Source organism: Bradyrhizobium sp. UFLA01-814, from assembly GCF_046718885.1.
GTDB classification, from domain to species: Bacteria; Pseudomonadota; Alphaproteobacteria; order Rhizobiales; family Xanthobacteraceae; genus Bradyrhizobium; species Bradyrhizobium elkanii.
Genome location: NZ_JAQOSR010000068.1, coordinates 1 through 42,876, shown reverse-complemented (window position 1 = coordinate 42,876; position 42,876 = coordinate 1). Strand labels below are relative to the sequence as shown.

The following is a 42,876-nucleotide window of genomic DNA, read 5'->3' as shown; positions in this document are numbered from 1 at the left end:
GCGCAAGGCCCAGAACCGAACCTTGCCGATCACTCGCCACGGCTGCCGAAATGAGCGCGAGAAGGATCGGAGTCGTTCCCCCAAGAAGCGCGCCCCAGATAAAATACAGGGCTGCGAATACGGCAACGGAGCCTGTGCTGCCCGCCAGATGCGTAACCAAAGCGCACGCGGCCGAAATGAGCACGCTCCCGCCGAGCACATAGGACGACGTTCGATTCTCGAAGAGTCGCGCCCATAAGGGCGCGGCCACGACAAAGCCGCACGCCAGCAGCCCGTAAGTGAGGCCAGCGACCCAGTGCCGGGCACCAAATACCTGGGTCATGTACAGTGAGAAAGGAACCTGCAGGACCATGCGGCTGGCGAGCAGCATTCCCATCAAGGCAAGAAGAGCTGCGATCGAAACACCGGTCGACGCCGTAGGTTTTGCGATAGCTGCGCCTCCGGGATTGGCGGCAACAGCTCCCAGCGCCGGTACGGGCAGGCTCGACCAGGCAACGGCAGCGCACAGCGCACAAACTGCCCCGGCCGTCAGATTTACTGCAGCAAAAGGGAAGCGATCGAGAATGAGCCCGCCCAGGAAAGCACCGCCCAGTGAGCCCACATTGGTAGCAACCTGAAGCCAGGCGAAGAGGCTGGCGCGGTCCTTCCCGCCGGTGATCTGGACGCCATAGGCCTGCGCCGGGGCGATATAGCCGGCGCAGGCGCCCTGCAAGAAGCGTAGCGCCATGATCGTCCAGACATCCTGCGCAACAGCAACAAGCAGTTGCGTGACGGCCAGACCGCCGAGCGCCCGAACCATCATCAGCCGATTGCCGTAGCGATCGCCGATGCGCCCCCAAAACGCGCTGGTCAGCGACATGCCAAGCATCGGGCCAACGTAGACACCAACACCTGCGAGTCCAAAGACGCTGTCGGACGAGCTCAATGCTTTGATTTCGATCGGCCAGAATGGACCGCTCATTTCCATGGCCCCCATGGAAATGAATTGCAGCCCGAACAGCAGAACAAACACAGGTCCGAAGCCGCGAACCGCGGCGGAAGCATTTGTCATTCCGTTCCCGCCATTGGATTTGGCAGCTCGTGCTCAAGGCGATAGTCGCGATAGCGCTCAAGATGCATCCGCAGCACAGAGCGGCTCGGCCAGGGTCTCTCAATAAAGGCCTTGCGTTCTTCCAGCCAGAACGCGTCCGACAACATGCGCGGCCTTAGCGCGTCGAAAACTGCCTCGGCCTCTTCCCGCAGGATGCGCCAAAGACCCATGCCTGGCAGTGCATAATGTTCGTCGAGGCACAGTGCGACTTCATGAAGATGGCAGACGAAGCAGGCATCGATGACGAATGAGCGCACGAGACTGATATCGTCATCAAATGTGGTGGGTAAGATCCCCGTGCGAGTGAATGGCTTGAGGTGGTGCCCGCGTTCCCTAAACAGGGGCGCAAAACTGCGGCCGTCGCCGAAATCACGGATCAGCAGTTTTCGCGGGCGGCCGGTTTCATCGAACAGGATCGTGCTGTTTTGCTGATGCGCCTCAAAGGCAATTCCGTAGAGCAGATACATGGCGAGCGTTGGCCGGATGACGGTCCCTACATAGGCACGAAAGAACGCAGATACGGCTGCTTCGCTTTCATCGCCGCCTCTCGCGATCAATTCGCAAATGAGCGGGCGGCCATCGATCGGGCTTGCCGTCAAAAGTGCCGCGACGGTGACCGGCAACAGTCCATCACAGCGCGCCAGGGCGTCGGAGTTGCGGTAGACAACCGAAAGAAAGCGGCCCGGATGCTCGTCGCCCGTTACGGGATGGTGCAGGATTGCGCCGAGCTCTTCGGTGAATATCTCCAGCCTGTCGGAAAGATCCCTCTCTTTTGACAGAATATCGAAAATAAGAGTGCTGAGACGAGGTCCCATGTGAATCGACTTGGCCTGCAGAGTGCGCTGTTCGCTGGTCATCCAGATCGCCACCGGCAGTTTGATAAAGGGCCTCGGCTCCTGTGTGTCCGGCAGCATTGTGCGGAACGACATCGACGGCAGCGTCACGACCTCCGGGCCATCCGGGTCGAAAACCCCGAAAGCTATCTCGGACGCAAATTCACGGCGCAGGAAATTGTCAAGGTGCCAGCTATGGACAGGCAGAGGCAGCCAGTCGTCAGGAGACTTTCCACGCTTACTCAATCCTTCGGCCCAATCGCGCCAGAGCTCGGGGAAGTTTTGGGCGAACCATTCCGAATAGCTGCCGACATGCGGCATCTTCTCCACATAGGACCATTCCTTGCGTAGCGCTGCTATCCGGACGCGCACGCGAGCACCGAACTCAGGCGACAAAGCAGTGACGTCCTCGGGCGACAGGTCGGGTTTAGCCTTCCATGTCGGATAGAAGGGGTGACCTTCCAGCGCGCCCCACTGATCCAGAGCCATGGCCGCCATATGCGGCGGCAGGCTCTTTTCCAGATATGCGAGGAATCCCTGCGCGCCTGCTTCGGCCGCCTTCCCTCGCAGCTCGGTGCCCCAGCGCTCCCGGTGACGGCGCGCCAGGACGTCGTTGCGCATGCTGTCCTCGACGTCGCGCATGAGATGCTCGACGCCATCAGATGCAGGCGAGATCGACAAGGCGGGCACGACCTGCCTGACGAGGTCGGAGGGATCATCGATCCGACGCCGCGCGCCGGTCTCGTCCAGTACTTCGATAGAACCACGATTTTGCAATGTTCCGGCAGGCGCACGGCGCAGGTCGGTGAAGTGCAGGACCCGGCGTGACTGCCAAAGCGGGAGCCATGCCTGGTTGCCCTCGCGCGCCCACAATAACGCATCAAGTGCAAGGAGACGCTCGGCGAACAAGCAGCGGACCAACCGGTTAAGCGCATTGCGCGATGCGCCCAACCAAAGCTGCGTAGCATGCGCCTGAGCTCCAGCGCCTGCGGAGGAAGACATCCTCTCGTCCATTACGCTTCCTCCGGCCAGTTGGCGGGCAAACAAGCCGACGCACCTTCGGTGAACCCGCCGTGGTAGCTCAGCGCCCAATTGTAGGTTTTCGTGATGGCGGGAGTTGCCACCTCAAGCCGCGCGGCCAATTCCACCAGCAGCGCCTGCCCGAAGGCGATGTCTTCGTGGAAAGCGCGGCTTGCGCGATCGATGACTAGGCCGGGCCCATCCGGATTGGGAACGAGCGGCGCGTGAATGCCCGCGTAAGCACGGTTGGTCCGCAACAGCGTATACATGGTCCGGTTGTCCTCGATCTGGCTGCCATAAGCCTCGATCAATTCCTGTCGGAGCGGCTTCACCGAACTCAGATCAATAATCAGGCGCGATTCGACCGCATGGCGGATAGCCTGGTTTTCCGCATCACAGGCCTCCAGCAATTCAGCGCCGGCGCGCGGGCAATCGCTCCACCAGCAAAGCGGGCGGTCGAAGGGCTTGTTTTCCCAGGGTGCGCCGGGGCCGATCAAGGCATAGAGCACGGCGGGATGCATCATTGCGTTGCCCGGCGTCAGCGTGATTTCCAGATAATCCTGCAGCAGGGTGACGGGAGCTTCATAAAGGCCGCTCAGCATCGCCTGGAGTTCGGTGCGGCTCGCTGCGGTCTCGCGGCGATGAAGCGCCGCGAAGAGTTGAGCCTTGGCGCCGCCCATGCGCACCCGCTCACCCGGGACCAGGTCAAAGGCCGTATGGGGCACGTCCTTCATGCCCCAGATCACCACATTGTCTGTGCCCGAAAAGATTTTTGCCGCGAGCCAGTTGAAGCCACAAAAACCAGGAATCGCGCCGACATAGACGCGCTTGTCCCGGGGGAGATGCGGTGCGAAGTCGTTTAGAAGCGCAGGCCGCGCGTGGGCCGGCTGCGTTACGATCACCATGTCCGTGCTTATGAGTGCCTCGCTCGGATCGGTGCCGACATGGTCGGGCCGCCCGCTCAAGACGTGGCCGCCCGGCATCTGCGCCCGCCAAACACCCTCTCCGCTCCTCCACAGATCGGCAACGGCGGCTGCTCCCGTCAGCACGGAAACGGTGACACCTGGGCGCTGCTTGAAGAGCACGGCATTCAAATGCCCGGTGCGCCCTGCCCCGCAGATCGTCACCTTCATGCTGCGCGCGCCCTTCCGGGTAGCCAGCCGTCGAGCTGTGCGGCGATTGTCGGATCCAGCAAATCACGCTTGGCCATCCATTCATCGTCGAAGACCGAACCGAGATATTTCTCGCCACCGTCGGCAACGGGCGTGACCACCGTGCCAGACAGCTTGGCGGCCGCAATGAATTCCAACGCCTTGTAGATGGTGCCCCCGGTCGAGCCTCCTACCAGAAGTCCGTAGCGCCGCGCGATAAAACGTGCCGTTTCGAACGCCTGGGTGTCAGTGACCTGTACCCCTTCATCGATGCATCCATAGTCGAGCACCTTGCCGACCTCATCGCCGGCGGGCGTTCCCGTGCCCGACTGGTAGTAGGGATGGCCGGGTTTGCCGAAGACGATCGAGCCGGCCGGTTCCACGGCGATCGTCCGGACCGCAGGGTTAACCCGCTTTAGACGCTGCGCGATACCGGTCATTGACCCGCCAGTGCCGACACAGCCGACATAAGCATCGACGCCGTCTGGAAGCTGTGCCAGGAGCTCGTCGACGAAACCGGCATAGCCTTCCGGGTTTGCCGGATTGTCGGACTGGTTCATGAACAACGCACCGGGAAGCTGGGCACCGAGTTGTGCAGCCAGCCGTTGGCGCTCCACCACCGCAACCTCGTCCTCGCGATAATTGCCTTCGACATAGCGAATTTCCGCACCCAGCGCGCGCATTGTGCGGATCTTGTCCGGCGCGGCGTGATGATCGACAACGGCAATGAAGCGTAGGCCCAATTCCAATGCGGCTATCGCCAGTCCGATCCCGGTGTTTCCGGACGACGATTCGACGATCGTGCCGCCCGGCGGAAGGCGCCCGTCCTCAAGCGCGGCAAGCACCATGCTGCGCGCCATGCGGTCTTTCATGGAGCCGCCCGGATTGTTCTTTTCAAGCTTCAGCACCAGCGTCGCATCACTGTTGGGTACGGCGATCGGCATCACCGGCGTTTGGCCAATCAACTGGCTTACGGTCGTGCAGAGCATTTTGCCTCTCCTATCGTATCGGGAACGAGCGTGAGTTGCCCTTTTGCATCCCGAACCACACAAAGGCGGCTCGGCATCGGGTGGCGATGGAATTCGTTTTCAAGGAGGTCCATCTGGTAGCCGCCGGTGTTGGCGTAAACCAGAAGGTCTCCCGCTTGTGGAGCGATGGGAAAGGTGAGCCATCGATTGCAAAGGACGTCCTCGTCCAAGCAGCTATGGCCCGCCAGATAACCTCGGACAGGTTTTGCAGCGACCGGCGGCGATATCGCTGGAACCAGGATGGGATCGACCAGGAATTCGGAGCCAAACCAGGTTTCGCAAGCGCTGAAGCTGCTGCCTTCAACAAAGATGACATGGGCATCAGGGCCAACGGCTTTCACGCGCAACACCCGGAAGACGGAAATCGCGGCCTGATCGGCCAGAGCTCGCCCCGGCTCCATCCCCAGCACCAGCCCCTCATGCACAAGATAGTTCGCGAAGGTGTGGCCATCGGCCATCGGTGCGCGCAGCAGGCAGCGTAGCCACTCCGCCGCGGAAAGCCCTCCCCCGTAGGGATAGAAGGAGGCCGGCACCTTCCCGGTACGGTAGTCCTCAGGCATTTGTACCTCAAGATGCGCCTCATAGGCGCGCTGGTCGACATATTGGATCGGCAGCCCGCCCCCAATGTCGATCATGCGTGGCGCAAAACCTTGGGCGCGGGATTCGTTGATCAAGCCGGCGGCTTCTTTAAGCGCTTGCGCACGAGATTCCCAACTATAGCCGCTCAGATGGAAGTGCAGCCCGTCAAAGCGCAACCTGCTTTCGCCAGCAATGCGCGAGAGACACCGCCGGATGGCCGCCGCCGGCATGCCGAAGCGACTCCGTGCCTGGTTGGTGGGACGCAAACGCAGCAGCACCGCCTGAACCGGGCCGCCTGCTGCAAGGCAGCGGATCAGATCCTCGAGCTCTTCCGGTGAATCCACCGATATGAGAGCATTGCAGTTGATAAGCTCGTTGTGAAATGCCGCCGTCTTCGCCGGACCTGTCGCCACAAGCTGTGTGCCGTCGGCACCGAGCCGTCTGGCATCTCGCAACTCATAAAGGCTTGAGACGTCAATGCCGGCCCTAGCGCGCAGAGCTGCGGCCAACAGCCCGGGCGATTTGTTGACTTTCGCTCCGTAGTAGAGCGCGTGCGCGACGCCGCTCTCCCGCAAGACGCCCCTGAGTGCCGCGACATTCCTCTGCAGCTCATCGGGCCAAATCAGATTTACCGGCGACCCATGTCGGGCGATCCAATCGATCAGCAGCGGGCCGTTGCCAGCCAACAGCTCCGCCGTGCCTGGCCGCAGAACCGGTGAGAGCCCCGCGCCGGGCTTGTGGCAATGCAAGGTCACGACCTCGCCCTTTCCGCGTCTGTTGGAGCAAGGTGGCGCAAGCTCTCCAACGGCAGGTTGCAATTGGGCAAGCTCTGATCAAAAATATGCCGCGTCGTCTTGCAGGGAAATTTGCGGCCACTGCGCGCCATCGCGAGGATGCACGCGGGCGTGATCGTCTGGCCCGGGCGCCAGCTCTCCACCCGCACGGCGTTGTAGTCCAAGAGAATCACCGGCACGAGCGGCAATTGCAGGCGGTGCGCGACTGCCAGCCGGTGATGACCGTCCATCACGCAGAGGGCATCCTTCTCCGCCGTGATCGGAACAGTCCAGCAGCCCGCACAGAGGATTTGCGCCTGCACCTCCGCTACTCTGTCGGAATCGACCTCTTCGGTCGGGATCAAGCATGTTGGCGAAAGGAGGCAAATTTTCATATCGGCCGGCCTGATTTCTATGAGCAGGAACCGTTCACGCAGTGCCTTCGGAGTGGCACTGCCTCATTGGTGTCGATATACCGAGACGAGGAACCAGAGGTTCTGCAGGCACGCGACTGTTCACGAACGAGATGTTCGATCAGCTTGTCCAGCAGTGGTAGCACGCGACCAAATGCGCTGATATCTCCTCCCATGATCGAGCCTTCACAAGCATCCATGGAGCGTCTCACCAAACTGTAGAGCAGCCACTACATGTCCACGGTCATCGACAGAAGATACGTGCGCGGGGCTCCCAGAAAGAACGTTCCGAATGACGCCACGCTGGACCAGTAGTTCTCACCGGTCACGTTCTGAACGTTCGCGCGGAAGATCGTCTTCCTGCCGTTGATCGCCGTCGTGTAGCGTGCGCCGAGATCGAGCCGCGTCCAATCCGGGATCGGCTGCTTGTTCGCTGCATCGACGAACTGCCTGCCCGTGTAGATGACCGCTCCATTCAACGTGAGCCCTCTCACCCACGGGAGATCCCACTCGGCTCCAATATTGGCCTGTACGTTCGGAACGCCGATTGGCGTGTTGCCCACGTTTGCCGCGACTGCGGTCTTCGTCAGGGTACCATCCAGCAGTGAAACGCCTCCGAGGACACGAACATCGGGCATGAGCTCGCCGTAGACGTTGAACTCGAGCCCACGCACCTGCGTTTCGGCGGTCGCCGCGAAGCGCCCCGCCAACAACTCGCCGCTCGCCTTCGATATTTCGAAGGCGCTGAAGGTGGTTCCGATCCGTCCGAAGTCCACCTTGACGCCAGCCTCGTATTGCTTGGCGATGTAGGGCGGGAGCACTTCGCCTTGGTTGGAAGCCGTCTGCGGCGCGACCTCGCCCCGGCTGAGACCTTCGATGTAGTTCGCGTACAGAGAGATGTTGTCCCAGGGCCGGATGACGAGGCCGACCACGGGGGTGGTCGCGCTCTTGTCGTAGGACGTCGTCAGCGTTCCGACGTTGGAGAGATAGTTGTTCGCTTCGACGCCCTGGCGCCGGACACCCAACGTCAACAGGACGCGCTCATCGAGCACCGACAAGGTGTCAGCAATCGAGAGCCCCGTGAGTTGACTGTCCGAGAGCCGAGGGCGGCCGGGTATCTCGCTTGCGAACTGGGTTGGCGCCAGGCTCGGATTGTAGATGTTCGACGTAACCAGACTGCCATTGGTGAGCCGCCGATACAGTTCGTCATGATAGACCGAGGCCTGGAAAGCGACGGCATGATGAACGAGTCCGGTATCGAATCGGGCGCGGACGCCACCATCATATGTGTACCGATCGATGCTGAGCCCAAAGAATTGCGGCAACGAGCTGGTGTCGCCGCTGGTGTTCTTAATCGTCGGAAGACCGAAGAACCGCTCGACATTGGTCCGCGATCCGCCGACGTCGGCGAACAGCGTAACCTGATCGGTTACATCGTATTCGTTGCGCCACAAGGCTGATTGATCGTTGATGCGCGACCATTCCCAGGGTTGCGTCACGTTCAGCCGGGCGTCCGGCGCCTTTGGCACTGGCACACCGGCAGTCATGAGGAACGGACGTGACGGAGCGTCGAACCGATCGGTCTGGGCGATAACGTAGAGCCAGGACCTGAACCGTTCGCCCTGATAGTCGAGTGCCAGCGCTCCGACGCCGGTCGTTTCAGACTGGCGATCAATCGGCGTGTCGCCGCCGCGCAGGCCGCCACTGGCGCGCACGCCCCATTCCTTGCCCTCGCCGTAGCGCCTCGCGACGTCCCAGTGACCGCCGAACCGCGCATCCGAACCGTAACTCGCGGTGAGGCGGGTCAAATCCTCTCCCGCACGCTTAGGCACGACATTGATGACGCCGCCGACGCCGCCGTTGGGTGCGATACCCGAGAGCGCGGCTGACGGACCCTTGAGCACCTCGATGCGCTCGACGTAATCCGTGAAGATGCGGTAGCTCGGCGCGATCCCGTAGAGCCCCTCGAAGGCGAACTCACCATTGTTGCCTTCGTTGATTGGGAAGCCGCGAATGTTGAAGGAATCGACTATGCCGCCCGTTGGGTGGGAACTGCGCACGGAGGGATCCAGGATCAAGGCATCTGCACCCGTTGCCGCCTGCTGATCCCGGATGAACTTGTCCGTGTAGCTCGTCACGTTGAACGGTGACTTCATTGTGTTGGTGTTTCCGAGCAGTCCCAGCCGCGCGCCTTGAGCGACCTGGCCGCCTGCAAAGGCGGGCACGACACCCGACTGCGACGGCTGTGATCGCACCGCGACTATTTCGGCGGTTTGCGGGGTGGCAGGTGCCGCGGAGCGCCGTGAAGTCGATCGGATCTGAGCGGCACTTCGTTTGGTCGGTGCGCGACGGACCGACTGTTGTGTCGGAGCATCAACGGTAACGGGTGGGAGGGAGTTGCCGCCTTGCGGCGTTTGGGACTGAGCCGGCGATCCGAACCACGCCAGCAACGCTACTCCACCCAGCAGTGTCGCACCAAAGCGAGCTACCGTCCCATCCCCACCTGCACGTCCCATTTCCCGAAAGTCCCCCCATCAACAGCACGTCGCCCAACGTCAACTGCTTCCACGCTCGGCCTGCAACGAGCATGAATCGACGATCCGCTCTCTACGTCCGAGCTCGGCCGACGCTTATGGCTCTGTGAATCAGCTTCCCCGCAGACTCGCACTCCGGATTGGTTGCCTGTGCCTTATCGGCACGGTCCGGTTGCTAGCGATCTGCACTGCCTCTTTAGAGAAGCGCTATGGTGACCGCAACGCAAATGCGTGCGCTGCGACTTAGAATGCCTCGATCATCGACGACTCGAGTCAGCTGACCCTGGCTTTGGAAAGATTCCAAAGGTGCTTTGAAAGAATCCAAATCAGTGCTGTTGAAATTTGGCAGGAAAGATAGACGAGCGCGCTCTCGCCAGCGGCCATGCTTTTCCTGGACGCGGCAACTTTTTCGATGAGCTTCCGCTGGTGTGGTGCGGGGCCTTCAGCCGCCCGATAACGCACCGACCTGGAGGCGATACATCACCGGAAATCAACGTTGTCGTCGCCGGACAGAAATCGCGAACCTGTTTCGACTCGGTGTTCACTCGGAATTGTCCACGAACCGACGAACACAAGGTTCATTGCGAGCTCCGTCCGTCCGGTTCGTACAAAATCCCAGATCTGAGCTGGCTTCGCTTATTCTTGACAAGGACAACCTGAGCTTGAATCATCCAATAGATTAGGATCGGCCATTTTTATTGACGTCGTGCTCTTAAATTTGAGCCGCGCTTGGGGGCGTAGCTTCCTGTTCGTTTGGCGCCAGTCTCGCATGATGTCCCGCAGCCCCAAGTCGCGAGCACATAGTGGCCAGCAAATTTTGAGGTCCGCCCGCCGCCTCTCGAAGTCGCGTCCGGGACGCGCCGAAGGAGGGGTCATGTCCCATAGTCTCCCGACATCATCATCCGATGCCCCGATACGCGCGGCGCAGTACTTGCGCATGTCGTCCGAGAACCAGCGCTACTCAACTGAAAACCAGCAGAATGCGATTGCTGAGTATGCTCAGCAGCATGGTTACCAAGTCGTGGCGACGTATGTTGACGTAGGAAAGAGTGGACTTTCGCTGAAAGGCCGCGACGCGCTGCGGCAACTCCTCAGCGACGCCCTCGCCGCCGAGCGTGCTTTTGACGCCATTATGGTCCTCGACGTTAGCCGGTGGGGACGCTTTCAAAATCCGGACCAAGCTGCGCACTACGAATTTTTGTGTCGGCAGGCAGGGCTCCGCGTCATCTATTGCGCAGAACCATTCGGAGAAGACGTTGCTCCTATCACAACGATCGTTAAGCACTTGAAGCGGGTGATGGCTGGTGAGTACAGCCGCGAACTCTCGACAAAACTGGCCCGTGCCCACCGTCAACAAGCGGAACTGGGCTTTCGCCAGGGCGCGAAGCTGGTCTACGGCTTCCGGCGACTTCTTGTAGACTCAGCGCGCAAGCCCAGGCAAGTCTTGGCCAACGGTGAGAGGAAGGCACTCGATAATGACAAGGTGATTGTCATCCCGGGTCCACCTGAAGAACTCGCCGTGATAAGGCGTATTTTCCGCCTTTACGTACGTAGCCAGCTTTCTATTGTCGAGATTGCCCGGCGCTTTGCCAAGGAAGGCATAAAGGGCTACGGAAACGATCCTCTCAGCCCGGCCACCATCCGCACCATTCTTTCAAGCGAACTTTGCATCGGGCGGATGACGTACAATCGCACCTCTCACCGGCTGCAAGGTCACGTGCTGAAAATTCCTGAGTCCTCATGGACAAGATTTGCTGCCTTCGAACCGATCGTGCCGATTTCGCTGTTCCGAAGGGCGCAAGAACGTCGCGCCCGTTGCCGGTCCTGGGACAAACCAACGATAGCGGCGTCCCTGAAGAAGCTGCTTGCGCTAGAGGGATACCTTACACAGAGACTGATCGAGAACGCGACGGATACGCCGTCGGCGGAGACCGTCGTCAATCATTTCGGCTCGCTTCATGCCGCATATGCGGAGGTTGGCTACAAGCCGCCACCGGTATCTCCGTTCGGCAACAATGGAAAGCACTGGAGCAAAAAGGCTATTCTGGCAGGGCTGCGAAACCTCTATGCGACGAAGGGATACGTTTCGACTCAACTCATCAGCAAGTATTCGAGCCTTCCCTCCGAGGCCTACATCCGAAGACACCTCGGCTCTCTGCCTGTAGCCATGAGAGAGGCCGGCCTGCCAGTTTTTTCTCATGATGAGACCCAGCGACGCTCCTGGGAGCGCCGAAAGGCGGCGGGCTATGATGAATTTTATCAGGGTGTTCGCTGGACCGATGCAAAGCTTCTTGGTGCCTTGCGGCGCTTGGAAAAGCAGCACGGATATATGTCTGCAAACCTGCTCGACCAGAATGGAGCTACGCCGACAGCATATTACTTTGCCAAGCGGTTTGGCTCGCTCACCAAAGCAAGGGCCTTGGCAAATCTACCTCCTCGCAGCCACTCGCAGATCATGTCAGCCGCTCGCAAGCGTAGGAAGGACGGCACGATCATTCAGCGAAAGCCGCGCTATCCTGGACAGCGCCCTTTCCTGCGCTATCGTTCCGATGACATTTTGAAGGGGTTAAGGCGGCTCGCGAAACGGCAGGGCGCGGTTTCATTCAGTCTCATTGACGACGATCCAAATCTGCCATCTGCCGGAACGGTGATCCACCATTTCGGCTCGCTTGCCAAAGCTTATCAATTGGCAGGGCTGGTCCGTCTGGCCGGGAGACCTGTGCGACATGGTTTGCCTGACCGAAGATAGTGAGCCGGATGCTCGCGCTGTTCTCTTCGAGCTGCGACCCCGTTTCTTCATCCGAACATCAAAACTCACCCGGGCGCTGTTCTATTGCCTCCCGTGCAGCGAGGGCTAATTCTGCATCGCTTGCGCACGTGCGCGTTCCAAACGATCGTGATCACCAATTCCACAGGATCGTGATCGCTATTTCCAGCGGATCATGATCGGGGACAGCGAGCCGGACACCACTGACAGTCTGCAACCCAGGTAGCTTGATCTTTTGCTCGGGTGCAGTATGAAGCGCTCGCCTTGTCGCGCGGCTTGCGGCTGCGGGTCGGCAAAATCGTCGTGTCGTAGTGCTCGGCCATGGCCGCAAAGGTTTGGTTGAGCGTCGGTTCGAACCACAACGCCTTGACGACCCCGGCCTTCAGATTGTCGCAGACGATCGCCTTGCGAACTCCGCCGAAGTACGACAAGGCCCGGGTCTGGCCTTCGATCCAATCTGGTAGTCGCTGACCGAAGCTCCCCATAGCGAAGGTCAGCGACGAGGCCCGAGCACCGCGACAAATATCTGCGCCTGACGGATCTCGCCGGTTTGCGGATCGATCACCTCCACCGTCGGACCGGCATAGTCGGTCTGCATCACTGCACCCGCCGCGCGGCGATGACGGAAGGTCGGGTTCGCCCGGCGCCGATAGGCGTCAAACTTCTCGCAGAACCACGTGTAACCATAGCCGTCGGGATGCGCCGTCCGGTATTCCTGCCAAAGCAGCGTCAGCGTCACGCCCTTGCGCTTGAGCTCCTGCGCCACCCGCGGCCACTCGGGCTCGCTCAAGTCCTGCGGAGGCCGCCCGACCCGCCGGAACAGAGCCCGCTGCAACGCCGCCTCGCTCGCGTAAATCGGCGGTAACGGCCAGCTTAAGCCCGCCTCGCGTGCCCGCAACAGGTAGGTGGCGACCGAACTCTTGCTGATCTGCAGCCGTTCCGAGATCTCCCGAACCGACAGGTCCTGCTCGTACGTCAGCCTCAGGATCGATCGTAGGTCCTTCACAGTGGTTCGTTTCGCTTGCTTCCGTCTCGGCATTGCCCCTCTCAAACTCAGCTTGAGAGAGAACATTGCCTGAACGGCGCTCCCGAAAACCAACCTCCCGCAACTGTCCGCGATTTAGCGGAATCCCTGTCCCGGAATTACTGAAATCGCTGTCCGCGAATTGCCGAAATCGGTGTCCGGAAATTGCCGAAACACGCAGCTACTCCGACGCGCAAGCTTGCGTCGCTTCTTGAAGGCAGTAACGGGAGCGACGCCGCGTCAAATTCGTGTTGTTGGATCCTCACCGCACAGCGGGGAGGGTGCGGTTCGCGAGCGATTGCTGGAGATCGGCGCGTCGATGGGCACCTAGATGTCGGAGCAATGCGTAACTAATGCGTTTCATATCGTGATTGTGGTTCGTCTGAGTCACAACGGCGCATTCGTTTTGGATGCGCAGACGGCCAACCCTCAATGCGGACCGGAGCGACCAAGGCGCTGCTCGAGCCAGAGGCTGTAGCGCGAACCGCTATAACCGATCGCGAAATAGAGCACGGCCGCGACCAGAAACGCCTCCTTGTAAAATCCAAGCCAGTTGGGATCGGTCGCCGCTGCCTTCGCGGCGCTGAGGATGTCGACGATACCGATGACGGCAAGCAAGGACGTCGCGTGCAGGAAGCCGATGGCCTGGTTGACCAGACCCGGGATCACCATTCGCAGTGCCTGTGGCAGGATGACCAGCCGCATCGCCCGCCAATAACCCAACCCAAGCGAGGCTGCGGCCTCCTCCTGACCGATCGGAACGGCCTGCAGACCGCCGCGCATCACCTCGGCGATATAGGCCGTCCAGAACAGCGAAATCATGATCATCGCGCGCGGCATCTTGTCGGTGGAGAGCCCCGCCGGCAGCGCCATGGGCAAGATCAGCGTCGCAAAATACAGGATTGCGACCATCGGTATCGCCCGCATGAATTCGATGTAGCCGATCGCAAGCCACCGCAGCGCACGCATCCTGGATCGCCGTGCCAGCGACAGCAGGATCGCCAACGGCACCGACACGGCAAAGCAGACCGCCCAGACCAGCAGAGTCACAGGCAGCCCGCCCCACTGATTCGATGAAATCGGCGACTGCCCGGGTATGCCGGCCATCAATAGCCCACACAGGACAATGACGACCGGCCAGACGACCACGAGTCCGCGCCGCCAGAAGCGCGGCATGGCCGTAACGGCCAACAAGGCAGTGAGCAAGAGACACACAAGTGCCGGGCGCCACACGAGTTGGACCGGATAAAACGCGAAGATCATGAAGCGCAGCTTTGCTGCGACGAATGCCCAGCACGCGCCGTCATGCGCCAGGCAGTCCGCAGAAGTTCCCCGCCAGGTCGCATCAAACACCAGCCAGCGGAACAGAGGCGGCAGAAGCCACAGGACGAGCAGGCCCACGATGACCGTAACGGCCGAATTCAGCCAAGTCCCGAACAGACCCGTCCGCAGTCGTGTCCAGAGCCCTTCCTTACGCCTTGGACGCAGCCTTCCAGCCTCGATCGCCGTCACGCCGTTCGCTCCCCGCGCAACGCCGCCCTGCGGTTATAGACGTTCATCAATGCCGAAACGGCGAGGTTCAGGGCGAGATAGAGCACCACGACGATCAGCAGCGCTTCGAATGCCTGCCCGGTCGTATTGGCGGTGGTGTTGACGATGTTCATGAGATCCGGATAGCCTATCGCGACAGCGAGGCTGGAGTCCTTGACGAGATCGAGATAGTTCGAGGTCGTCAATGGCGTAATGACGCGCAAGGCTTGTGGCAGGACGACCAGCCGAATGACCTTGCCGCGATGAAGTCCCAGGGCACGTGCAGCGTCCCATTGCTCCCGGCGGACCGACAGGATGCCGGCGCGGACGATCTCCGCAATGATCGCAGAAAACTTCACAATCAGTCCGACCAGCAGTGCTGCAAATTCGGGCGTCAGGCTGAAGCCACCTCGAATGTTGAAACCGTTGATTGCAGGCACTTCGATGCCAATTTTTGTGCCGCCAACTGCAAGCACCGCACCGACCGCAAGAATGCTCAAGGCGGAGGCAGGCATCGGAGCCTGCAGACCTGCCCGCTTCTGGCGCCAGCCGCGCCAAAGGAGCCAGATCCAGCCCCCGAGCACCGCGGCCACAACCAGCATCGCTCCGACCGAGAGATCGCTTATGACGATGCCCGGCACGTACGCGCCGCGGTTGGTCAGGAAGACGGCATCAAGCAAGGTAATGGCGCGACGCGGCGGTGGCAGGGCGTGGGCGAGAGCGATCCAGAAGAACAGCTGCAACAACAGCGGGGTGTTGCGAACAATCTCGACATACCAGCGCACGAGACCAGACAGCATCAGGTTGCCCGAAAGCCGCATCATGCCGAGCGCGACACCAAGGATTGTCGCCAGACAGCAGCCCAGCAACGAGATCTTCGTCGTATTCAAGAGACCGACTGCGATGGCCCGCGCATAGCTATCGCCGGCACGGAAGGCAATCATGCCCTCCCCGATCTCAAAATTGGCCGCGCGTTCCAGGAAGTCGAACCCCGGTGTCACCCCAATCCGCGCCATGGTGGTCGCGATGTTAGCTCCGAGCAGGATGACGGCAGCGAGGACGCCCGCCACGATCACGAGCTGCAACACCGGCCTTGGACCCAACCAGCCCGAGACCCGGCGCCGCATGCCCGGTCGCTTCGCCGCGCGCGATGTTTCGGGCGCAACGCTCATGAGTGACGCATGTCAGCGGAACGGCGGAGAATATAATAGGCCACCGCTGGTCCAGAGCTTGTTATAGCCCCGCTCCCAGCCAAGCGGCTTGAGATGGCGATCGAAGATCTCGCCATAATTTCCGACCGTCTTGATGATGTTGTAGGCCCATTTTGGATCGAGCCCGATTGCCTGAGCCAGTGAGGGATCGACACCCAGAAAACGTTGGATGGCAGGATCGTCCGACTTCAGGAAGCTGTCGATATTCTGCGAGGTGATGCCCCATTCCTCGGCCTGGATGGTCGCATACACGGTCCAATTGACGATCTCGAGCCAGCGGTCGTCCCCACTGGCCACCGCCGGCGCCAGTGGCTCCTTCGACAGTCGCTCTGGCAGCAGGATGTAGTCATTCGGCTTCTTCAGCTGGGTGAGCTTTGCGCCCAGGTCTGACGAGTCCTGCGTGATCGCGTCCACGCGGCCGGACTGAAGGGCGGAGACGAATTCGCTGGTGTCCTCGATCGTGACCGGAGTGAACTTATGCTGGCTCTTGCGGAAGAAATCCGCGATGTTGAGCTCGCCTGTTGTGCCGCTCTGAATGCCGATCGTGGCGCCGTCGAGCTGAGATGCCGACGTCACGCCGATGTCTTTGCGGACTAGGAGCCCCTGCCCGTCATAGAAGATGGTCGGCCCGAAATGGAACCCGAGCTTGAACGCGCGTGTAAGCGTAACAGTCACGCCGGACAGCAGGACATCGAATTCGCCAGATTGGAGCGCCGGTAGACGCTGTTGCGGCGACGAGCTCGTGAACTCCACCTTGTCGTCGTCACCGAAGACCGCAATCGCCAAGGCACGTCCATAGTCGATAAAGAAGCCCTGCCACCGGCCACTACTGTCTGGCACGAAAAACCCGGGCGTGGTGCCAACGCCGACCTTGATAAAACCGCGCGACTTGATCCTGTCGAGCGTTGGGCCGGCAGAGGCAGCCGTTGAGATGAAGCCGACCGCGCCGACCAACGACGCAGCAAGCCATCTACACCAGCGGCTACGGGTAATCATCCGACTCTCCTCAATGATATTGCAACGATGCTCGATGGGTCCAATTCAAGGTTGCTTAGTGCCGGACCTGCCGCCGCTGCTCGATAAGCGCCCTCACCGCACGCTCCGCTGCACGGGCGGAGCCAAAATGACCGCCGTCAAGGCTGTCAAAGGCACGTTCGGATGAGAAGAACCGAACGCCGCGCTCCTCGCTGACAACGATACCCGCGGTTCGATTCGATACTTCGATGACATAGGCTTGGAACATAAATGCTCGGTCGCCGAACTCCGGCGCTCCTGTCTGATTGCCGATCGCTTTGGATTTGTCGATACGAATCAACAACAGACGCCGGTCGCCGCCGAGACGCAGCGATGAAACACGCGGTTTCGTATGCTGCTCATCACGTTTCGATCGTTCGTTCTCATCACGGTGACCCTGAGCGGCACAACCCACTGATCGTGAATATCCGGCGGAACGGCGCGATAGTCAATGAAATGGGTATCCAAAGTTGGAGCGTCGGCAGCTACAACGCTTTCGCGGTGGAGCGGAAGCGAGCAAAGTTCTAACGGTGTCGGTTACAAGCGGCCAGAAGGCAATAACTCCTCGAGCAATCTAAGGGCACGATGAACGCCCTCTTCTTGAAGGACCTGGCCGACAAGACGCGCCGCGTCGAGGACGGCAAGTCCGGAGGCGGGCTGTGCTTCGGCTACGACGTGGTGAAGCAGTTTGCGGCAGATGGCGGGCGGATCCGCGGCGATCGGACGATTAACGATGTGGAAGCCGGTGTCGTGCGCCGCATTTTGCAGACTACATTGCCGGCAAGTCATCCCGCGCGATTGCCTTTGAGTTGAATAAGGCACCTAGCTGAGAAACAGAGTGCTAAGGCAATTTGTAGAAACCGGCGATCAGTGTCTGAGATGCGCAATCTCTCTCGCTTGCGCCGTTCCAACTCCCTCGGCCGAGCGGTCTTGAACAACGAATTGGGTGTGCCCTCCTCGCGCAGAACGCGATGACAAATTTGAGCGTCATTGTCCCGACAAACACAGCATGCAGCGAACGAACAAATTTCGTTTCTCACCTGAGTGAGTCGTCTCGGCTTCAGATTGGCGCATTTCGTACAAAAACTCCCGCCACATCGCCTTGAATCTGCACTGCGTTGCAGCTAGGGCGCTTGAGCGCCGGATTTTGTAGCGCGGCAATCTAGGAGAGAGCACTCCCACTTTGATTGCCGCGCCGCAGGCGTAACGTCCTCGCCGGTAAGATTGCCGGGTCGCTTCGCGGCCAGGCCCTACCGCCAACAGCGGCCCAGATTACTTACGAGTAGTTCAGCTCGTTCGGGACTTGGTCGAGAACTGGCGCTACCTCGACCGGCGGGTTATGTCAATTGCGAAAGAAATCAAGGAGCTCGCCGAGCAGGATGCACACTGTCATCGCCTGATGACTGCGCCGGGCGTCGGACCGATCATCTTAGCGCGATGCTCGCCGCGATCGGGACTGGCTATGCTTTTCGCAAGGGCCGCGACTTTGCGGCGTGGCTTGGTCTGGTACCGAAACAATTCTCGACCGGCGATCGAACCATTCTCGGCCGCATATCGAGGCGCGGCAACCGGTACCTGCGAACTCTCTTCATTCAAGGGGCCAGAGCCGTGCTTCTGAGGCGCCAGACTTGGTCTAGGCACGGGTTCGGAGCCTAGTTGGAAGCAGCGTCCAAGCGGCTCCACTCGAATGCACTGGTTGTCGCCTTGGCCGCAAACTCGCACGCATGGCCTGGAGCATGCTCGCAAAGGGCCGTGACTACGACGCCAATTTCTTATGAAAGGCCCCCGGGCGGGCATGCTGGAGGCCTTCCTGGAGGTCAAATTAGATCAGTAGAGCCGTTTCGTTATCTCCTTCTTCGATAGTTGAGGACCATTCACCAGTTGCGCTGAGCACGGAGCAGCAGCGTAAGGCTGTTTTGGTCTTTCAGCTCGTAGGTTGCACCAGGCTTGGCAATGCCCGCCTGCACTGGCAGTGTCACGGTGCTTCCGCGAGCATACTTCTGGTCGAGCATCGTGTAAGCGAGGTCTGCCGAGAACGTCAGGTTCTTGATCGGAGTCCAGCCAGTCATTAAACCGACAACCGCATAGTTGAAGTCGGGATTACAGCCGGCAGCCCCGCTTGACAGCGCAAGCGTTGCGAGGAACGCGCCGCAGATATAACCCTTGGCTGTATTGTTATATCGCACTGCAGCCCACGCACCGTAGACGCTGGTGGCCCAGCGCGGATCCCAGTTGTGGGTGTAGCCACCGCGGAAGCCGTAGGTCGTGGTCAACTCCTGGCCCGAACCTGCAACGAACACTGCGTCAGAGAGACCGCCAAGTCCGACGCTCTGATAAGCACCAGCAAGGCCCGTACCACCGTACATCGCGTAGCTGGTCGACATATAGTCTTGGAAGTTGTAACGGCTTGCGCCGTTCGTATAAACACCTGTCAGGTTGACCGTATCACCCGGACCAGTCGGGATGTTCTTGATCGACAGCGCCAGCTGTCCAGCCCAGCCCCATTTGTCAGCAGGATGCCCTGTCGCTTCATCGGCGCCGTAGTAGGCGGCGTGATTGTCATGCGCGGCGACCGCGGCCTGGAACACGCCCCAAGCCTGGTCAACGCGAAGCATGGCAATGAAATCCGGAGACGCCGTACCGGCGATGTCGTTCCCACCATACGCACCGGTCGCAAGACCCGAGGCCGTCGCCGCACTCACGTTCCAGATGTTGGTTGTGTCGTGCTGAACTTGGTCCTGGGCCGAAAACGAGGCGGTGATGCCTTGGCCGAAGTCTGCAGTATAGGTGAACTGGTTGACCGGGTCCCAGCCGCCGCCGCCCGGCAAGCCGTCAAAGTTGTTGCCTGGATAGTTAGCCCACGGAGCGGAGAATTGCGACTGCGCCTTGCCGATCGTGAGGCCAGCAAACTGAATGAAGGCGTAGTAGACACCCAGCGTGCCACCAGCGACGGCAGCCCCGCTGTAAGCGGTCGAACCATTCACTGCAGCAGTGCCGGCATAGCCGCCCGCGTTCCAGGTGAATACGCTATCAAAGAATGTGCGGACTACGCCGTAGTCCGTCTGCGTGCGCGTATCGATGGTCAGATCTTCACGCGAGCCGGTGCTGTAGACATTACGCAGGCGATTTTGCGCGCCGGCCGAACCGCTATTGGCTGCGTCATACAGAGAGTTCGTGGTCAGCCCCGCCTGGACCCGCAGATAACCACCGAGTTTGATGCAGGTATCAGTGCCAGGAATATAATAGAAGCCGGCTCCGTACAGGGAGCACGTTTTCACGTACTCGATTGCCTTAGCCTTCGCAGGAAGATCAGCCGCCCGCACTCCAGCGCCAGCGAACGTTGCCGCAGAACAGAGGAAAAGAGTCTTCGCCAGCTTCATCGATACCCCCAAGTTGGCAACATGATCGCGTCGTATAAAGATCATGTCTGACGAGAACCTGACTGCGGCGCGGCGATCAAGGCGAGACTCGCTCTCATCCTGTCTGTCGCGCCATACCTGACGTAGTTACCGGAGTCGAAGGTTCGTCGATCTGGGGTGATGGCCCGATGCATCAGCCGTGCGTCGGTCGGATGCGCAACGGCCCTTGGCTGCACCGTGGTATCGACCGCCACTCGCTCCAGGTCCTTGGGACCGATGGCGCCAGTCTTGTGCGCTACTGGCAGACTTTCCTGGATCAGCGCGACGAGCTACTCCTCGCCGAGCCGCTGGCGCCAGCGCGTCATCCGCGATCGATCGAACGGCAGCTGGTGGCAAAAGCTCAACTCGCCGCAGAAGTAGGTGGCCCGTGTCCCGATGATTTGGTTGAACACCGAAAGCAACGGGTCTTTCTAGCGATCATCCCGCGGTTTGCCCATCAATGCTGATGACCCAAGGCCTGACACCAAGACGCTATCAGTCGGGTGAGATCGATCGCACTGGCCGCATCTCCAAGCGTGGCAACCACCATATTGCAGGCATGCGCGGGTCCCTTCTGGCCGCGCCCAGCCTTGCTTCCGGCCTTGATCTCCATGTCGCGCAGCTTCTTGGCAGGCGGGGAGGGTCGAGCCCAGGCGTAACTCTCGCCCTTCATTAGCAGATGCCAGATCACGACAGCGAGTTTACGTGCGGTCGCGACGGCGGCGACGTGCTGGCCGCGCCGAGCCCGGACGCGCAGAAAGAAGGCCCGCAAAGGTCCGGGAGCACGGGCGGCCGCCCACGCCGCCTCGACGAGCACACCGCGCGCATGACCACGCCCCTGCTTGGTGATCCGCCCATGGTTTGCCGGACCTGACCCGGACTGCCGGACGCTTGGGTTCAGGCCGAGATAACTCACGAGCTTCTGCGGCTCGTCGAAGCGCGACACGTCGCCGATTGCCGCCTTCATAGCCAGCGCGACGGTCATGTCGACGCCGGGAATGGTCATCAGCCGCTTCACGCCTTCGTCTCCAAGCGCTGAGCGGGCAAGGTCGCGTTCAATAACGTGAAGTGGACATGATAGTGCGGCCGTCGGGCAGCCACGCTTTGATCTGGGGTGTCTTGTGGGTGGCGTAGTTGATGACGATATGGACATCGAGTCCTTCGGGTATTTGAGTGTCGATCTCTTTGAGGAACTTCAAAGAACTCGATCGCCCGGTGACGCTTGTAGCATTTTCCAATAATAAACCCCGAAGCGACATCGAGTGCAGCAAACAGCGTGGTCGTACCATGCCGCACGTAGCTGTGCGCGCGGCATTCCGGTACGCCAGGCATCATCGGCAAGACCGGTTGCTCGCGATCGAGTGCCTGTATCTGAGCAAGTCGCCGGCAAGACGGTGTTCGACGCGCGCCGACTGATCAACCCGGCCGATCTAGCCTTGGCGGACGACCTAACTATCGGGCGCCGCCCGCACTGACCCGCGCCATAATCGCGAACTGGTACCGAAACCGGCAGCTTTTCAGCGCTTGTGGCGTCGATCACCACTTTCTTTCCCGCATATTTTCTTCCGAAAGATACGGCGCACGCGGCTCGAGAGGGGCTCCGCCAAATCAAATTCTCAGCCCTTGCGCAGTGCTTCACCGTAAGGATTCCGCGCGTTCTTGGGAGAGGTAAATGCAGTCATCCCGTCGTCGCTGACGGAGTATTTCGAATCGCCGCGCGACAGCATTCTGGCGCAGAAGCCTTCGCACGCCAGAATCCGTATCTCCCATTCGTGATCTAGGCGACGGGCTTCTGCTGCTCGGCCTACGGCGTAGACCGGAATTGCTAGGCGAAAAGAATATTTGGCGGCCGCGTTTGCGCCTGGTTCGTTAGCCTTGGGCGAAGGAAACCACGGCGCTCACTGCTCTGACCGATAGGGCTCACTTGAGATAGACCAGCGTGTCGCCGAATGCACCAAAAGCACAACCTACGCGCCCGGTCGCCGTGGCAAGGAGGTTGGGACCTGCTTTGCAATTTGCACTCACAACGAAGCCGGAGGGGGCGAGGCAGGTATTTGTGCAGTCGGAGGCTGCACTGCTGGCATCCAGTTCGGCGACAAAAACCCAGCTGTTCTTCGAAGTCTGATAGCTAGCGCCTCCGATCTATAGCTGGGCCCCCGCACGGCAAAACCAGTTGTCGAACTCAACGCAGAAACGGAACGTTAGAAGTGCGGGCAATTGACAGCGCTGTCGGAGACATACGTTCCCAATATCCCTTCATAACGACAAACCATTTGTCCCGGACATCGTAGCAGAGCACACTCATTTACTGTCTGTCATCACTGAGTGCGAGTTGGCGAGAAGCACCAGCTGACAGTCGATCGCCCACCAGCAGCAGCGCCGACATCGTTTTCCGCAACGTAACATCGCCGCCGCTACAAGTTGGGACATCTCAGGCTTGATTGTGCCATGCACCACATCCGTCCAACTCAACCTCTGTCTCCCTGGATCCGCTCTGCGGCTGTTAGCAGCTTGGGATCAATCGTCGTCGCACCGATCACTGTGCGTATCTGGCGCATCGATTTGCGAACGGCATCAAGGAAGGCGCGACTGGCGTTCTCCATCAGATGCTAGCGATCTGCGACCTGTATCGCGTGCGGCAAGGCTCTTGCTGTCGCTTCGCCATATCCTCCGCCGCGGTCACGGGCAACGATCGCGATCGTGGGATGAGCAGCGAGCCAGGCTTGGGCAGTTGCCGGCTCCCGATCCGGGAGCAGGGTGACTACCCGGCGCCGCTCTAAGTTGCAGACGATGCTGGCGTATCGATGATTGCGCCGCCAGGCCCAATCATCAATGCCGATAATCCTGAGCCGATCAGCCGGCGGACGGCTACGGCGCGCCGAACTACGCGAAGAAGCGTGTCCTTGCTCAGTCGCCCGTGAACAAGCGTCTAAGCGATTGAGCGGGAGTCTGTTTTTCGGCTGCGGAGGCATTTGAGATTGCAGGGATTTGGGTCTTGAGGCCCGCAAACCCTGCAATTTCCTTTTCGGGATTCCCTCGGGAGAGGAAGCATGATTCCTTGTCCGCATCGGGGGGCTGAGACGATGCGGCCGAAGAAGCACAAGGCGACGGGATCGAACGATCTGTTCCGGGCTCGGCTGGACGAGATCATCAACATGAAGCACGAGCTGGTTCTGCTGGCCGGCAAGATCGACTGGGACTGGATCGACGGCGAGATCGCTCCGCTTTACAGCGAGAACGGCCGGCCGGGGATCGAGACCCGCTTCATGATCGGGCTGCTGCTGCTCAAGCACATTTACGGGCTATCCGATGAAGGGGTGTGCGAGCGCTGGGTCCACGACCCTTATTTCCAGTTCTTCACCGGCGAAGAGTTCTTCCAGCACGCCTTCCCGCACGAGCGTTCGGATCTGAGCCATTGGCGCAAGCGGCTCGGCGACAAGCTGGAGCGGTTGTTGGCCGAGAGCCTGCGGGTGGCGCACGAGGCCGGCGCATTGCGCAGCCAGGACCTCAAGCGCGTCACGGTCGACACCACGGTGCAGCCGAAGGCCATCAGCTTTCCGACCGATGCCAAGCTGTTGCATGCGGCCATCAAGGGGCTCAACCGCCTGGCGAGAAGGCACGGCGTCAGGCTGCGGCAGTCCTATTCTCGGGTGGCCAAGGCCGCCGCGATGATGGCAGGGCGCTATGCCCATGCCAAACAGTTCAATCGGCATCAGCGGCAGTTGCGTATCCTGCGCAGCCGGCTCGGCCGGATCATCCGCGACATCCGCCGCAAGATCGAGCGCCAGCCGGCACTCGAGGAGGTGTTCGCACTTCCCCTCGGGCGCGCCAGCCAGATCCGCTCGCAACAGCAGCGGCAGCGCGGCTGGAAGCTCTATTCCTTCCATGCCCCGGAGGTGGAGTGCATCGGCAAGGGCAAGGCCGCCGCGCCTTACGAGTTCGGCGTCAAGGCCTCCATCGTCACCAACAACCGCCGGGCTCCCGGCGGCCTGTTCGTGCTGCACGCGAGCGCAATGCCCGATAATCCCTACGATGGTCACACCCTGCGGGACGTCATTGACGGCACCGAGGCACTCACCGGCTGTCCGATCGAGCGGGCCTATGTCGACAAGGGGTACCGCGGCCATGATGCGCAAAATCCGCGGCGCGTGTTCATCTCCGGCCAGAAGCGCGGCGTCTTCGGCGTCATCAAGCGCGAACTGCGCCGCCGCTCCGCAATCGAGCCCATCATCGGACACATGAAGACCGAAGGTCACCTCGGCCGCTGCCACCTCAAGGGCCGTGCCGGCGACGCCGCCAACGTCATCCTCTCAGCTGTCGGCCACAACTTTCGCCGCATCCTCGCCTGGCTCAGAGAACTCCTGGCCCTGTTCCTGCGATTGCTATGGCCAACGCTCGCCTGGCCAGCCCAGCTCAATCCGGCTTCTTAACGGACGACTGCTCACCGGCAGCATCAGCCGTTTTGCGAAGCCTGCTGCCGGGCGGCCGCCAAGCATCAGACCGAGGTGATGGACGATAGAATGTAGCCTTGCTGTGCGTCGCGCCGATGGTGCCAGTACCCCTTCGGCGAAGCGAAGATTTGGCGCCCGCATAGGACGGCGTCGCAACGGAAGCGACGAGCAATGACCAGAAGCTGTACGATCCGTCCCGAAAGGGGAAGATCGGTTACACGGCGCCGGTACCGGCTGTGTTCGGGCGTCGGGAAACCGTTCCGCAAGATGGGCACAGACCAACGCTTCCCGACGCCCGAACCGCAATAACGGCCTTATCACCTTCGAAGTACGCACTAACGCGGACGGCGTCATCCAGGCGCCGGCCCCGGCCCATATCATTGAAGGAGGCATTCCGACGGAAGCGCTTCTGGCCCAGATCGCCGTCGCCAAATACGCCGATGGCCAGCCGCTCTACCGGCAGGAGGCCATCTACGCCCGCGACAAGGTCGAACTCGACCGCCAGCTGATGGCGCAATGGATGGGCAAGCTCGGCCTCGAGCTCGAGATCGTGGCCGACTACATCTTCAGCGAGGTCAAGAAGGCCGAACGGGTCTTTGCCGACGAAACCACCTTGCCGACGCTCGCTCCCGGCTCCGGATCGACGAAGACGGCCTACTTATGGGCCTATGCCCGGGATGACCGAACCTTTGGCCGCAGCGGTCCCCGATGGTGGCTTATCGCTTCGAAGACAGCCGCTCCGGCGAATGTGCGGTCCGGCATCTCAGTGGCTATCGCGGTATCCTGCAGGTGGATGGCTACGCTGCCTATAACAAGTTGGCGCGATCCGATCGCGGCAATGATGGCATCACATTGGCTGGCTGCTGGTCACACAGCAGACGCAAGTTCTACGAGCTGCATGTTGCAGGGAGCTCGAGAGTGGCAACGACGACGGTCGAGCAGATGACAAAGCTCTGGCAGGTTGAAAAAACCGTGCGCGGTCAAAGCCCCGACGCACGCGTTGCCGCGCGCCAGCAAGCCTCCGCGGCGATCGTCGCAGATCTCTTCGACCTCTGGCGCAGCGACGGCGGCGGACAAACCTGGGCGACCATCGCGACACTGCTGCAGACAGCGAAAATGAACAACGTCGATCCGTTCGCCTGGCTCGCCCTAACACTTCAGCGTATCGCCAACGGCTGGCCGAGCAGCGAAATCGACGCGCTTATGCCATGGAACCACGCCGTGTGACGGCCTCAGCTTGCCGCTTACGATAAAGATTGAGCTACCGCACGATCTCGGCAGAGAGGTGATCCTTGCACACGGATTTAGCGGCTAGGACCGGCCAGAGTGTCGTAAGTCCGCGGGCGGTTGCCGCCGGGAACGACAGGCGCTCCAATACCTCGACGGCTTTGGCGACGGGTTCGATCGTGATCCATTCGGCCGCTTGGCCATGGCTCGACTTGCCTTTGTAGGCGACCGATCGGACGCGGTGGCGCATGAGCAGACCATCTTCGCTGCGGGTAATGGAGAGACACCCGCGCTGCATTGCTTGAACTTCGCAGTCGCGCATGCCGCTCAGATAGGCGCACAGGACATAGGCCGCTGATTGCAGCATCCGCTCTTCTTGGGCGAGCGTCTTGGCGTCGAAACGAGGTCGCCACGGTCGACCGGTCTCCGGCAGAAGAGAGATGCAGGTGTCCATGCCGCCGGTCTCAACGCCGAGTTCGCGTATGGCTGCATCGATCAGGTCCGGCGCTCCGCTCGCAAGTTGAATATGCATCCTGGACTCTGCGCGGGCATCGATCCCGATATGGAGATGAAGCAGGTGCGAGTTGACAGGAGGCGATACGTCACCTGTCTCTGGATGCCGCAAAATGGTGCCATTGTGAGCAGTCCCCCAGATCGGCACACCGCGCTCTTCACGCCGGCGCTGAGGCGACTGCCGCGACTGGAACGACCGCCGCCAGAAACTCATGCGCCGCGGCAGACCCCGCAATTTATCGCAGAAAGAATTGGCTCACACAGCCCGAAGTATCTGTTTTGCGCGGTCGAGAGCTTTTGCGGCAACTTCTTTATGGCCGTCCCTTATAATTAGACTGTCTATTGCTCCACGCACAAACTCAGGATTTAGCTTGTCGATCTGAGCGATAGTTTCGATCACGTTTTGTCGATATGGTTTGAGCTCGCGGATCAGATCAGCAGAATGATCGACTCTCGCGGCAGCAATATCGAAGATATCTCGCGGTTTAATACTCTTTTCGAACTGCTTTGAGGCGACCAACTCCGCGATTATCGAAAGGGCTTCTCCTAAGAAAATTGCCCCGACCGCTACAATCTTCGACATTGAGCTCATCGTCTGAGCGTACTGAAAAGAACGACGAAAGGTACCTGCCAATATTCGACTTGCCGTTTCGGATGACTTCAACAACCGGACTTGCGATGAAAGCGATGACATTGCCGCCACGCACCGCCTCCTGCAACGCCGGAGATGTTTGAGATTGGAACGTTCGATGCAGTGGCCAATGCTTGAAAACAATTACGCGTGGGGTAACGGGTTGATCGGGCGTCCCCGCGCTCAAAAAGCCTTGCGAGGGGTTCCAGCTCGACGCCATTGCTTTCGGGCATTCCACGGGGAGCCGGCTTAAGGTTTAGGCGACGATTATAGTGTCCGATTGGTAGTTCGCAGCCCAAAGTAATTGTTGCCCGAGGGGACATACCCTTGCCTCTCCAAGTCGCCGACGTTCTTGGCGGCATGTATTTTCTTGCAGTCTTTCGCAGGCGCCCTCCTCTTCCCCGGCCTTACCTTGATCGACCTTAGCCTCACAACCCTTGCGGCGGCTTCCGCTATCATCATTCGACTCCTTCGCCATGTCGCCATGTCGCCATGTCGCCATTCGGCGATGCGATCTATCCCGTGCCGACACGCCGCCTCCTCTGGCCACTTGACTGAATCCATTCAGCAGGTTCGCGAGTTCCATCGGCGCAATACGAGAGAGTTGTCCGTCGCGGCTCAACACCTCTCTGGCGATCGCGGCTGTGGCGTGACGATAGTCTTCCTGTTTCGGCGATCTACTGAAGCCGTTGACGAGAACCGACATCCCCTGGGAAACAAACTCAGAGAGCCCGATGTCGGCGCAATCGCGCGGCGACGGATTTCGCCGGCGATGGCCCTGCAGGTGCTCTCATCTTCGCGCCACTTGCAAAAGCCATGCACCAGCGTCGTATCCTTGCGGAGTAAACTCAAAGAGCCGTGCGCGGCGGCCCCTGCGGCGAACGACTTCATCCGCGATTGCGGCCGCGGCCTGGCGAACCATCGGCTCTTCGGGCCACTTTCCGAAAGCGTTCACCAGCAATGACATTTGTTGACTGTTCAACCGCTGAACCACTCCGCTCTCGCCCAGACAAAACGCAGCGATTCTAATCGTTCCATTGCGACAATCGGCCATCGCGGAAAGCCGCCCGAACGATGATGCAAAGAGCGAGAGCGTCTTGCATTGGACCCTTCCTATCAGATCATTATCCAGCCTCGATACCCGAGCCGCTATTGCCTTGCAGGCCTCGATGCCAGGTTGACCTGCAGCATCCCGGCTCACCGCGTTGCATGTCGTGGCGTACCCCCACGATTTGCCCGCGCGGATGTTATCCTCGAAGCTTGCCACAAATCTAAGGTGGAAATCCGCGGCAGCCTTCTGCAGGAACATTGCGCGATCCGCCATCACCCGCAACTGCTTGTAGTGCTTGACCAGCGCGGTCGAGAAGTCGTTGATGTGACTCGCGCGCTCAATCTCGTTTAGGGCAGCATTAAGCAACGCACGATCCTTTCTGAGGTGCGCCGCCAACGCGTTGCGCGGCTACGCAGGGTCGTCATTGCCATCCGGCACCAGGCTAGACATTGGTTGCCTCCACAGCGCGTGAGCAATGGTCGGTAGGATTCTGGTGTTTGCCAGCCTCGTGTTACCTGGCTCCAGTGCGGCTTTGAGACGAGCAAACGCTATTCCAACTCCGTCACCACTTATCCGACCATTTCACATCATCACATCTCACATCAAGAAAATGCGGCAGGGCCCCTGCTGAGACGAGCCTCGTCTTCGAGGTGATTGGCTCCAATCGCTATCAGGACCTCTCATGCCCTGCCTATTGGTCATTTGCGGCAACGTGCCATTCCCACGCCGCCGCATCTTCAACTCTACAACCTGACGCGACGTGCGGTTCAAGCCATTAAACAAGGCACATTCGAACTTTGATTCTCGAGCTCGAGCGGTACATTCGTCCGGCGTTCTCTGCGCGACAAGGCTATCCTTTCAAGCGTAGTCATCTGGTCGCTCTACGCCCAAACAGGTTACCATCGCCCAGACTCGATCCGCGAGGCCGAGCGCGATCGCTGGCCTTGTCGGCAGGCCTTTGTAAAAGCGGCAAAGATTGTTATGGGCCACGTACAGACTCACGGCTGCACCGCAGCGATGCAGCGTTTAAGATCGCGAGTCGCGCGACCCCGCTGCTGGCTCATGCGGAGCGCAAGGTGCTCCACATAGTCTGTCGAAATGTTCTAGGATCGCATTCGAGACGGATTCAAGCGCATGGCTAAACAATTCACTCGGCGAAGCTCGAAGCCGACCCTCATTGCGGCAGACGAAGGCTTGACCGGCCATGCCGTGTTGGGCGCGACGATCGGCAATATGCTCGAATTTTACGATTTCGGGACGTATAGCTTTTTCGCCATCCAGATCGGTCACACGTTCCTCCCGGCGAAGGATCAGTTCGCCAGCCTTATGCTGTCGCTCGCGACCTTCGGAGCGGGCTTCGTGACCAGACCCATCGGGGCCATTGTGATCGGCTCGTACTCGGATCGAGTCGGACGCCGGCCTGCAATGACTGCCAGTTTTGTCATGATGAGTGCCGCGATACTCGTGTTGGCTGTGACGCCCTCGTACGATACGATAGGGATCGCCGCTCCGTTATTGGTTGTTTTCGCGCGTTTGGTGCAGGGCTTCGCCCTGGGAGGCGAAGTCGGTCCGACGACCGCCTATCTGCTGGAAGCGGCCCCGGCCGGACGGCGGGGCCTTGCCGTCTCGTTTCAGCCTGCCAGCCAACAAATAGCTGCAACGGCCGGCGCGCTGGTCGGAGAAGTACTCTCCCTCACCATGACAAGCGAGTCGCTGGATGCGTACGGATGGCGGATCGCGTTTCTGCTCGGTGCCTGTACGCTGCCGTTCGGACTTTGGTTGCGCAGGGCCCTGCCCGAAACGCTGCACCGACCTGAAGCGCCGGCTCTCGCCGTCGAGCCCGCAAGGAAATTGCGTGCCAGCCGCATGATGAGCTTGGGATTGGTCATTTTGGCCAGCTGCACGATTATCACCTATATCACGGAATATATGACGACTTATGCGCTGAACACCCTGCAAGTTGCTGCGCCTCTCGCCTTTGCGACCACTGTCGTCGCCAATGCGGTAGGCATTGTTGCGGCACTCCTGGGCGGTTGGCTTGCAGATCGGGCCGGCCGCCGGCCCATCATGATATGGCCGCAGATCGCCGCGCTGCTGATGACCTATCCGGTGTTCTTGTGGATCGCAGAGAGCCGCAGTCCCATGGCGCTTCTCGCAGGTCTCGGCGCGCTCACCCTCGTCGGAACGATTCCGTATAGCGCCTTCTATGTCGGTATGGCCGAGGGGTTGCCCAAGAGCATCCGCGGCGGCGCCTTCGCGACGATCTACGCTGTTGCGATAGCGATCTTCGGGGGCACAGCTCAACTCGTCGTCGCTTGGCTGACCCACGTTACTGGGAACGCGTTGGCGCCCGCTTGGTACATGCTTGTCGCTACCGCGGCCGGGCTCTGCGCCATGCTGATGATGCCCGAGACGGCACCGCGCAACGTTCGGGCCGCCGCGAACACGCGGAGCCCGTAGCAGCTTTGGACAATGCGATAACGTGTGACGGCCCCAGCCAGGTTGCCAATCTCACGATGCGTGCATCGGCTTCCGCTTTTGCGGAGCCTGCCAGACGAGGGCCAACGCGACGATGCGGAGGATAGCTGCCGAACCTGCGCACCGGGCCGGGTGTAGTGCAGCGATCTTACTCGCCGTTCTTGCGCGGGACCAGAGGAGCGTGTCGCCCTCGCCGCCTTCCTCGTCGAACAGGTTCGCGTAGATCGGTGCGTTGAACGAGGGGTCGTCGAGCTTGAGCGAGAGGTAATCGCGGCCCTCTTCGGAGCGCTTCGACCAGGCTGCGCCGATCTCGGCCTTATGTGGTGCACCACATAACATCGATGCGGAGAGCGGGATTATGCGAAGTGCCGCCCTGTGATGGACTGGTTTTCGCCGATCTCGGCGTGTTCCGCTCCGCATAATCCCAGACGTCTCGGGCCGTAGTGATGCATTGTCCGCCTTAAGCTGAGATCGCCTTTGGTCTATGTTGGCGCGCGGGATGAACGTAGGCGCGGGCTGCAAGCCGGTGGATAAGAATGATGCTTGGGAAGAGATTGCGCGCATCCGACAGCGGTTGGCTGATCTGGATGCCGAGCGGATGGAGCTTGAGCGCAAGTTGGAAGCGCTTGAGCAAAAGCTGACATCCGGCAGCCAGGCTGTCGAACAACGTGCTTTTTTCGACCCCCCTGTTACCAACAACTCGCCATCAATCGAGAAAGTCGAGTTGTTCCGACGCTTGTTCGCCGGGCGTCCCGATGTTGTTCCGGTGCGCTGGGAAAACAGAAAGACGGGACGCTCCGGTTATTCGCCGACGTGCTCGAATGAGTGGGCAAAGGGGATCTGCGGCAAGCCGAAGGTAAAATGCGGGGAATGTCCGCATCAGGTGTTTATTCCGCCTTCCGAGGACATTATCGAAAAGCATCTGCGCGGCGGCGATGCTCGCACCGGTGACTTTGTCGCCGGGGTTTATCCATTGCTGCAGGATGAGACATGCTGGTTCCTTGCCGCCGACTTCGACAAGGAGAGCTGGGCGGATGACGCCAGAGCATTGCTCGGCACCTGTCATGTGAAAGGAATTGCCGCGGCCCTGGAGCGGTCGCGATGGGGGAATGGCGGCCATGTCTGGGTATTCTTCTCCGAGCCTGTTCCAGCAAGGATCGCCAGGCAGATGGGGCAGCCCTGATCACGGAGACAATGGAAAAACGGCCCGAAATCGGCTTCACCTCCTGATCGCTTCTTTCCCAATCAGGACACGATGCCCCTTGGGGGCTTTGGCAACCTGATTGCACTACCGTTGCAAAGGAAAGCTCGTGAGATCGGCAACAGCGTTTTTGTCGACAACGATCTGCGGCCTTACGACGATCAATGGGCGTATCTGTCGTCCCTGCCCAGATTGTCAGCTGACATGGTCTTCAGGCTCGCGGACGAGGCGGAGCTATCGGCTCGGGTTTTGGGCGTCCGCATGCCGGTGGACGACGAACATGCCGACGAACCGTGGAAGATGTCGCCGTCTCGCCGCAGTGCGCCGCGGCGTATTGAAGCCGCGATACCGCACAGCATCAGTAAGCCTCCGAGGAGAGCCGCCTTGCAGCGGGCTGGCCTGATGGTTGAGAACTGTACGTATGGACAGCCATACGTACAGCGCGCTGAATCGACTTGAAGTGGTTGATACAGGCCGGCGGCGCCGCTGGTCTGAGGAGGAGAAGGCGCGGATTGTTTTGGAAAGCCTATCCGAGCCTCGCCTGGTTGCGGCGACAGCGCGGCGATACGGCTTATCACGTTCTCTGCTGGTGACCTGGCGAAGAGCCTTCGCAGCGAACCGGATCAAATCCGAGGCTGGGTTTGTCAGGGCAGTTATGGCCGAGGGCGGGCCCGTGGCGTCGGTGGCGGCCTCATCGGAGAGCGCGACCGCACATTCGACGGAGCGTCGGATTGAGATCGAGCTGGCTGGCGGGCGGCGCGTCATTGTTGATGCGGGCATCGACGTTGAGGCGCTTCGCCGGATCATCGAGGCTCTGGATCCGCAATGATTCCGGTCCCTACGGGAGTTCGAGTGTGGCTGGCGACGGGCCACACCGACATGCGCAAAGGCTTCGCCTCATTGTCGTTGCAGGTGCAAGAGGTGCTGCGCCGTGATCCGCTGAGTGGTCATTTGTTTTGCTTCCGCGGACGCAGGGGTGATTTGTTGAAAGTGATCTGGCATGACGGCCAGGGAGCATGCCTGTTTACGAAGAAGCTCGAGAGAGGTCGTTTTGCCTGGCCGTCGCTGGCGGACGGCGTGGTGTCGATCTCGCAGGCGCAGATGAGCTATCTGCTGTCCGGCATCGACTGGCGCAACCCCCAAGAGACCTGGCGTCCGACCAGCGTAGGCTGAGACTTTGTTATTTGAGTTTGGTAGCGAATGTGATTCCATCTGGCCATGGACTCCAGCGCCGACCTGCCGCCCGATCTTGCCGCCGCGCATGCAATGATTTTGGCCGAACGCACGGCCAGGCTTGCGGCGGAAGCCAGGTTTGCTGAAGCGGCCAATGCCCAGGCGAAGCAATCGAGCACCGAAGCGCTGATTGCCCATCTCAAGCTCGAGATCGAGAAGCTACGACGCACGATATATGGCACGCGCTCCGAGCGGTCGGCACGGCTGCTCGATCAGCTGGAGCTTGAGCTTGAGGAACTCGAGGCGGGCGCGACAGAGGATGAGCTGGCCGCCGAGAAGGCGGCCAGGAAGACGCAAACGGTGCGTTCGTTTGAGCGCAAGCGGCCGGTGCGTCAGCCCTTCCCCGATGACATCGAGCGAGAACGCGTGGTCCTGTCGGCTCCGACGCAATGCCCCTGCTGCGGGTCGGCGCGGCTGTCGAAGCTCGGCGAAAGCGTGACCTCGACGCTGGAGGAGATCCCGCGCCGGTTCAAGGTCATCGACACAGTCCGGGAGAAGTTCAGTTGTCGGGATTGCGAGGCGATCACACAGCCGCCGGCGCCGTTCCATGCCACGCCACGGGGCTATATCGGACCGCAGCTTCTGGCGACGATCCTGTACGACAAATTTGGTCAGCATCAGCCGCTGAACCGACAGAGCCAGCGCTTCAAATGCGAGGGGATCGACCTGTCGGTCTCGACGCTGGCGGACCAGGTCGGCGCGGAGCGTTCGCGGTCAGACCCATCTTTGAATTGATCGAAGCCTATGTGCTCTCCGCCGATAGGCTCCATGGCGACGACACCAAGATCCCGATCTTGGCGAAGGGAAAGACGGACACCGGGCGGATTTGGACCTATGTTCGCGACGATCGGCCATTCGGCGGGCGAGATCCACCGGCGGCGCTGTTCTACGCCTCGCGCGATCGACGCGGCGAGCATCCCGCGCGGCATCTTCAGACCTTCGCTGGGATCCTGCAGGCCGATGCCTATAGCGGGTTCAACGCTCTCTTCGATCCCGGACGCAAAGCGTTGCCGGCCACGCCCGCCTTCTGTTGGGCACATGGCCGGAGGGCGTTCTTCGAACTTGCCGACATCGCCCAGAACGCTCGCCGCGGAAGATCGGCGACAGCGATCTCGCCCATTGCGCTGGAAGCGGTTCGTCGAATTGACCAGCTGTTCGAGATCGAGCGCGAGATCCATGGGGTGAATGCTGAGGAGCGGCTGCGGGTCCGCCAAGACAGAAGCGCGCCGCTGCTGACCGACCTTGAGGCTTGGCTGCGGGCGGAATCTGCCCGGCTCTCACGTTCGTCCAACGTGATTAAGCCGATCAACTATCTGCTCAACCGTTGGGAGGGCTTTGCCCGCCTTGTCCACGACGGAAGGATCTGCATGACGAACAACGCAGCGGAGCGAGCGTTGCGTGGTTTTGCTCTGGGAAGAAAGGCATGGTTGTTCGCCGGTTCTGATCGCGGCGCCGAGCGGGCTGCCGTGATGGCCACGCTTATCATGACGGCGCGTCTCAACGACATCGACCCGAAAGCCTGGCTTGCCGACGTCTTCGCGCGCATCGCCGACATGCCGCAGAACCGCCTGCACGAGTTGTTGCCCTGGAACTGGACGCCTCCTGCGTCGAGGTCCTCCTCCCAGGCGGCGTAGCCATGCACGTCAACAAGGTTCACGCCGTCTTCACCATCGCTCGCGTCGCAAAAGACCTCGGCGAAGACGAGGACTGGCTCGGGGACGTGGCCAACGGAATGGACACAGAGGATGGCGTCATATGGGTTTACGGCATAGGTGACGACCAGGTCATGGCGTTCACCGACTTCGGCATCGAAAACCTGACGGAGCTCATCAGGATGCACAAGGAAGACCCCGAACTCCTCAAGCGGTGGAATCGGTGAGCCCCGTCCGCGGCCTAGCTCGGATGGATACCAGCATCAGGATCGTGGTCTCCGATCAGGTTTACATCGACAGGACAGCGCTGTCCCTATCACGGGCCGCAAACTTTGGTGTCCAGCCTTACAGGCCATAGCAGCAAAGCTGACCAACGCGCGCCCCTGGTGACGGTAAGCCTGGGGCGTTGCCAAGTTGTATCGTGGAGAAGGACTGCACCGCACCTACCAGGATTGGTGGCAGCCGAATCTAACCATTCGACTATGCTGGTCTTCAGGACTTGCAGATTTAGGAGAGATTAGGAGAGACGAGAAAGGCTAAACGCGTATGCATTCGCTACGTCAAAGGCCTGTTCTCCACGGCGCTCGAAGATGGCGAGATCATCACCGCGGTCTCATTCCCCGTTTCCGCGAAGGCGGGTTACGCAAAATTTCCGCATCCGGCGTCGCGCTTTGCACTGACCGGCGCATTCGTCGCCAAGAGCAAGCCCGGCGAGGTGCGCGTCGCCATGACAGGCGACTCGCAGAGCGGCGTGATGCGGGTCTCTGCCATCGAGGCCGCCCTGAAGGCGAACTGGGCGGCGAACGCGGTTGACGGCGTGACGGTGTCGTCGAGCGGGCTGCTCAGCGACATCCACGGCTCGTCGGATTATCGCGCCAATCTCATCAGGGTGATGGCACAGCGCGCGGTGGCAGGGATGGCGTGATCATGGGTTTCTTTTTTTCGCCGAGCACTTGGAGCGCACTCGGTGAGTTCTCCCCCACTGCGAGGACCTCGTGTCCTCGCGACTTTTTGCGCCGCATTCATCTAGCCACGAGCAAATCGATATGAGCTGGAAAGCCCCAAAAATCGTCGAATTACCGGTCGGTCTCGAAATCAACATGTATGCGTGCGCCGTTCGCAAGGAGGTAACCAGAAAGCTGGGAGCTTGAAGACAGATCCTATCCTTGCGGTCAACGATCGGAGTGAGCACTACCCTCGTAGATAACACCACACTTTAGGCAATCTCAAGGAGGAGACAAGATGACGATCACGATGACTCATAACGCCAAGCCTGCCGCTGAGGACCGTACTCAGCCGTTGGCGAATTTCAAACTTGCAGCAGGAGGCACTCTGGCGGTGCTAGCGCTGATGGTGTTCTGGCGCATCTTTCAGCAGGTCTATGCTTGGAGTGCCGGCCTGGATTCGACTGAGACCGCGTTCGATGCCGCCTGGATGACGTTGCTGAAGGTTGAGCTTAGCGTTATCCCTTTGCTCTGGGTGGTGACTTGGGCGTATCTATGGTTCACGCGAGACCGCAATCTTGGCGCGCTCAAACCGCGGGAAGAGCTCCGGCGTTACTTCAATCTGGTCCTGTTCATCTTCGTCTATGCCTTTTGCGTCTGGTTCGCTACCAGCTTCTTTGCCGAGCAGGACGCCTCATGGCATCAGGTTGTGGTCCGGGATACAAGCTTCACGCCGAGTCACATCGTGCTGTTCTATGGCACCATGCCACTCTACGTGCTGTTTGGCGTGGGATCATTTCTGTACGCGATGACGAGGCTGCCGAAGTTCGCAACGCAGATTTCAATTCCATTCGTGCTCGCGGTTGTAGGTCCGTTTCTAATACTGCCGAACTTGGGCTACAACGAGTGGGGCCATGCCTTCTTCCTGATGGAAGAAGTGTTCTCCTATCCCTTGCATTGGGGTTTTGTCGTGATGGGCTGGAGTGTGCTGGCCTTGGGTGGGCTCCTGATCCAGATCGCGATGCACATGCTTGAAGTGATCGGGCGGCTTTCCCAAGAGGACGAAGTTTCGGTCGCCACCCAGCGCTGAAACCGCTTATGAACCATTAATCGCTGACAGCCCGGCATGTGAAAGCTTGCCGCTGTAATCATGTCGGGCGTCGGTTTCCAGGAAGGTCGATCTCAACTCGGTAAAAGAATTAGGAGGAAGCCATGCAAGGAGGAACGTCTGTGAGACTGTATGGGCTCGAATGGCCTAAAGAGTCAGCAAGAATCTCAAGAGTGTTTGACCTTCTCGTCGCCGCCATCCTTTTTCTGGCCGTCTCCGGCGCATTCCACCTGCATTACATGCTGACCGCAGGGGACTGGGATATGTGGATCGATTGGAAAGACAGACAGTGGTGGGTCACCCTGACTCCAATTACGGCCATAACATTCCCTGCAGCTTTGCAGTATGTGTTTTGGACGAAATTTAGACTTCCAATCGCCGCTACATTTGCGGTCGTTTGTCTCCTGTTCGGTCAGTGGATAAATCGACATTTCGGTTTCCACCTGTGGTCGTACTTTCCGATGAGCGAGGTCATTCCAGCGCTGCTGATACCTGGCGCACTAGTCCTCGATGTCGCGCTTTTGCTGACCGGGAATTTTTTGTTCACGGCGATGTCCGGCGCCTTTGCATTCGCACTGCTTTTCTACCCGACTAACTGGTTTTGGCTGGCGCCATATCGGCTACCCGTAGAAGTGATGGGGCAGCTTGTTTCCGTGGGCGATTACATCAGCTATGCCTTCACCCGCACCGCCCTGCCTGAGTATATCCGGCTGATAGAGCGGGGCACGCTTCGAACTTTTGGTGGCCACTCAGCCATTATAGCGTCCTTTTTCTCGGCATTCGTATCCATACTGATGTATTTGGCGTGGTGGCATATCGGAATGCTCCTCGCTCGTGTGGTAACGACGCCAAACACCCTGAAACATTTCATGGGGCTCACCGATAAGGATGAGCCAGCTGAAACAGCCCAAAAAGCCATAGACGGCACCAGCCTGCAAGGGCGCTTCGTCGCAGCCGAATGATCCTGCTGGGACCGTGAAGGACTCCAAATGAGAACATTCTGTTTCCGCAAAAGCTCATGCGTGCGTCTAGTCTTATCGGCAGCGGCGGCGATCATGCAGATCGGAATACTGACCTTCGTCCCAGATGCTGCTCTGGCGCATGGTGAGCGCAATCAGGAGCCGTTTCTGCGGATGCGAACGGCTCATTTTTACGATGTGAAGTGGAGCACGAACGAAATTCCCGTGAACGGTGAAATCGTTGTCACCGGCAAGTTTCGACTCTTCCCGATCTGGCCAGTCAACCTCCCCCTTCCCGAAGCGGCCTTTCTGGGAAACGGGACGCCGGGCCCGGTGCTTGCCCGAACCGAGAGCTACATTAATGGCGTCCCAGCAATTCAGTCCACCAAACTGGAGTTGAACCGGGACTATGAATTCAAAACGGTGCTCAAAGGACGAGTGCCAGGCCACCATCACGTCCATCCGATGATCAACGTGATGGGAGCCGGGCCACTGCTCGGACCGGGAAACTGGCTGACGGTGACGGGGAACGAAAGCGACTTCAAGCTTCCAATCAAAACTCTCAGTGGCGAGACTATCGACAATCTCGAAACCTGGGGCCTTGGCAGGGTGTTCTTCTGGCATGGCTTGTGGGTTGCGATCGCCATCGTGTGGCTTGTCTGGTGGTTGCGCCGGCCGCTCCTGCTGCCTCGTTTTCGCGCGTTGATGGAAAAAGGCGGCGATCGATCTCAGCTCGTTACCAGCACCGATCGCCTATTCGGGGCCGGTTTGCTCGTGGCGACGATTCTCATCGTATTCTTCGGCTTTCAGGCGACCGACGCCGCTTATCCAAGGACCGTGCCGCTGCAGGGGTCCCGCGCAACCGTCGAGCCCCTACCGGAAGTGCCTGAGCAGGTCAAAGTTGTGGTCAACAAGTCAAACTATGACGTCCCTGGCCGCTCGCTTCGTATGAACGTGACACTGACGAACAATGGAAGCACGTCAGCACAGCTTGGCGAGTTCTTAACTTCCAACCAGCGCTTCATCAACCATGAGGTTAGCCAGGCAATGGCGACGGTGGATCCGAATTACCCCAAGGAATTGCTTCCTCCGAATGGGCTTAAGGTGAGCGACAGCCGACCGCTCAAGCCGGGTGAAACGAAGACAGTCGATATCGAAGCGGCCGACGCGGCATGGGAGACGGAGCGCTTGAGTAGCCTGATCAACGATCCGGACAACACGTTGGGAGGACTGTTGTTCTTCTATGACGAGCACGGCAAACGGACAATCTCAAACGTCAGCGGCCCCATGGTCCCTGTATTCACCGATCCCGACAACCGCACGGCTGAGAATCCGAAAGGAGGTGCGGGTTGAACATCGTAAAAGCCGCAGTGCTTGGAATTCCATCTTTGCTCCTCATCCTCGACTGCGGTGGGGCGCGGCCAGCGATTGCACACGGGGGAGTATCGATGGAGAAAGACGTGTGCAAGCTTCGCGCTGGGCCCTATATTATGCATTTTACCGGATACCAGCCGGCCAAGCAGGGGAATCAGGAATTTTGCGAGGACATTCCGGAAATCGGCCGCACGGTCATCGTCTTGGATGCCGTCGGCGACGTGCTACGTGATCTGCCCATCGAGGTCCGGTTGTTGCGAGACGCCGGCAACGACGTAGACAGCGAGGCCATCCTTCGAATCCCGCCAAAACAATATCCGACAGGCTCACTATCGTTTCAGTACACGTTCCCCGAATCCGGGCGCTTTGTGGGCCTCGTGACAGTCGGCGACGGACCGAAATACGTATCGAGATTTCCGTTTTCGGTTGGTTACGGCAACGGGATTTGGGTCCGATATAGGGACAGTTTCGCAATCGTTCTAGGAACGCTGGCAGCCGGGGCCGCCCTGTTTTGGTACTCCACGTTGCGCAAGGAAAGCTAGGCTAGCACTTTGTCGGCCGCTGTCCGGCAATAAGGGTCACACTCATGTCTCACGAAAAACACGGATACAAGAGCGATTACATCCGAGTAGCGACGCGGCCGTCACTCGATCATGCTGGCACGCCAAACTTGACCGCCGGCACCGGCAGGGCGCGAACTAGGCTGATTCAAGGGACGGTAAAAGAACTCTCGTCCGCAAGCAGGCGTCCGGTATCAGCGCTTGGCATCACGTTGCTGTGCGTTGGCCTCGTGTGCCTGCCAACGGCTGCCTCTGCACATGCCGCTCTCGTGAAGTCCGATCCCGCGAGCCGGGCAGTGTTAGCTCATTCGCCGCAGCAGATCGAACTGTGCTTCAACGAACGCATAGAGCTCAAGTTTTCGAAAGTGGAGCTCAAGAACGCCAACGGTCAGTCGCTAGCGCTCGGCGATTTGAAAGCGGGCAATGATCCGAAGTGCATGGTAACGGCAGTATCTGACATGAGACCGGGCAGCTATTCGGTTCATTACCGCGTGCTCTCGCAAGACGGGCATGTGGTGGACTACGGCTATCAGTTCACCGTCGAGGAACGTTAGGCATGCGGAATGACGGTATTGTTTCCAGCTCTGTGCAAGGCCATCGCTGACATTGCGCTTGCATGGGTCATAGGCGGAGTACTCTTTCTGTTGCTGGCAACGCCGTCTTCCGATCCGGTCCTTGCCGCTTGGCAAAGACGAGTGCAGGTCAGCTTTCTCTGGGCGGCCGGCATTCACCTCTTCGCTACCGCTGGGTTATTTATCGCTCAAGTCGCGATTGCGACAGATATGGCACTACCGGAGATAGTAGCGGCTGGCCAGCCGCTGGAAAGCTTCGGATTTGACACACATTACGGTCGGATCACGCTTGCAAGGTTAGCGCTCTCTCTTCTTTTGCTGCTGCCGACAGCGATCCAAATTCGCGGCTGGTCGAGGGAGCAGCAACGTTCAGCTTCAATCGTGACAGCCTGGACAGCAGCACTGATCGCGCTGATTGGTCCACTTGCTGGACACGCCGCCGGGGAAGACGACAGCCGTTGGCTCGTTCCGACGTATCAACTTCACGTGCTCGCGGTTTCTGCTTGGCTTGGGGCCTTACCGACTTGGATCTGGCTGGTGGCTTCGGTCGCTGTCACCTCCACGGACACTCGGCGCGCCTATGTCGCAGCGACGCTGCGACGTTTCTCCCAACTAGCAACCGGTTTCGTGGTCGTCGTCGTCGCATCAGGTTTGGTGCTCGCGTTTAGCTCCGCTAGTTCGGCTGGCGAGTGGCTTGGCACGACCTACGGCCAACTAATTATAACGAAGCTTGCTCTACTTGCATGCATCCTGTTGGTGGCCAATCGGATCCGCACGCGCTTCCTACCCGTCATGGAAACCGTAGGAGCAAAACCCGCGGCTTTTCTTGCAGGAGCTGGATGGGCAGCAACTGAATTCTTTTGCGGGGTTCTGATCGTCGGCTGCGCAGCCGCGCTCTCTTCAGTCATACCAGCACGACATGATCAGCCCATCTGGTGGCTGCCGTTTCGCTTTTCGATCGAAGCCACGTGGCCGGCGTGGCCGACGCCCGTTATCGCGGTGGGCGCCTTCTCACTAGCACTATTGTCACTCTTCTGGGGCCTGCTCGTTTGTGTGAGAAAGCCGCAAAAGGTAAAAGCAGTTGCAGCAGGTGCCGCCGCCGCTATTTCGGTCGCAGGCGGTCTGTGGCAGATATCCGTGCAAGCCTATCCCGATACTTACCGCCGCCCGTCGGTTGCCTATTCGACGATATCAATAACCAATGGAAAGCGTCTATTTGCCCAGAATTGTGCGGCTTGCCACGGCAGCGGAGGGCTAGGCGATGGTCCGGCGGCATCGACCCTCCCCAAGCCGCCCGCGAATTTGAGCGAACCGCATACTGCGCTGCATACGGCCGGCGACATGTTTTGGTGGCTTAGCCATGGAATTCCAAAAAGCGGCATGCCCGGATTTGCTGATGTATTGGACGAACAGGCCCGCTGGGATGTGATCAATTTCCTGCGGACGTTTTCAGAGGGATTTCAGGCGCGCCTCCTGTCGCCTGAAATCGTACCCGATCATCCGTGGCTGGGGGCTCCAAATTTTTTCTTAGAGGACGAGAATGGGGCCGAGAGGGAGCTGAAGGACTTCCGTGAGCAAAGCAATGTGCTGCTCGTGTTTCCCGAAAAGTCCGACGCAATGCGCGTTAAACAGCTACGCCTTGAGCAGAAACGATTCCGGAAAGAACGATTGTGGGCGATTATCGTGTCGCCGGACGCAAAGCTGGCGGCGGGCGTCCCGAATGTCCGGCATGGAGCACAAGAGGTTAGAGAAAGTTACGATCTGCTCTCCCGGAGCACTACAAATCGTGGAGATCCCAAGCGTTTGGAAATGGGAAGACATTCCATGGAATTCCTAATCGACAGGTTCGGATACATTCGTGCGCGCTGGTTGCAGGAGGAGGACGAATGTGGTTGGCAAAAATCCGACGAGCTGATCTCGCAGGTCCGAGTTCTCAATAGAGAGTCCAAAATTCTCCCGCCACCCGCTCAACATGTACACTGAATTAGTGGAAATCTTTCAGGGCTCGCAAACAAAAGAGGAAAGCATGCAAATATCATCCCGTCCCAACCGGTTTGGCGATCGATTCGAACAGTTCATTTGGTGCATGATTGTTGTGGCTGGCGCTCTGGTCGCGGCTCCAGCCCACGCACAACACCATGAGCCGGGCATGCAGCATATGCACGGGTCCGACGGTGCGCCTGTTGCGAGATCGGGAAACACCCGCGAGCTGCCCGCATTGAAGATCCTTCTGCCGCAATCGGGTAATACCATCGGCGAGCGTGTTGCTTTCGTTTTCCAAGCCGACGATAACATCGCAGAAATGACCATGAGCTCTGCCAATCCGAGCGTTCATCTGCATGTTGCGATGGACGAAACCGAGCTCATGCCAATGGCAGACCAGCTGACCCAGCTTGGTGATGGCCGCTATCTCTATGTTTTCGATCTCCCTGCCAAGCCTGGTCGGCACACAATAAGACTCTATTGGGCGGATCCGCAGCATCACACCGTCTCCGAGACGGTACAAACCCTCAACGTGGTTGTGAAGGAATCAAAATGAGCAAGCGGTCAATCATTG

General features: G+C 59.7%; 30 protein-coding genes and 12 pseudogenes. 21 read left to right on the top strand and 21 right to left on the bottom strand.

Going from position 1 to position 42,876, the window contains the following annotated elements; genetic code table 11:
• The 7 genes from PMN64_RS21380 to PMN64_RS21350 all read right to left on the bottom strand — a co-directional run.
• Positions 1-1,051 (bottom strand): MFS transporter (locus tag PMN64_RS21380; protein ID WP_411782036.1); only part of this gene is annotated, 1,051 nt, incomplete at its 3' end.
• The gene (locus PMN64_RS21375; RefSeq protein ID WP_411782035.1) at positions 1,048-2,937 is read right to left on the bottom strand and encodes an IucA/IucC family protein; all 1,890 of its coding nucleotides are present in this window, start codon (positions 2,935-2,937) and stop codon (positions 1,048-1,050) included. The genes PMN64_RS21380 and PMN64_RS21375, both read right to left, overlap by 4 nt.
• Positions 2,937-4,076, bottom strand: a complete 1,140-nt coding sequence (locus PMN64_RS21370; protein WP_411782034.1) for an NAD/NADP octopine/nopaline dehydrogenase family protein — start codon at positions 4,074-4,076, stop codon at positions 2,937-2,939. The genes PMN64_RS21375 and PMN64_RS21370 overlap by 1 nt, the downstream gene beginning before the upstream one ends.
• Positions 4,073-5,083 (bottom strand): PLP-dependent cysteine synthase family protein, encoded by a 1,011-nt coding sequence (locus tag PMN64_RS21365; protein WP_411782033.1) that lies wholly within the window; start codon positions 5,081-5,083, stop codon positions 4,073-4,075. Before PMN64_RS21365 ends, PMN64_RS21370 begins: the two co-directional genes overlap by 4 nt.
• Positions 5,065-6,456 carry a Y4yA family PLP-dependent enzyme gene (locus PMN64_RS21360; protein WP_411782032.1) on the bottom strand — a complete coding sequence of 464 codons (1,392 nt, stop codon included), beginning with the start codon at positions 6,454-6,456 and terminating at the stop codon, positions 5,065-5,067. Before PMN64_RS21360 ends, PMN64_RS21365 begins: the two co-directional genes overlap by 19 nt.
• On the bottom strand, positions 6,453-6,869 hold the full coding sequence (locus tag PMN64_RS21355; RefSeq protein ID WP_411782031.1) for a hypothetical protein: 417 nt from the start codon (positions 6,867-6,869) through the stop codon (positions 6,453-6,455). The genes PMN64_RS21360 and PMN64_RS21355 overlap by 4 nt, the downstream gene beginning before the upstream one ends.
• A gap of 248 nt (positions 6,870-7,117) precedes the next feature.
• Positions 7,118-9,043 (bottom strand): TonB-dependent receptor, encoded by a 1,926-nt coding sequence (locus PMN64_RS21350; protein ID WP_411782030.1) that lies wholly within the window; start codon positions 9,041-9,043, stop codon positions 7,118-7,120.
• Positions 9,044-10,190: 1,147 nt separating this feature from the next.
• On the opposite strand from PMN64_RS21350, the gene PMN64_RS21345 reads away from it, so the two are divergent.
• The gene (locus PMN64_RS21345; RefSeq protein ID WP_411782029.1) at positions 10,191-12,170 is read left to right on the top strand and encodes a recombinase family protein; all 1,980 of its coding nucleotides are present in this window, start codon (positions 10,191-10,193) and stop codon (positions 12,168-12,170) included.
• A gap of 281 nt (positions 12,171-12,451) precedes the next feature.
• On the opposite strand, the pseudogene istA reads toward PMN64_RS21345, so the two are convergent.
• The 5 genes and pseudogenes from istA to PMN64_RS21320 all read right to left on the bottom strand — a co-directional run.
• A pseudogene (gene istA, locus PMN64_RS21340) lies at positions 12,452-13,227 on the bottom strand (IS21 family transposase); the annotation flags it as partial.
• A 414-nt stretch (positions 13,228-13,641) separates the two neighbouring features.
• Complete coding sequence (locus PMN64_RS21335; protein ID WP_411782028.1) at positions 13,642-14,724, bottom strand: amino acid ABC transporter permease; 1,083 nt, start codon at positions 14,722-14,724, stop codon at positions 13,642-13,644.
• A complete protein-coding gene (locus tag PMN64_RS21330) occupies positions 14,721-15,914 on the bottom strand; it encodes an amino acid ABC transporter permease (RefSeq protein ID WP_411782027.1) in 1,194 nt (397 codons plus the stop codon). Before PMN64_RS21330 ends, PMN64_RS21335 begins: the two co-directional genes overlap by 4 nt.
• Before the next feature lie 12 nt (positions 15,915-15,926).
• Positions 15,927-16,949: an amino acid ABC transporter substrate-binding protein gene (locus PMN64_RS21325; protein WP_411782025.1), complete on the bottom strand. Its 1,023-nt coding sequence runs from the start codon at positions 16,947-16,949 to the stop codon at positions 15,927-15,929.
• A gap of 55 nt (positions 16,950-17,004) precedes the next feature.
• Positions 17,005-17,196 carry a hypothetical protein gene (locus PMN64_RS21320; protein ID WP_411782038.1) on the bottom strand — a complete coding sequence of 64 codons (192 nt, stop codon included), beginning with the start codon at positions 17,194-17,196 and terminating at the stop codon, positions 17,005-17,007.
• 347 nt (positions 17,197-17,543) lie between these two features.
• Between PMN64_RS21320 and PMN64_RS21315 the strand changes: the two are divergent.
• Together PMN64_RS21315 and PMN64_RS21310 are read left to right on the top strand one after the other, a co-directional pair.
• Positions 17,544-17,785: pseudogene (locus PMN64_RS21315) on the top strand (recombinase family protein); the annotation flags it as partial.
• A gap of 461 nt (positions 17,786-18,246) precedes the next feature.
• Positions 18,247-18,745: pseudogene (locus PMN64_RS21310) on the top strand (IS110 family transposase); the annotation flags it as partial.
• Between the two features lie 96 nt (positions 18,746-18,841).
• Here PMN64_RS21310 and PMN64_RS21305 read toward each other — a convergent pair.
• A complete protein-coding gene (locus PMN64_RS21305) occupies positions 18,842-20,347 on the bottom strand; it encodes a porin (RefSeq protein WP_411782024.1) in 1,506 nt (501 codons plus the stop codon).
• Positions 20,348-20,508: 161 nt separating this feature from the next.
• A pseudogene (locus tag PMN64_RS21300) lies at positions 20,509-20,745 on the bottom strand (IS5/IS1182 family transposase); the annotation flags it as partial.
• An 80-nt stretch (positions 20,746-20,825) separates the two neighbouring features.
• Between PMN64_RS21300 and PMN64_RS21295 the strand changes: the two are divergent.
• Positions 20,826-20,882, top strand: a pseudogene (locus PMN64_RS21295) (hypothetical protein); the annotation flags it as partial.
• Between the two features lie 30 nt (positions 20,883-20,912).
• Here PMN64_RS21295 and PMN64_RS21290 read toward each other — a convergent pair.
• The 3 pseudogenes from PMN64_RS21290 to PMN64_RS21280 form a co-directional block, all read right to left on the bottom strand.
• Positions 20,913-21,446 (bottom strand): annotated as a pseudogene (locus PMN64_RS21290) (transposase); the annotation flags it as partial.
• Positions 21,413-21,742 (bottom strand): annotated as a pseudogene (locus tag PMN64_RS21285) (IS630 family transposase); the annotation flags it as partial. The pseudogenes PMN64_RS21290 and PMN64_RS21285, both read right to left, overlap by 34 nt.
• Before the next feature lie 1,106 nt (positions 21,743-22,848).
• Positions 22,849-23,276, bottom strand: a pseudogene (locus PMN64_RS21280) (transposase); the annotation flags it as partial.
• A 172-nt stretch (positions 23,277-23,448) separates the two neighbouring features.
• Between PMN64_RS21280 and PMN64_RS21275 the strand changes: the two are divergent.
• Both PMN64_RS21275 and tnpC (PMN64_RS21270) read left to right on the top strand, forming a co-directional pair.
• On the top strand, positions 23,449-24,795 hold the full coding sequence (locus PMN64_RS21275) for an IS5 family transposase (protein WP_411782037.1): 1,347 nt from the start codon (positions 23,449-23,451) through the stop codon (positions 24,793-24,795).
• Between the two features lie 358 nt (positions 24,796-25,153).
• A pseudogene (gene tnpC / locus PMN64_RS21270) lies at positions 25,154-26,043 on the top strand (IS66 family transposase); the annotation flags it as partial.
• Positions 26,044-26,077: 34 nt separating this feature from the next.
• On the opposite strand, the gene PMN64_RS21265 reads toward tnpC (PMN64_RS21270), so the two are convergent.
• The 3 genes from PMN64_RS21265 to PMN64_RS21255 form a co-directional block, all read right to left on the bottom strand.
• Complete coding sequence (locus PMN64_RS21265; protein ID WP_411782023.1) at positions 26,078-26,575, bottom strand: hypothetical protein; 498 nt, start codon at positions 26,573-26,575, stop codon at positions 26,078-26,080.
• Between the two features lie 237 nt (positions 26,576-26,812).
• Positions 26,813-27,139 carry a hypothetical protein gene (locus tag PMN64_RS21260; RefSeq protein ID WP_411782022.1) on the bottom strand — a complete coding sequence of 109 codons (327 nt, stop codon included), beginning with the start codon at positions 27,137-27,139 and terminating at the stop codon, positions 26,813-26,815.
• A gap of 838 nt (positions 27,140-27,977) precedes the next feature.
• Complete coding sequence (locus PMN64_RS21255; protein ID WP_411782021.1) at positions 27,978-28,604, bottom strand: hypothetical protein; 627 nt, start codon at positions 28,602-28,604, stop codon at positions 27,978-27,980.
• Between the two features lie 768 nt (positions 28,605-29,372).
• Between PMN64_RS21255 and PMN64_RS21250 the strand changes: the two genes are divergently transcribed.
• The gene (locus tag PMN64_RS21250) at positions 29,373-30,698 is read left to right on the top strand and encodes an MFS transporter (protein WP_411782020.1); all 1,326 of its coding nucleotides are present in this window, start codon (positions 29,373-29,375) and stop codon (positions 30,696-30,698) included.
• Positions 30,699-30,875: 177 nt separating this feature from the next.
• On the opposite strand, the pseudogene PMN64_RS21245 reads toward PMN64_RS21250, so the two are convergent.
• Positions 30,876-31,034, bottom strand: a pseudogene (locus tag PMN64_RS21245) (DUF736 domain-containing protein); the annotation flags it as partial.
• Between the two features lie 166 nt (positions 31,035-31,200).
• On the opposite strand from PMN64_RS21245, the pseudogene PMN64_RS21240 reads away from it, so the two are divergent.
• From PMN64_RS21240 to PMN64_RS21175, 14 genes and pseudogenes are all read left to right on the top strand, one after another.
• A pseudogene (locus PMN64_RS21240) lies at positions 31,201-32,376 on the top strand (TOTE conflict system archaeo-eukaryotic primase domain-containing protein).
• On the top strand, positions 32,339-32,746 hold the full coding sequence (gene tnpA / locus PMN64_RS21235) for an IS66-like element accessory protein TnpA (protein WP_411782019.1): 408 nt from the start codon (positions 32,339-32,341) through the stop codon (positions 32,744-32,746). The pseudogene PMN64_RS21240 and the gene tnpA overlap by 38 nt, the downstream one beginning before the upstream one ends.
• Positions 32,743-33,090: an IS66 family insertion sequence element accessory protein TnpB gene (tnpB, locus tag PMN64_RS21230; protein WP_411782018.1), complete on the top strand. Its 348-nt coding sequence runs from the start codon at positions 32,743-32,745 to the stop codon at positions 33,088-33,090. The genes tnpA and tnpB overlap by 4 nt, the downstream gene beginning before the upstream one ends.
• A gap of 45 nt (positions 33,091-33,135) precedes the next feature.
• Positions 33,136-34,784 (top strand): IS66 family transposase gene (gene tnpC, locus PMN64_RS21225; RefSeq protein WP_411782016.1). Its coding sequence is split into 2 segments (ribosomal slippage): positions 33,136-33,850 and positions 33,850-34,784, totalling 1,650 coding nucleotides; the frame shifts between segments, so codons are not numbered across the junction.
• Positions 34,785-34,786: 2 nt separating this feature from the next.
• Positions 34,787-35,029, top strand: coding sequence for a hypothetical protein (locus PMN64_RS21220; RefSeq protein WP_411782015.1), 243 nt, complete (start codon positions 34,787-34,789; stop codon positions 35,027-35,029).
• 290 nt (positions 35,030-35,319) lie between these two features.
• A pseudogene (locus PMN64_RS21215) lies at positions 35,320-35,727 on the top strand (carbon monoxide dehydrogenase); the annotation flags it as partial.
• Positions 35,728-35,848: 121 nt separating this feature from the next.
• Positions 35,849-35,953: a pyrroloquinoline quinone precursor peptide PqqA gene (gene pqqA / locus PMN64_RS21210; protein ID WP_283021219.1), complete on the top strand. Its 105-nt coding sequence runs from the start codon at positions 35,849-35,851 to the stop codon at positions 35,951-35,953.
• Between the two features lie 91 nt (positions 35,954-36,044).
• A complete protein-coding gene (amoC, locus tag PMN64_RS21205; RefSeq protein WP_411782014.1) occupies positions 36,045-36,836 on the top strand; it encodes a bacterial ammonia monooxygenase, subunit AmoC in 792 nt (263 codons plus the stop codon).
• 122 nt (positions 36,837-36,958) lie between these two features.
• Complete coding sequence (gene amoA, locus PMN64_RS21200) at positions 36,959-37,816, top strand: bacterial ammonia monooxygenase, subunit AmoA (RefSeq protein ID WP_411782013.1); 858 nt, start codon at positions 36,959-36,961, stop codon at positions 37,814-37,816.
• A gap of 27 nt (positions 37,817-37,843) precedes the next feature.
• Positions 37,844-39,166 (top strand): bacterial ammonia monooxygenase, subunit AmoB, encoded by a 1,323-nt coding sequence (gene amoB, locus PMN64_RS21195; RefSeq protein WP_411782012.1) that lies wholly within the window; start codon positions 37,844-37,846, stop codon positions 39,164-39,166.
• Positions 39,163-39,729 carry a hypothetical protein gene (locus PMN64_RS21190; protein ID WP_411782011.1) on the top strand — a complete coding sequence of 189 codons (567 nt, stop codon included), beginning with the start codon at positions 39,163-39,165 and terminating at the stop codon, positions 39,727-39,729. The genes amoB and PMN64_RS21190 overlap by 4 nt, the downstream gene beginning before the upstream one ends.
• 44 nt (positions 39,730-39,773) lie before the next feature.
• Complete coding sequence (locus PMN64_RS21185) at positions 39,774-40,301, top strand: copper resistance protein CopC (protein ID WP_411782010.1); 528 nt, start codon at positions 39,774-39,776, stop codon at positions 40,299-40,301.
• A 9-nt stretch (positions 40,302-40,310) separates the two neighbouring features.
• A complete protein-coding gene (locus PMN64_RS21180) occupies positions 40,311-42,302 on the top strand; it encodes a c-type cytochrome (protein ID WP_411782009.1) in 1,992 nt (663 codons plus the stop codon).
• Between the two features lie 43 nt (positions 42,303-42,345).
• Complete coding sequence (locus PMN64_RS21175) at positions 42,346-42,858, top strand: hypothetical protein (RefSeq protein WP_411782008.1); 513 nt, start codon at positions 42,346-42,348, stop codon at positions 42,856-42,858.
• Positions 42,859-42,876 lie beyond the last annotated feature (18 nt).

Coding starts and splice junctions, on each gene's coding strand:
- PMN64_RS21375 (WP_411782035.1), bottom strand. CDS start 2,937: ATGGACGAGAGGATGTCTTCCTCCGCAGGCGCTGGAGCTCAGGCGCAT.
- PMN64_RS21370 (WP_411782034.1), bottom strand. CDS start 4,076: ATGAAGGTGACGATCTGCGGGGCAGGGCGCACCGGGCATTTGAATGCC.
- PMN64_RS21365 (WP_411782033.1), bottom strand. CDS start 5,083: ATGCTCTGCACGACCGTAAGCCAGTTGATTGGCCAAACGCCGGTGATG.
- PMN64_RS21355 (WP_411782031.1), bottom strand. CDS start 6,869: ATGAAAATTTGCCTCCTTTCGCCAACATGCTTGATCCCGACCGAAGAG.
- PMN64_RS21350 (WP_411782030.1), bottom strand. CDS start 9,043: ATGAAGTCACCGTTCAACGTGACGAGCTACACGGACAAGTTCATCCGG.
- PMN64_RS21345 (WP_411782029.1), top strand. CDS start 10,191: ATGATGTCCCGCAGCCCCAAGTCGCGAGCACATAGTGGCCAGCAAATT.
- PMN64_RS21330 (WP_411782027.1), bottom strand. CDS start 15,914: ATGAGCGTTGCGCCCGAAACATCGCGCGCGGCGAAGCGACCGGGCATG.
- PMN64_RS21325 (WP_411782025.1), bottom strand. CDS start 16,949: ATGATTACCCGTAGCCGCTGGTGTAGATGGCTTGCTGCGTCGTTGGTC.
- PMN64_RS21320 (WP_411782038.1), bottom strand. CDS start 17,196: ATGTTCCAAGCCTATGTCATCGAAGTATCGAATCGAACCGCGGGTATC.
- PMN64_RS21305 (WP_411782024.1), bottom strand. CDS start 20,347: ATGAAGCTGGCGAAGACTCTTTTCCTCTGTTCTGCGGCAACGTTCGCT.
- PMN64_RS21275 (WP_411782037.1), top strand. CDS start 23,449: ATGCGGCCGAAGAAGCACAAGGCGACGGGATCGAACGATCTGTTCCGG.
- PMN64_RS21265 (WP_411782023.1), bottom strand. CDS start 26,575: ATGCATATTCAACTTGCGAGCGGAGCGCCGGACCTGATCGATGCAGCC.
- PMN64_RS21260 (WP_411782022.1), bottom strand. CDS start 27,139: ATGTCGAAGATTGTAGCGGTCGGGGCAATTTTCTTAGGAGAAGCCCTT.
- PMN64_RS21250 (WP_411782020.1), top strand. CDS start 29,373: ATGGCTAAACAATTCACTCGGCGAAGCTCGAAGCCGACCCTCATTGCG.
- tnpA (WP_411782019.1), top strand. CDS start 32,339: ATGGACAGCCATACGTACAGCGCGCTGAATCGACTTGAAGTGGTTGAT.
- tnpB (WP_411782018.1), top strand. CDS start 32,743: ATGATTCCGGTCCCTACGGGAGTTCGAGTGTGGCTGGCGACGGGCCAC.
- PMN64_RS21220 (WP_411782015.1), top strand. CDS start 34,787: ATGCACGTCAACAAGGTTCACGCCGTCTTCACCATCGCTCGCGTCGCA.
- pqqA (WP_283021219.1), top strand. CDS start 35,849: ATGAGCTGGAAAGCCCCAAAAATCGTCGAATTACCGGTCGGTCTCGAA.
- amoC (WP_411782014.1), top strand. CDS start 36,045: ATGACGATCACGATGACTCATAACGCCAAGCCTGCCGCTGAGGACCGT.
- amoA (WP_411782013.1), top strand. CDS start 36,959: ATGCAAGGAGGAACGTCTGTGAGACTGTATGGGCTCGAATGGCCTAAA.
- amoB (WP_411782012.1), top strand. CDS start 37,844: ATGAGAACATTCTGTTTCCGCAAAAGCTCATGCGTGCGTCTAGTCTTA.
- PMN64_RS21185 (WP_411782010.1), top strand. CDS start 39,774: ATGTCTCACGAAAAACACGGATACAAGAGCGATTACATCCGAGTAGCG.
- PMN64_RS21180 (WP_411782009.1), top strand. CDS start 40,311: ATGACGGTATTGTTTCCAGCTCTGTGCAAGGCCATCGCTGACATTGCG.
- PMN64_RS21175 (WP_411782008.1), top strand. CDS start 42,346: ATGCAAATATCATCCCGTCCCAACCGGTTTGGCGATCGATTCGAACAG.